This is a genomic window from Cellulomonas iranensis NBRC 101100 = JCM 18110, assembly GCF_001552375.1.
GTDB classification, from domain to species: Bacteria; Actinomycetota; Actinomycetes; order Actinomycetales; family Cellulomonadaceae; genus Cellulomonas; species Cellulomonas iranensis.
Map to the genome: position 1 here is coordinate 1 of NZ_BCRB01000020.1, position 56,109 is coordinate 56,109.

Here is a 56,109-nt window from a genome sequence, read left to right on the forward strand (position 1 = left end):
GACCAGCGCGGGCGCGACCCGCACGACGACGAGCGCCGCGCACGCCGCGAGCAGCACGGGCGCGGCGGCCAGCAGCGGGTCGGCGTCACCGCCGCCGGACGGCACGAGGCCACGGCCCCGGACGGACACGAGCGCGGCGGCGGCGACCGCGAGCGTCGTCAGCTCGGCGACGAGCCGGCGCGCCTGCCCGACCGCGCGCAGGCGTGCGCGCTCGCGGCGGTCCGCCGGGACGCGACGCCCGTTCCACGCCTGGGCGGCGACGCGACCCGCGAGCACGACGGGTGCCGTGACCGCCACGGCCGCGATGCCGAGGGCCACCGTCACGGTGCCGGTCGCGCCCGGCAGCCACCAGGTGACGGCCGCGAACGCCAGCACGGACGCCACGAGCGTGACCGGCACGGACTCGAGCGCCGCCCGGTACGCCACCGACGCGACGGACGCGCCGCGGGCGCGCTCGGCGGCGAGCGTCGGCCGGCGTCGCGTCGCGAGCAGCCCGCCCGCGAGCACGAGGCACGACGCCGCGGTGGCGGCGATGCCCACGACCACGAGCGCGGCCTGCGCGCGCACCGCCGTCAGGCGCGCGTCGAACGCGTCGAGCACGGCGGGCAGGTTCGTGGCGACCGGCTGCCCGCGCACGCCGAGCGCGACGAGCGCGGCGCTCACCCCGTGCGCCTGCGCGACGCTCAGGCCGTCGGTGCGCAGGAAGGACGTCCCGACCGCGGTCAGCGCGCGGTTGGCGCCCACGACCTGGACGTCCTCGCGCAGCTCGAACGGCACGTACAGCGCGACGCGCAGGTCGCCGAGCGCGTTCGGCGGCGTCGGCACGGGTGCGACGACGTCGGGGACGAGCGACCAGTGCCGCGCGGCTGGGTCCGCCACCTCGTACAGCCCCGTGACGCGCGCGATCCGGCCGCTGCTCTCGGTGTCGAGCCGCAGCGTGACGGGCCCGTCCGTGACGTCCACGCCGAGCGCGCGCGCCGCCGGCACCGACAGCCCGGCCTCGACGACGCGGGGCCGGTCCGGCGCGTCCGTCTGCCACTGCTCGTCCGCGGGCACCGCCGACGGCTCGCGGCCCTCGACCCAGCGCACCGTCGGGCGGGACTCCTCGACCCCGTCGAGCATGACGAGGCTCGCGATGACGTCGCCGGACGGGGACCCGACCACGAAGGGCCGCGTCGAGACGACCGTCGTCGGTGGCGCGAGCGTCGGGTGCTCCGACCAGACCTGCTCGACGTGGCCGCGGACGAAGTCGATCGCCTCCGCGGGCTGCTGGCCGACGAGCTGCGTCACGACGGCGGCGGCGTCGGTGCCGGCACGGTCGACCGTGCCCTGCAACGCCTCGTCGGCGGTCCGGGCGACCAGCCGGGGCAGCGCGAGCGCGACCAGCAGCGCGCCGAGCAGCAGCAGCGCGGTGCCCAGCAGCAGCCCGGCGTCGCGCCGAGCACGGCGGCGGACGACGAGCGGCCCGACGGCGACGACGGCACGCGCGCGCGTCCGGGTGCGGGCGAGCAGGTCGGTCATCGGTCGTCCCCCAGTCGCAGGAGCGCGCCGGACGCGCGGCGCACGCCCGTCGCGACGAGCAGCGCGACCGCGACGCCCGCGGTCGTGACGAGCGCCCCGACGACCGCGCCCTGCACCGGCCACGGCCAGACCAGCAGCGGCCGGGGGACCGGGGCCAGGCCGTCCGGCGACACCGTGAGCAGCGGACCGAGCAGCGCCGCGAGCCCGTAGCCGATGAGCAGCCCGGCGCCCGCGCCGAGCACGACGAGCGTGAGGTTCTCCGCGAGGACGCCGCGCACGGCCGCGCCGCGCGAGAGCCCGAGGGCCTGCAGGCGGGCCAGCTCGAGACGCCGCGAGCGCACCGTCGCGGTCGCGGCCGCGCCCATGCCGACGAGGACGAGCAGCCCCGCGGTGCCCACGACCAGGGTCAGCGCGGCGGGCACGGCCGCGCGCAGCGGACCCTCGAGCGCGTGCACGCGTTCGGCTCGGCGCGTGACGACCGTGGCGTCGACCTCCTGGCGCAGCGCCGCCGCGGCGGCCTCCACGTCGGGGCCCGCCCCCGTGCCCCACCACGCGTCGACCAGCGGGTCGCGCATGCCGGACTCGGTCGCGGCACGCTGGAGCGCCTCGCGGTCGACCATCACCGCCGCACCGCGCGGTGCACCGGGCAGGTAGGGCACGACGGCCTCGACGCGCAGCTGGACGGGCGGCGAGCCGACCCGCAGCGGAAGCACGTCGCCCGGCTGCACGTCGCCCTGCCGGGCCGCGTCCGCCGTGAGCACGGCCGGCACCACGCCCTGCGTCGGCCACGCCGTCGCCGTCAGGCGCACGGGACCCTGCGTCGCGTCGGTGAGGCCGAGCCGGGCGTCGAGGTGCAGCGCGTCGCCGCCCTGGGCGGCGCCGGACGGCGCGTTCGCCTCCTGGCCGGTCCGGGCCGTCAGCAGGGTGCCGCCGATCGGGGCCACCGAGCCCGCGCGCCCGGCGGGGGCCAGGGGCAGGGCGGTCTGCGCGCCCGTGTCGTCGTCGTGGGCGAGGGCGCCGCTCACCGACAGGCCGAGGTCGCCCGTCGTGCCGGCCGCGGACCCCGGGGTCATCTCGGGCGGCAGGTCCTCGAGGGTCATGAGCGCCTGCACCGCGACGAGCCGTCGCGGCTCGACGCCCGGCGGCACCGCGACCTCGAGCCGCGTGGGCGTGTCCAGCCGCACGTCGCCGCCGCCGAGGCCGTCCCGGGCCGACGCCCATGTGCGCACGCCGCGGGCGTCCTCGACCGCGACGGCGAGCGTCGTCGTGCCGGGCGCCGACGGGACCGTGCCGGCGACGGCGTCCAGGCTCAGCCGGTCGGTCCCCTCGGGCAGCGGCACGCCGACGAGCGTGCCCGCGTCGAGCGGTTCGCGGACGCCGCGCTCGGGCAGCGTCGCGAGCAGCTCCGACCAGGGGGTGGCGGTCCGCCCCCGCAGGTCCTGCGGCGCCGCGGTGTCGACCCCGAGGAGCTGCACGGTCGTCAGCGCCCCGGACGACCCGTCCGTGTAGCCGAGGCGCACCGACCGGTCCACGACGGGTCGCACGTCGACGCGCGGCGCCGCCGCGAGCGCGTCGGTCACGGCCCGCGACGAGTCACCGGGCTCGCCGCCGAGCCCCGTCACGCGCAGGTCGGCACCGGTCGCGAGGTCGACCTGCTCGAGCTGCGACAGCCGCCACGTCGCCTGGAACGACTGCCCGAAGGTCGCCGTCGCCACGGCGAGCACGATCACGAGGCACGTGCCGGCCGCCGCCTCGGGGCGGCGCGCGACCTGCCAGGCCGCCATCGGGCCGACGAACGAGCGCGTGCGCCGTGCGAGCGCGTCACCCAGGCGCCCCAGCGGACCGACCAGGCGCAGCGCGATCACGGCCGCCCCGAGCGTGACGACCGCGGGCCCGGCGACCAGCACGGGGTCGAGGCGCGCACCGCCGCCGCCGGTGACGAGCGGTGCGCCGTAGGTGACGAGCTGCGCGAGCGCCAGGCCCGCGAGCACGACGAGCGCGACGTCGGCGCCCGCGCGGGCCAGGCTCGCGTGCGGTGCGCGCGACGTGGACCCCGCGGTGTGCCACGCGGGCACCACGAGGGCGACGGCCAGCGCGACCGCCACGACGCCCGTGGCGAGCAGCACGGGTCCGGGCGGGGCGTCGGGGACCACGTAGCCGGCGCGCGCCAGCGGCCCGGACGCGGTGAGGCGCCCGAGCGCGAGCAGCGCGGCCCACGGCGCGACCAGCCAGGTGAGGGCCGCGACGGCCGCGGCCTCGAGCACCGCGAGCGAGCGCAGCTGCCGCGCGGACCCGCCGCGCGCGGCCAGGAGCTCGCCCTCGCTCGCCCGGCGCTCGGCGAGGAGCCGTGCCGAGAGCAGCATGACGGTCGTGGCGAGCACGGTCAGCAGGAGCCCGACGACGAGCACGCCGATGCGCGTCACGGCGAGCTCGCGCCACGCGGCGTCGACGGTCGTCGCGACGGGCGCGCTGACGGTGCCGGAGGTGCCCGCGCCCAGCCCCTGCGCGAGGGCGACCTGGGCGTCGTCCAGCGCGGTCCGCAGGTGCGCGACCGCGCCGCGCGGCGCGCCGCCGAGCCGCGGCGTCAGCACGACGTGCGCGGTCTCGACCTGGTTCTCGCCCGCGAGCGCGTCGGGCGCGACCAGGAACGGGCCCCACGCGTCCGTCGTCGACACGCCCAACGCCCCCGGTGCGGGGTACGCGGGGTCGTGCCCGGCGCCGCCGAGCGGGTCGCGGCTCCAGGTGCGGGGCGGGCCGACGAGCTCGTGCGTGCCCACGACGACCCACGCGACGTCGTCCCTGCCTCGCCGCGCGGAGACGACCGAGCCGACGTCCCACCCGTGCGCGGCCGCGGCCACCTCGGGGACGTTGACCTCGACGCGGCCCTGGTCGTCCGTGGCCCGCTCGGGCCACGTGCCGCGCACGAGCCGCGCGGTGTCGTCCGTCCGCGGGTACGACGCGAGGTAGGCGACCGCGGACAGGCCCGTGCGCTCGGGCTCCACCAACCGGTGCGGCACGCCCTCGAGCCACTCGGTGCGGGTGGCGGGCACGTCGCCGACGACCTCGTCGAGCACGCGGTCGGCGGTCGCGACGGCCGGCGCGGCGTCCGCCCCACCGACCCTCAGCAGCACGTCGATCTGCACGTCGGCGGCCGGGGCCCGGTCGAGCGCCTCGTCGACCGCGCCGTTCGCGGTGAGGTCGAGCAGCAGGGCGAGGGTCGCGAGCAGGGACGTCGCGACGACCGCGACGAGCGTCACGGTGGCGACCACCGAGGCCTGGTCGCGCAGACGTCCGAGCAGCACGCGGGACCGCCAGGCCACGTGGTTCCCCTTCCGTGGGCGGCACCGTCGCGCACCCGTCGCGGTGATGCTAGGGGACGCCGGGCTGCGGGCGTGGTCGCGCTGCCACCACGGTTGTGCGGGTCGGTGCGCGGCGACCCGGTCGGGTGGCCGGTGCGGGCGTCCGGGTGACGGCCCCGGACGCCCGCACCGCGGGCGGCTCAGCCCTGCGGCGGACGCGTCATCGCGAGCACGTCGAGCGCGGTGTCGAGCTGCTCGAGCGTGAGCTCGCCGCGCTCGACGAACCCGAGGTCGAGCGTCGCCTGCCGGATCGTGACGCCCGCCTTCACGGCGTGCTTGGCGATCTTCGCGGCGTTCTCGTACCCGATGACGCGGTTGAGCGGCGTGACGATCGACGGCGACGACTCCGCGAGCGCGCGGGCGCGCTCGACGTTCGGCGTGGTCCCGGCGACCGTGCGGTCGGCGAGCACGCGCGCGCCGTTCGCCAGCAGGCGGATCGACTCGAGCACGGCCGACGCGATGACGGGGATCTGCACGTTGAGCTCGAAGGAGCCCGACGCGCCGGCCCACGCCACGGTCGCGTCGTTGCCGACGACGCGCGAGCACACCATGAGCACGGCCTCGGGCACGACCGGGTTCACCTTGCCGGGCATGATCGACGACCCGGGCTGCAGGTCGGGCAGCGCGATCTCGCCGAGCCCCGTGTTGGGGCCCGAGCCCATCCAGCGCAGGTCGTTGCAGATCTTCGTGAGGCTCACGGCGATCGTGCGCAGCGCGCCCGACAGCTCGACGAGCCCGTCGCGCGAGGACTGCGCCTCGAAGTGGTCGCGCGCCTCGGTGAGCGGCAGGCCCGTGTCCTCCACGAGCAGCGCGATGACGCGCTGCGGGAACCCGGCCGGCGTGTTGATGCCCGTGCCGACGGCGGTGCCGCCCAGCGGCACCTCGGCCGCGCGGGGGAGCGCCGCCTGCAGCCGCTCGACGCCGTACCGCACGGCCGCGGCGTACCCGCCGAACTCCTGCCCGAGCGTCACGGGGGTCGCGTCCATGAGGTGCGTGCGCCCCGACTTCACGACCTGCGCCCACGCGGTCGCCTTCTCCTCGAGCGCGCCCGCGAGGTGCTCGAGCGCCGGCACGAGGTCGCGCACGACGCCCGCGGTCGCGGCCACGTGCACCGACGTCGGGAACACGTCGTTCGACGACTGCGACGCGTTCACGTGGTCGTTGGGGTGCACGTCGCGCCCCAGCAGGCGCGTCGCGAGCGTCGCGAGCACCTCGTTGGTGTTCATGTTCGAGCTCGTGCCCGAACCCGTCTGGTAGACGTCGACCGGGAAGTGCGCGTCGTGCACGCCCGTCGCGACCTCGTCGGCCGCCGCGACGATCGCGTCGGCGACGTCCTGCGGCAGCACGCCGAGCTCGGCGTTGGCGCGCGCCGCGGCCTTCTTCACGCGCGCGAGCGCCTCGACGTGCCCGCGCTCGAGCGTGCTGCCCGAGATCGGGAAGTTCTCGACCGCGCGCTGCGTCTGCGCGCGGTACAGCGCGTGCGCGGGGACGCGCACCTCGCCCATGGTGTCGTGCTCGACGCGGTAGGCCTGCTCGCCCGCGGCCGCGCCGTCGGGACCGGTGGTGGAAGTCATGGACCCATCCTTCCACCGCTCCGGTGGCGGGAACCCGCAGGTCGTAGTCGGATGTGGGCACACCCCTTCCCGACGACGTGAGAGGCCAGGCGCCCGTGCGACACCTGAGGCGACGACCCGCGGCTCTCCTCGCCGTGGCGCTCGCGGCCCCGCTCGCCGCCTGCTCCGCCGCCGAGGCCGGACCCCCCGAGCTGCTCTGGTACATCAACCCCGACTCGGGCGGTCAGGAGCGCATCGCGCAGCAGTGCACGCAGGAGTCCGGGGGCGCCTACCGCCTCAGCACCGTGCTGCTGCCGCGCGACGCGCCGAGCCAGCGCGAGCAGCTCGTGCGCCGCCTCGCGGCCAACGACACGTCGATCGACCTCATGAGCATCGACCCGCCGTACATCCCCGAGTTCGCCAACGCCGACTTCCTGGCACCCGTGCCCGACGACGTCGCGCAGGCCGTCACGCAGGACGTCGCCGAGGGCGCCGTCGCGGGCGCGACCTACGACGACGAGCTCGTGACCGTGCCCTTCTGGGCGAACACGCAGCTGCTCTGGTACCGCAAGTCGGTCGCGGAGGCCGCCGGTCTCGACATGACGCAGCCCGTGACGTGGGAGCAGGTCGTGCAGGCGGCGGCCGACCAGGACCGCACGGTCGCCGTGCAGGGCGTGCGCGCCGAGTCCCTCACGGTGTGGATCAACGCGCTCGTGGAGTCCGCCGGCGGGCACGTCCTGGAGAACCCCGAGGCGACGGACCCGCAGGACGTGCGCCCGTCCCTCGACTCCGACGCGGGTCGCACGGCGGCCGAGATCATCCGCGGCCTCGCGGACGCGGGCGTCGGCGGTCCGCAGCTGTCCAACGCGACCGAGGACATCGACGCGTCGATGTTCGAGGGCGACACCGCGGGCTTCATGGTGAACTGGCCGTTCGTCTGGCAGCGCGCCAAGTCGGCCGTCGAGGCCGGCACGCTCGACCAGTCGGTCGTCGACGACTTCGGCTGGGCGGTGTACCCGCAGGCCGTCGAGGGCGAGCAGGCCCGGCCCCCGTACGGCGGGATCAACCTCGGCGTCGGCGCGTTCAGCGAGCACGTCGACCTCGCGTTCGAGGCCGCGCGGTGCATCGTCGCGCCCGAGAAGCAGGCCGAGTACTTCCTGTCCGACGGCAACCCGCCGTCGTCGCTCACGGCCTTCGACGACCCCGAGGTCCGCGAGACGTTCCCCATGGCGGACGTCATCCGCGAGTCGCTGCAGAACGCGGCGCCGCGGCCCCAGACGCCGTTCTACAACGAGGTGTCGTCGAGCCTGCAGCGCACGTGGCACCCGCCGCGCGCGGTGTCGCCCGGCACGAGCCCGCAGCGCGCCGACGAGCTGATCACGGCCGTGCTGCAGGGGGAGGCGCTGCTGTGAGCACCACGACCACCGGCGCGGGCGCCGTGCGCTCCGCGCAGCAGCCGCGGCGCAGGCCGCAGCGCTCCGACCGGGCCCGGCAGGAGGCGCGGCTCGGGCTGCTGCTGTCCGCGCCCGCGATCTTCGTGCTCGTCGCCGTCGTCGGCTACCCGATCCTGCAGGCCGTGTGGGACTCGCTGTTCAGCTACAAGCTCACCAACCCCGACGCGCGGCACTTCGTCGGGCTCGGCAACTTCACGCTGATCCTGGGCGACCCGATCTGGTGGCAGGCCCTCGGCGTGACCGTGCTGATCACGGTCGTGACCGTCGCGGTCGAGCTCGTGCTGGGGTTCGGCCTCGCGCTCGTCATGAACAACGCGCTGCAGCGGCTGCGGCCCGCGCTGCGCACCGCGATCCTCATCCCGTACGCGATCATCACGGTCGTCTCGGCGTTCGCGTTCCGGTTCATGTTCGACCTCACCAGCGGGTTCATGAACAGCTGGCTACCGTTCGTGCCGGCCGACACCGACTGGTTCGCGTCGTTCGGCAGCGCCGTGACGGTCATCGCGCTGTCGGAGATCTGGAAGACCACGCCGTTCATCTCGCTGCTGCTGCTGTCGGGCCTCGCGCAGGTGCCGGGCGAGCTGCAGGAGGCCGCGAAGGTCGACGGCGCGACCGCGTGGCAGCGCATGCGGCGCGTGACGATCCCGAACATGAAGGCCGCGATCATGGTCGCGCTGCTGTTCCGCACGCTCGACGCGTTCCGCATCTTCGACAACATCTTCATCATGACGAACGGTGCCGCGGGCACCGAGTCGGTCGCGTTCCTCGCGTACCGGCAGACCATCCAGCGCCTCGAGATCGGCATCGGCTCGGCGGTGTCCGTGCTGCTGACGATCGCCGTCGCGCTCATCGCCCTGATGTTCGTCAAGGGCTTCAAGGTCAACCTGGCGGCGTCGACGAGGGCGGGACGATGAACGCGCGCGGCAAGCTGTGGTGGTGGGTCGGCGGCCTGGCGATCGTCCTGTACTGCCTGTTCCCGGTGGCGTGGATCGTGTCGTTGTCGCTCAAGGCGCCGTCCGACCTCGACAACGGCTCGTTCCTGCCGTCGTCCGTGACGTGGCAGAACTACCAGCTGATCCTCACGGGCTCGGCGTCGGACCTGTTCCTGCCGGCGCTGCGCAACTCGGTGGGGATCTGCCTCATCGCCACCGCGATCGCCGTCGTCCTCGCGTCGCTGTGCGCGTACGCGGTCGCGCGGCTCGACTTCCCCGGCAAGGCGTTCGTGCTGGGCCTGTCGCTCGCGGTGTCGATGTTCCCCGTGATCTCGATCGTCACGCCGCTGTTCAACATCTGGCGCTCGATCGGGCTGTACGACACGTGGGCCGGCCTGGTGATCCCGTACCTGTCGATCACGCTGCCGCTGTCGATCTGGACCCTCACGGCCTTCTTCCGTGAGATCCCGTGGGAGATGGAGCAGGCCGCGCAGGTCGACGGCGCGACCACCGCGCAGGCGTTCCGCAAGGTCATCGTGCCGCTCGCCGGCCCGGGCGTGGCCACCACCGCGATCATCGCGTTCTTCCTCGCGTGGAACGACTTCGTGTACGGCATCTCGCTCACGTCGACCGAGGCCGCGCGCCCCGTGCCCGCCGCGCTCGCGTTCTTCACCGGCGCCTCGCAGTTCGAGGAGCCGACCGGCGCCATCTCGGCCGCCGCCGTCATCGTCACCATCCCCGTCGTGGTCCTGGTGCTGCTGTTCCAGCGCCAGATCGTCGCCGGGCTCACCCAGGGCGCCGTCAAGGGCTGACCCGGACCGAGGGAGGTTCGCCATGGCCGCGATCACGCTGAGCCACGTCGTGAAGAAGTACGGCGACGGCTACCCGGCCGTGAACGACGTCAGCCTCGACGTCGAGAACGGCGAGTTCGTCATCCTCGTCGGGCCGTCGGGCTGCGGGAAGTCGACGCTGCTGCGCATGGTCGTGGGGCTCGAGGACATCACCGACGGCGAGATCAGCATCGACGGCGAGGTCGTCAACGACAAGGCGCCGCGCGACCGCAAGCTCGCGATGGTGTTCCAGAACTACGCGCTGTACCCGCACCTGAGCGTGTTCGAGAACATCGCGTTCCCGCTGCGCCTCGAGAAGGGCAAGTTCTCGGACGACGAGATCCGGGAGCGCGTCGAGCGGGCCGCGGACACCCTGGAGCTGCGCGAGCACCTCGACCGCAAGCCCGCGAACCTGTCGGGCGGGCAGCGGCAGCGCGTCGCGATGGGACGCGCGATCGTGCGCGACGCGCGCGCGTTCCTGTTCGACGAGCCGCTGTCGAACCTCGACGCCAAGCTCCGCGGGCAGATGCGCACCGAGATCGCGCGCATGCAGCGCCGGCTCGGCACCACGACGCTCTACGTGACGCACGACCAGACGGAGGCCATGACGCTGGGCGACCGGGTCGCGGTGCTCAAGAAGGGCGTGCTCCAGCAGGCCGCGAGCCCGCGTGCGCTCTACGAGCAGCCCGTCAACCTGTTCGTCGCCGGGTTCATCGGCTCGCCGCCCATGAACTTCCTGCCCGGCGAGGTCGACGGCGACACGTTGCGGCTGCCGCTGGCCGACGTGCCGCTCGCACCCGCGCTGCGCGAGCGGATCGGGGACCGTTCGCTCGTGATCGTCGGGCTGCGGCCCGAGCACCTCGAGGACGCCGACACGTTCGACGAGGGCGGCCGCGAGGGCGGCGTGACGTTCGAGGCGGACGTGGACGTCGTCGAGTGGCTGGGCGCCGAGCTGTACGCGTACGTGCCGTTCGAGACGCACGCGGACGTGGCGCAGACGCTCGAGGAGCTCGATCGCGACCTCGACGGCGAGGGTATGCGCACGCAGCTGGTCGCGTCGCTCGGCGCCGAGTCGCACGTGCGCGACGGCGACGTCGCCGAGCTGTGGTTCGACCCCGCGCGGCTCATGGTCTTCGACCCCGAGACGGGTGAGAACCTCACGTACGACGAGGAGGCGGCGCGCCGGGCCGACGAGGAGAGCGTCGAGGAGCGGCGCCGCGCGACCGAGCGCGCGCAGCGCCGTGCCGCGCGCGCCGAGGAGCGAGCGTCCGGGAGGGGCGACCGCGCGTCGGCGGGTGGGGGGCGGCACACCGCGGCGTGACGGCCTGGCCGCCCGGCGGCCGGAGCTCGGGGACGCGGACGGGGAAAGGCCTCGGCTCCCGGGGTCGTGGGCGGGCAGCATGGCGGGATGGACACCACCACCACCCCGCCGTGCGACGCCGCGCGGTTCCTGGTGCGCGGGCGCTGGGTCACGACGCCCCGCCGCACGCGCGACCGTGACGAGCTGCTCGAGCACGTCGCGGCGCTCCTCGTCGCGCCGGGCGAGGAGCTCGACGAGGCCGCGCTGACCGAGCGCATCGCGACGCTCGCCGACGACCCGGTGCGCGTGCGGCGCGATCTCGTCGAGGCCGGGCTCGTCGGCCGTCGGCAGGACGGGTCGCGGTACTGGCGCGAGCGCGTGACGCCGCACGACGACGAGCCGGACGCCCGGGCCGCGGGCTGACACGCGCGCGCAGACGACCACCGGCGGACGGGCGCGTCGGGGCGTGGCGCGAACGACGTGCCACGCCGACGAGGGACCACGCCGGTGACGTGCGGGACGCCGGCGTGGGCTCCTCGCGTCGTCGCCCGGGACGTCAGGCCGGCGCGCCCGCCGGCACGACGCCCGGTCCCGCACCGATGTCGCCGATGACCTGCGCGACCTGGGCGCGCCCGTCGGCGAGCGTGTACTCGACCGCGACGATCGCGGTGCGGCCCGCGGCGACCGACTCGGCGAGCGACACCGAGTAGCCGTGCAGCTGACGCGACGTGTGCAGCACGTGCTCGTGGCCCAGGGTCGCGGCGTCGAACGAGTCGAGCGGCCGGCCCGACGCGGTGAGCCCGACGATCGAGGGGATCACGCGGTCGACGACGGCCTGCACGAACCCGGGCGGCACGTTGCCGTGCGTGATCGCGTCCGTCGCGGCGGCGACGGCGCCGCACGAGTCGTGCGCGAGGACCACGACGAGCGGCGCGCCCAGCACCTCGACGCCGTACTCGATGGACCCGATGACGGTCGTGTCGAGCACGTGCCCGGCGGTGCGCACGACGAACAGGTCGCCGAGGCCCTGGTCGAAGATGATCTCGGCCGCGACGCGGCTGTCGGAGCAGCCGAAGACCACCGCGAACGGGTGCTGCTCGACGCTCACCTCGGTGCGGCGGGCGATGCCCTGCGACGGGTGCGCCATGCGGTCCTCGACGAACCGCAGGTTGCCGTCGGCCAGCGCGGCCCAGGCCTGCGCGGGAGTGGTCGGCGTCGTGCTCATGCGGGGGCTCCCTCGGTGTCGAGCTCGGCGGTCGTCGGCGGGTTGGCGCCCGCACGCGAGACCGTGATGGCGGCGATGCGTGCGCAGCGGGCGAGCACCTGCTCGACCGTGCCCGCGTCGACGTCGTGCAGCGCGGCGCGGCGGTCGGCGCCGAGCAGCCCGGCGGACCACAGGCCGTCGACCAGGCCACCCATGAACGAGTCACCCGCGCCGACGGTGTCGGCGACGGTGACGCGCGGCGCCGGGACCGTGAGGCGCGCGCCGGCGGCGGTGCTCGCGAACGCGCCCTCGCCGCCGTGCGTGACGACCACGAGCGCGGGGCCCGAGCGGCTCCAGTCCTCCGCGACCTCGGCCGGCGCGACGCCGGGCAGCAGCCACGCGAGGTCCTCGTCGCTGACCTTGACCACGTCGGACGCGCGCACGAGCCGCTCGACGACGGGCCGCACGTCGGCCGGGTCTCCCATGAGCGCGGGGCGCAGGTTCGGGTCGTAGGTGATCGTCGACGTCGCGCGGCGGCTCTCGAGCAGGTCGGCGACCTTGGGTCCGCCGGGCGTCAGCACGGCCGCGATCGACCCGGTGTGCACGACGAGCGCGTCGCCCTCGCCCTCGTCCCACGTCGCGGGCAGGTCCCACTCGAGGTCGAAGTCGTACGTCGCGACGCCCGCGGCGTCGAGGTGTGCGGTGGCGACGGGGGTCCGGGCGGGCGCGCGGTCACCGGTCAGCACGTGCACGCCGGAGGCCGCGAGGTGCCGGCGCACGAGGTCGCCGTGCGCGTCGTCGGCCAGCCACGTGAGCAGCTCGGCGCGCCGGCCGAGCCTCGCGAGGCCGATCGCCACGTTGGCCGGGCTGCCGCCCGGGAACTCGTCGTGCGTGCCGTCGGGGCGGCGGACCGCGTCCACCAGCGCCTCGCCGATCACGAGCGCACGGCCCTGCGTGCTGCCGCTCACCGGTCCTCCTCGTCGTCCTCGCCCGCGGCGTGCGCCCGGGCGTCCTCGTCCAGCGTCCCGGCCGTGCCGGTGCGGCCACCGCGCGCGGCGGTCAGCCGCTCGCGCGCGCCGTCGAGCCACTCCTGGCAGCGCGCCGCGAGCGCCTCGCCCCGCTCCCACAGCGCGAGCGACTCCTCGAGCGTGCCCGCGCCCGACTCCAGGCGGCCGACGATCGAGGCGAGCTCGTCGCGGGCCTGCTCGTAGCCGAGCGTCGCGGGGTCGGGCAGGCGGGAGCCGGTGCCGGCCGCCCCGTCCGCCGGACCGTCGGGTGCGGTCGTCTCTCGTCGTGCCACGCGCACAGTCAACCAGTCGTCGCCGACGGCGCACGCGCGGGCCCGTGCTGCGGACCACGCCGTGCGTCGGCACGGCGACGTCGGTGCCCCCAGAGCGCCGTGCCCTGGTGCCGCGCGACGCGGCTCACGCGTCGACGACGTCGGCGGCGAGCTCGCCCGCCGCGACCCGCACCCGCAGGCGGTCCCCGGTCGCGACCTCGGCGGGGTCGCGCACCACGGCGCCGTCGGCGCGCTGCACGACCGCGTACCCGCGCTCGAGCGTCGCGGCGGGGGACAGCGCGCGCACCTGCCCCGCGAGCCGGGCGGTCGCGGTCGCGGCGTGCGCGAGCGCGGCGTCGAGGACCGCGCGACCGCGCGCGGTCTGGTCGCGCAGCGCGCGCTCGTGCGGGTCGACGAGCGTCTCGGGCCGCGCCATGACGGGTCGCGTGCGCCAGTGGTCGAGCGCCGCCTGCTCGCGCGCGAGGCGGTGGGTGAGCGCGGCGCGCGTGCGGGTGCGCGCCTGCGCGATCCGCGCGCGCTCCTCGGTGACGTCGGGCACGACGCGCTTGGCTGCGTCGGTGGGCGTCGACGCCCGCAGGTCCGCGACGAGGTCGAGCAGCGGCGCGTCCATGTGGTGCCCGATCGCGCTGACCAGCGGCGTGCGGCACGCCGCGGCGGCACGCACGAGGGTCTCGTTGCTGAACGGCAGCAGGTCCTCGAAGGACCCGCCGCCGCGCGCGACCACGACGACCTCGACCCGCGGGTCGGCGTCGAGCTCGGCGATCGCCGCGGTCACCGACGGCACCGCCTCGGCGCCCTGCACCGTGACGCGCCGGATCTCGAACTGCACGCCAGGCCAGCGGGCCCGCGCGTTCGAGACGACGTCGTGCTCGGCGTCGCCCTGCTGCGCGCACACCAGCCCGACCACGGCGGGCAGGAACGGCAGCGGGCGCTTGCGCGACTCGTCGAACAGGCCCTCGGCCGCGAGCACGCCCTTGAGGTGCTCGATGCGCGCGAGCAGCTCGCCCAGCCCCACGAGCCGCACGCGGTCCGCGGAGAACCCGAGCGCGCCCTTCTTCACCTGGTACTGCGGCCGCGCGTGCACCACGACGTGAGCGCCGTCGGCGAACCGGTCGCCCAGGCTCATCGCCGCGACCGCGGGCAGCGTGACCGACAGCGACATGTCGAGGTCGGTGTCGCGCAGCGTGAGGAACAGCAGCGAGTTCCAGCGCCGCACGTTGAGCACCTGGCCCTCGACCCACACGGGCGGCATGCGCGCGACGTAGTCCGCGACCTTCGGCGCGAGGTGCCGCACGGGCCACGGACGCTCGGGCGTCGTGTCCGCGGCCTTGAGCGGCAGCGGCAGCGGGGCCGTGGGGGCGGGGGAGTCGTCGGGCACGGCACCAGGGTGCCGCACGCGTGCGACACGGGTCGGGACGGGCGTGGTCGCGGCACCCGTGCCCGTCCCGCGCGGACCGGTGCGCGCGGCACGGACGGGTGCGTCCGGGTGGCGACGGGCCGGTCGCGCGGACGTCCCGTCGCCGGGTCGTGGAGGTCGCGTGAGCGTGGTGGCCGTCACCCGTCCCGCCGGGGGCGCCGCGGGACGTCCCACCTAGACTGAGGGCGTGAACCCTGCTGCCTCCGGTCCCGACGCGGCCGCCGCGCCCGCCGCGCCCCGCAAGCGCGTGCTGCTGGCGGCCCCCCGCGGGTACTGCGCGGGCGTCGACCGCGCGGTCGTCGCGGTCGAGAAGGCCCTCGAGCACTACGGCGCCCCGGTGTACGTCCGCAAGGAGATCGTGCACAACCGGCACGTCGTCGACACGCTGGCCGCGCGCGGCGCGGTGTTCGTCGACGAGACCGACGCGGTCCCCGAGGGTGCGCGCGTCGTGTTCTCGGCGCACGGGGTGTCGCCCGCGGTCAAGGAGGCCGCCGCGGCGCGCAACCTGCAGACCATCGACGCGACGTGCCCGCTGGTCACCAAGGTCCACAAGGAGGCCGTGCGGTTCGCCGCCGACGACTTCGACATCCTGCTCATCGGTCACGACGGGCACGAGGAGGTCGAGGGCACGCAGGGGCACGCCCCCGAGCACATCCAGGTCGTCAACTCGCCGGCCGACGCGGACCACGTCGTGGTCCGCGACCCCGAGCGGGTCATGTGGATCTCGCAGACCACGCTGTCGGTGGACGAGACGATGGAGACGGTCCGCCGCCTGCGCGAGCGGTTCCCGCACCTGCAGGACCCGCCGAGCGACGACATCTGCTACGCGACGCAGAACCGCCAGGTCGCGGTGAAGAAGCTCGCGCCCTCGTGTGACGTGGTCATCACGGTCGGGTCCGCCAACTCGTCGAACTCGGTGCGCCTCGTCGAGGTCGCCCTCGACGCGGGTGCGCGTGCGTCTTACCGCGTCGACAAGGCCGCCGAGATCGACCCGGCGTGGCTCGAGGGTGCGACCACGGTCGGCGTCACCTCGGGGGCGTCCGTCCCGGAGATCCTGGTGTCCGACGTCCTCGCGCTGCTCGCCGAGCACGGCTTCGGCGAGGTCGAGGAGGTGCGCACCGCGACCGAGGACCTCATGTTCTCGCTGCCGCGCGAGCTGCGCGCCGACCTCAAGGCCGCCGGTGCGCCGACCGGCCGCCCGCGGCCCGAGGGTCGTCGCTCGCTGAGCGTCCAGCCGGTCTGACGGGGCTGCCCCACCGCCCGGGGCGACCCGTCACCGACACGTGCTGTCCCGTCGTGGCGGACCGCCTGGGGGCCGCCGCCTCGCACCCCGGGGACGCGGCCTCGGCCGCCTCCGCCGGATCGCGAGGCGGAGGAGCAGGAGCCCTGGCTCGAGCGCGCGAACAACGGGAAGGCCGTCGGGCGCGAGACCGCCCAGGATTCGTGGGTCCGCCAGCACTTCGAGCACCAGGGTGGCGCGGGGCGTCCGGACTTCGTGTCACGGGCGACCGGGCAGGCCTACGAGGTGACCACGACGAACCCGTCGACGATCGCGGCGCACCTGAGGCGTTCGTACGTGAGCGTGGAGCGGATGGTGAACTACGTGATGTGGACGTTCGGAGGCTGAGGGCGTGAGGAAGACTGAGCCGACGATCGCGGGGCGGCAGCTGGACCGGGGGAGTGTCATCGGGCCGCTCGTGGCGTCGGGTGTCCATGTCGACGACTGCTGGAGTGACTGGGGTCCCCCGGACGGCCAGCGGCCGCTGCTGCATGGGCTGACGTTGACCGATCTTCGGTTGACGCGGGTGGCGCTGAGCGGTGCGGTGCTGCGGGACGTGAGGGTTGAGGGGTTGTCGTGCGACAAGACCTCGATGTTCTTCTTCGCCAACCAGTTCGAGCGGGTCACGTTGCGGGGCCGGGTGGGCACGGTGATCCTGAACCCGAAGCACGTCTCTCCTGAGTACGAGCGGGCCTACGTCGACGCGATCCGGGCCGCCGAGGCGGATGTCGAGTGGACGCTGGACATCACCGAGGCGGTCGGCAAGGTCGAGGTGCGTGGGTACGCGGCGGACCGGATCCGCAGGGATCCGGAGACGCAGGTGGTCGTGCGGCGCGAGAACCTGCTGGACGGTCGGTGGCGGACGTTCGACTGGGAGGGGACGGCCTTCCGGGTCGGTCTGGATCTCATGGTCAGGGCCGGGTGGCCGGACACCGTCTTGACGGTCGACGCCACGCGTCGCAACCACCGGACCCAGCTGAGCGTGCTGCGCCGGCTGCGTGACGAAGGGATCGCGGACCAACGATGAGGACTCTCCGTACGCCCGCACACGCGGTGGCCGTGGCGGGCCTGCTGGCACTGTCGGGCTGCGTCGCGGGTGCTCCGGGCACCGCGGGACCGCAGGACACCGCGGGACCGCAGGACACCGCGGGACCGCACGGCACCGTGTCGCCCGTGCCGATCGAGCTCGAGCCCGACCCGCCGTGCGCGGGCGTCACGAGCCAGCTCGTTGACTCCTCGACGGTGGTCCTCAACGCGTTCGCCCTGCTCGACTCCGACCCCCAGGCGGCCCTCGCCGCCCTCGAGGAGGCGCGCAGCGCCTTCCGGGAGAGCGCGACGGATCTCGACGACGCGTCGAGCCCGACCGTCACGGCGTACGACGACGCGCTCGCTGGTCTCGTCGAGGCCACCACCGCCGCGGTCGACGACGGGACCGTCGACGCTGCAGCCGTGACGGCGGCGACCTCGCGCTTCGAGGCCGACGCCCGGGCCGCAGCCGCGCTCTGCGCGCCGGATGCGACACCGGGCGCGACCACGCAGGACTGACGGCGCTCAGGCCGACGCGTCGTCCTCGCGCACATCGGCGGGCCCGTCGTCGAGCGACCGGGCGTCGCGCCGCGTCGCAGGGTCCCCGAGGACGCGCTCGTCGAGCGCTGCCAGCCGGTCCGCTGCCGACGCGACGAGCTCGGGCGCGCTCAACGCCGTCAGCCGCGGGTTCGCCGGCTCCGGTGTGGGCAGCTCGTCGTCGACGACGTGCAGGTCGGCGAACCGTCGCGCGCTGACCAGCACGCGCGACTCGAGCGACCCGACCGTCTGGTTGTACGCCCCCGCCGCGGCGTCGATCGCACGCCCGAGCCGCGTGAGGTGCCCGCCCATCGTCGCGAGCCGTCCGTGCAGCTCCTTGCCGAGCGTGAGCACCTGCTGAGCGTTCGCGGCGAGCGCGTCCTGGCGCCACGCGTACGCGACGGTCCGCAGGAGCGTGAGCAGCGTGACGGGCGTCGCGAGCACCACGTTCCGCTCGAACGCGTACTCGACGAGCGTCGGGTCCTGGTCCGCCGCGGCGTGCAGGAACGACTCGGCGGGGACGAACATCACGACGAACTCGGGCGCCGGGGCGAACTGGTCCCAGTACCGCTTGGACGCGAGGTCGTCCACGTGCTTGCGCACGTGCCGCGCGTGCGCCGCGAGCCGCTGCGCGCGCACCGTCTCGTCGTCGGTCTCGGTGGCCTCCAGGAACCCGAGGAACGCGACCTTGGCGTCGACGACCACGTGCTTGCCGCCCGCGAGCCGCACCACCATGTCGGGGCGCAGCAGCCCGTCGTCGGTGCGCACCTGCTCCTGCTCGACGAAGTCGACGTGCGCGAGCATGCCCGCCGCCTCGACCACGCGGCGCAGCTGCACCTCGCCCCAGCGCCCGCGCACCTGCGACGACCGCAGGGCTGTCACGAGCCGCCCGGTCTCGCCGCGCAGCTGCTCGGACGCCGCGCGCATCGCGCGGACCTGCTCGCCGAGCGCCGCGTTGCCCTCGGCCCGTGCGCGCTCGGCGGCCGCGATCTCGGCGCGCACCTGGTCGAGCGTGCGCCCCAGCGGCTCGACCATCGCCCGCACGGCCTGCTCGCGCTGCGCGAGCTCGCCGGCCTGCGTCTGGTGCTCGGCCGCCAGGCGCTGGTGCGCGAGCGCGAGGAACTGCTCGCTCGTCGCGGCGAGCGCCTCGTCCGCGAGCGCACGGAACCGGTCGCCCGCGCCCGCGCGCTCGGCCTCGAGCTGGGCGCGGGCGCGCGCGGCGTCGACCTCGGCCGCGCGCACGCGGTCCTCCGCGGCGCGTGCCGCACGCGACGCCGCGAGCACCCAGGCGACCACGCCGCCGACCAGCATCCCGGCGAGCAGCGCGACGAGGACCGGCCAGGGCGACGCGGGGATCTCCATGCCACGCAGCGTGCCAGCCACCTCCGACACCGGTCCGCGACGCGTCGGCGACCCCTCGTCTGCGTCCCGGGACGGAGGCGCAGGATCGGCCGCGCGACCGATCCGGCGCGACGCGGCCCGTCCCTATCCTCGGTGGCGTGACCACACCACCTCCCGTCCCGCAGCCCGGGCACGACGCCGGCGCCCCGTCCGGCGGCGGCGTGACGCCGGGTGCCGTCCCGACGCCCGCCCCGGCCCCCGCGACCGCCGCCGCTCCCGCGCTGTCCCTGCACGGCCTGTGGCGCCGCTTCGGCCAGAAGGTCGCCGTCGCGGGCGTCGACCTCGCGATCCCGGCGGGCTCGTTCTACGGGCTCGTCGGCCCCAACGGCGCCGGCAAGACCACCACGCTGTCGATGGCGACGGGCCTGCTGCGCCCCGACGCGGGCACGGTGCTCGTCGGCGGCGTCGACCTGTGGGCGAACCCGGTGGAGGTCAAGCGCAGCCTCGGCGTGCTGCCCGACGGCGTGCGCCTGTTCGACCGCCTCACCGGCGCGCAGCTCGTCACCTACGCGGGCCTCCTGCAGGGCCTCGACCGGCCGACGGTCGAGGGCCGCACGCGCGACCTGCTCGCCGCGGTCGGGCTCACGCAGGACGCCGACACGCTCGTCGTCGACTACTCCGCGGGCATGACCAAGAAGGTCGCGCTCGCGTGCGCGCTGGTGCACGCGCCGCGCGTGCTCGTGCTCGACGAGCCGTTCGAGGCCGTCGACCCCGTGTCGGCCGCGAACATCCGCGAGATCCTGCACCAGTACGTCGACGGCGGCGGCACGGTCGTCGTGTCGTCGCACGTCATGGACCTCGTGCAGCGCATGTGCGACCACGTCGCGGTGATCGCGCAGGGCCACGTGCTCGCGGCCGGCACCGTCGACGAGGTGCGCGCGGGCCGGTCGCTCGAGGAGCGCTTCGTCGACCTCGTCGGCGGGCGGATCAGCGGGGAGGGCATCGCGTGGTTGCGCACCTCGTCCGACTGAAGCTCACGCTGCTGCGCAACGGTCTGCGGCGCAGCGTCTGGCAGGTCCTCGGCATGGTCGTGGGCGCGCTGTACGGACTGTTCCTGCTGGTCGGCGCGGTCGTGGGCCTGTTCGCGCTCGGCTTCGTCGACCTGCAGGCCCGGTCCGACGTCCTGGTCGTCGGGGGCTCGCTGCTGGTGCTCGGCTGGTGGCTGATCCCGCTGGTCGCGTTCGGCGTCGACGCGACGCTCGACCCGCGCCGGTTCCTCACGTTCGGCCTGTCACGGCGCGACCTGCTCGTGGGGCTCACGCTCGCTGGGCTCATCGGCGTGCCGGGCGTCGTCACGGCCCTGGTCGCGCTCGCGACGCCGCTGTCGTGGTGGCGCGAGCCCGCCGCCGCGGTCGCGGCGCTGGTCGGCGCGCTCGTCGGCGTGCTCGCGTGCACGATCGGCTCGCGGGCGACCACCACCGCGCTGGCGCCGTTCATCGGGCGGCGCCGCGTGCGCGAGCTGGTCGCCGCACTGGCGATCGTGCCGATCATGTTCCTCGGCCCGATCATGTCGACGCTCGCCGACTCGGCCGACCGCCTGGCGGGGCTCGTCACGGTGGCGCGCGTGCTGTCGTGGACGCCGGTGGGCGCGCCGTGGGCGGTCGCACCGGCCGTCGCTGCGGGGGACTGGCTCGGCGCGCTCGCGCGGCTCGCGATCGGCGTCGCGACGGTCCTCGTGGCGCTGCGCGTGTGGTCCTGGGCGCTGGATCGCACGCTCACCGACCCGGTGTCGACGGGCGGCGACGCGCGGGCGCGCGGCCTCGGGTGGTTCGGCCGGCTGCCGGCCACGCCCGTCGGCGCGATCGCCGCGCGCGCCGCGACGTACTGGCTCCGCGACCCCCGCTACGCGATCGCCGTGGCGATCGTGCCGGCCATCCCGCTGGTGCTGGCGTTCTCGTCGCCGGGCGGTGCGCTCCTGCTCATCGCGGGTCCGGCGACGGCGTTCGTCGTCGGCTGGAGCATCTCCGCCGACGTCGCGTACGACGGCACCGCGTTCTGGACCCACGTGGCGGCGCCCGTCCGCGGCGTGACCGACCGTTGGGGCCGCGTGCTCGTGGCCGGTGTGCTCGGGCTCGTCGTGACGGTCCTGGTCACGGTCGGGACCGCCTGGTACGCGGACCGGTTCGACGCGCTGCCCGCGCTGCTCGGCGCGAGCCTGGGCCTGCTGCTCACGTCGCTGGGCACCGCGAGCGTCACGTCGGCGCTCGTCGTCTACCCGGTGCAGATGCCGGGCGAGAACCCGTTCGGCACCAAGCAGGGCGCGAACGCGGCGTCGTTCACGTCGCAGCTGGCGGGCTTCACCGCCGTCGGCGTGCTCGGCGCACCGGCCGCCGTGCTCGCGCTGATCGCGGTGCTGCAGCGCTCGGCCGTCCTCGGCTGGGTGGCGCTCGCGGTCGGGGCGGTGCTGGGCGCCGTGCTGCTGGTGGTCGGCGTGCGCGTCGGCGGGTCGGTGCTGGAGCGCCGCGGGCCGGAGCTGCTGCAGCGGATGCGCGCGTTCGACTGAGTCCGTGAAGGCCGGTCGGCCGGTCCCCGCCCGCACGGGTCGGGGGCCGGCCGCGGCGCTGCGTAGACTCGTCGCCCGTGGCTCTCACCATCGGCATCGTCGGCCTGCCCAACGTCGGCAAGTCCACCCTCTTCAACGCGCTCACGCGCGCGCAGGTGCTCGCGGCGAACTACCCGTTCGCGACGATCGAGCCCAACGTGGGGGTGGTCCCGCTGCCGGACCCCCGGCTGACGACCCTCGCCGAGATCTTCGGCTCGGAGCGGATCCTGCCGGCGACGGTGTCGTTCGTCGACATCGCGGGCATCGTGCGCGGCGCGAGCGAGGGCGAGGGCATGGGCAACCAGTTCCTCGCCAACATCCGCGAGGCCGACGCCATCTGCGTCGTGACACGCGCGTTCGCGGACCCCGACGTCGTGCACGTCGACGGGCGCGTGTCGCCGAAGGACGACATCGAGACGATCCACACCGAGCTGGTCCTCGCGGACCTGCAGACGCTCGAGAAGGCCGTGCCGCGCCTCGAGAAGGAGGTGCGCGCCAAGAAGACCGACGCGTCGGTGCTCGCGGCCGCGCAGGCCGCGCTCGGCGTGCTCGAGCAGGGCACGGTCCTGTCGCAGGGCGCGCGCGCCGCTGGCATCGACCCGGCGGACCTGGCGCCGTTCCAGCTCATGACGACCAAGCCGTTCATCTACGTCTTCAACACCGACGACGCGGGCCTGGCCGACACGGCCATGCAGGACGACCTGCGCGCGTACGTCGCGCCCGCGGACGCGGTGTTCCTCGACGCGAAGTTCGAGTCGGAGCTCGTCGAGCTCGACGAGGACGAGGCGCGCGAGATGCTCGAGGCCAACGGCCAGGACGAGGCCGGGCTGGACCAGCTCGCGCGCGTCGGCTTCCACACCCTCGGCCTGCAGACGTACCTCACGGCGGGCCCCAAGGAGTCCCGGGCGTGGACGATCCGCCAGGGCTGGACGGCGCCGCAGGCCGCGGGCGTCATCCACACGGACTTCCAGAAGGGCTTCATCAAGGCCGAGGTGATCTCGTTCGCGGACCTCGTCGAGGCGGGGTCCGTCGCGGCCGCGCGCTCGGCGGGCAAGGCGCGCATCGAGGGCAAGGACTACGTGATGGCCGACGGCGACGTCGTGGAGTTCCGCTTCAACGTGTGACCGCCGCGTGCGCCCCGCCGCGCGTCGGCGCGGTGGTGGCGTCACGATGGGCGCATGGCGACGACGCTGAGCGGGCAGGAGGTCGCGGACGCGGGCCTCGCGGGGTGGACGGACCTCGGCGACGGGCTGCGCACGCGCGTCGTGACGGGCGACTTCACGACGGGCCTGGCGCTGGTCGCGGCGATCGGCGCGGCATCCGAGGAGGCGGGGCACCACCCGGACGTCGACCTGCGCTACGGCCGCGTCGACGTGCGCCTCGTGAGCCACGACTCGGGCGGCGTGACCGAGCGGGACGTCGCGCTCGCCCGGACGGTGTCGCGCCTGGCGGCCGACGCCGGTCTGACGTGCGACGGCGCGGGCCTGCAGCGCACCGAGATCGCGCTCGACACGCCCGACGTCGCCGCGGCGCGACGCTGGTGGGCGGCGTTCCTCGCGTACGAGGAGACCCCGGGGTCGGACGACGAGGTGCGCGACCCCGCCGACGCGCAGCCGCCCGTGTGGTTCCAGCGCTCCGGCGCGCAGGAGCCGCGCCAGCGCTGGCACCTGGACGTGTGGGTCGAGCCCGGGCGCCTCGACGAGCGGGTCGCGGCGGCCGTGGCCGCGGGCGGTCGGGTCGTCGACCGCACGCAGGCGCCGAGCTTCGTGGTCGTCGAGGATCCCGAGGGCAACCGGGCGTGCCTGTGCACGTCCCGCGACCGCGACTGACGGCGCCCGCACCTGCGCACGGGCACTGTGACGCGAACCACACCGCCTGTGCGTGTGTCATCCGTGTTACGCGGCTGTTTCCGCTTGGCGCGTCTCGTATGATGGACGGTACTCACCAGTATCAATCAGGTAACGATCGACATCGGTGTCGGCCCATGCCTGATTCGTCCCCTCTTCCGGGGCTAGCGTTGCCCCAATTCCGGCGGGCGAGCGCGCCCCGGCCCCCTGCAGCTGTACCCCGGGGGAGCCGTGCGGCCACGTCCACCACGTCTCAGGAGGAACATTGAAGATCAGGCGGGCCAGCCTCGCTGTGGCCCTGTTCGCGACGGGCGCGCTCGTGCTGAGCGCGTGCGCGAACACGCCGCAGGACGAGCCCGACGGTGGCAGCAGCGCCTCGGCGGGCGCCGGCGGCGGCACCCTCACGGTGGCGGAGACGAACCAGTTCTCGTCGTTCAACCCGAACACGTCGAACGGCAACGTCGACATCAACTCGAAGATCACGACGTACCCCACGCGTGCGTGGTTCAACTACGTCGACGGCTCGTCGTTCGCCGCGGGCGACCCGAAGGTGCAGAAGGACGAGTCGTTCGGCACCTACGAGGTCGTCTCCGAGGACCCGTTCTCGGTCAAGTACACCGTCAACGAGGGCGTGACCTGGTCCGACGGCGAGCCCGTCGACGCCGACGACCTGGTGTTCGCGTGGGCCGTGCAGTCGGGCCACTACAACTCCGAGTCGGGCGACGTCACCTACTTCGACTACGCGGGTGACTCCACCACGCTCGGTCTGACGGACTTCCCCGAGATCGGCGAGGACGGCCGCTCGATCACGCTGAACTACAGCGCGCCCGCCGCCGACTGGGAGGTCGCGTTCGCGGCCGAGGCGCCGGCGCACGTCGTCGCCAAGAAGGCGGGCCTCGCCGACGGCCAGGCCCTGCTCGACCTGCTCGAGGCGCAGGCCGACGTCGCGCCCACCGCGACGGCGGACAACGCCGAGCTGCGTGCCGTGGCCGACTTCTGGAACACGGGCTACGACTCGACCGTGCTGCCCTCGGACCCCGAGCTCTACCTGTCCTCGGGCCCGTACATCGTGTCGGACGTCGTCGAGAACCAGTCGGTGACCCTCGTCCCGAACGAGAAGTACACGGGCGACCTGAAGGCGCAGCTCGACACGATCATCATGCGCACCATCCCGGACGCCACGGCGGCCGTGCAGGCGCTCGGCAACGGCGAGGTCGACGTGATCTCCCCGCAGTCGTCGGCCGACACCCTGACGGCGCTCAAGGCGCTCGACGGCGTGACGCTGCACCAGGGCGACCAGCTCGCGTACGACCACATCGACCTGACCTTCAACAACGGCGGCCCGTTCGACCCGGCCACCTACGGCGGCGACGCCGCGAAGGCGCAGAAGGTGCGTGAGGCGTTCCTCAAGACGATCCCGCGCCAGCAGATCCTCGACGCGATCATCACGCCGCAGAAGGACGACGCGCAGATCCTCAACTCGCAGCTCTTCGTGCCGGCGCAGGCCTCGTACGAGGACTCCGTCGCGGCCAACGGCTCGGCCGACTACCCGGGTGAGCCCGACGTCGAGGGCGCCAAGCAGCTGCTCGCCGAGGCCGGTGTCACCAGCCCGACGGTCCGCGTGCTCTACAACGTCAACAACCCGAACCGCGTGAACGCCTACACCCTGATCGCCGCCTCGGCGACGCAGGCCGGCTTCGTCATCGACGACCAGGGCGACGCGGCCTGGGGCTCGCGCCTGTCCGACGGCACGTACGACGCGGCGATCTTCGGCTGGATCAACAGCGGCATCGGCGTGGCCGGCGTCCCGCAGATCTTCTCGACGACCGGTGGCGGCAACTACAACGGCTACTCGAACAGCAAGGTCGACGAGCTGGCCGCGAAGCTCGTGGTCACGCTCGACACCGACCAGCAGGCGCAGATCCAGGAGGAGATCGACCCGCTGATCTTCGCCGACGCCTACGGCCTCCCGCTGTTCCAGTCGGTCGGTCTCGACGCGGTCGGCGACCGCGTCAGCGGCATCGACGACTACAACCCCAACCAGGCCGGTGTCTGGTGGAACGTCTGGGAGTGGACGGTCAACGACTGATCCGTTGACACCTCCGGTGTGACATCGACGGCGCCGGGACTCGCGAGCTCGCAGTCCCGGCGCCGTCGCGCGCGGGCCCGGGAGGGCCCGGCCGGGGGATACAGTTCTGTCCACCCGCGCCCGTGCACAGATCGGGCGTCCCCCTGCACGTCCCGTCTCGACGGCCCGGCGCGACCCCGCGTCGCCGGAGCCGCCGTGCGAGAGCGAGAGTCATGACTTCCTACGTCTTGCGGCGCCTCGGTGTGTCGCTGCTGATCCTGCTCGGTGCGTCGTTCCTCGTGTACCAGCTCGTCGCCCTCTCGGGCGACCCCCTGCAGGAGTTCCGCGAATCGACCCGCCCGAACAAGGAAGCGTTGATGGCGCAGCGCACCGCGCTGCTCAACCTCGACGTCCCCGCGCCGGTGCGGTACTTCCTCTGGCTCGGCGGCGCCGTCAAGTGCGTCATCCCCGGGCAGTGCGACCTGGGCGTCACGCTCCAGGGCCAGCCGGTCACGCAGGCGCTCGGGTCGGCGATCCCGTCCACGCTGCAGCTCGTCGCCGCGGCGACCGTGCTCGCGATCGTCGTCGGCATCGCGATCGGCATCGTCACCGCCCTGCGGCAGTACTCGGCGCTCGACTACGGCGTCACCTTCCTGACGTTCCTGTTCTTCTCGCTCCCGGTCTTCTGGGTCGCCGTCCTCCTCAAGGAGTTCGGCGCGATCCGGTTCAACGACTTCCTCGCGGACCCGAGCGTGCCGATCACCACCGTGGTCGTGGTGGGGCTGGTCTCCGGACTGGTCTGGGCCCTGATCATCGGCGGCGACCTGCGCCGGCGGCTCATCACGTTCGCGGTCGCCGCGGTCGCCGCGGGTGGCGTGCTCTGGTACCTCGGTGCGACCCAGTGGTTCCGGTACCCCGGGCTCGGTCCCGCGCTCGTCGCCGTCACCGGCGTCGGCATCGCGATCGGCCTCTCGGCGCTCATCGCCGGCTCCCAGAACCGTCGGGCGCTCTACGCCTCGCTCGTCACCGTGGCGCTCGCGCTGGTCGCGATGTTCGCGCTGCGCCCGCTGCTCGACCGCGCGACGTTCCCGCTGATCCTGCTGCTGGGGGTCCTCGCGGTCGGCGCCGGCGTGCTGGTGGGCTACCTGTTCGGCGGGTACGACCGCCGCCAGTCGATGCGCGTCGCCGGGCTCACGTCGTTCCTCGTGGCCGGGCTCGTCATGCTCGACCGCTTCATGATCGCGTGGCCCAGCTACTTCACGCAGGTCCGCGGCCGCCCGATCGCCACGATCGGCTCCGAGACCCCGGGCCTGGGTGGCGACTTCTGGGTCTCGGGCCTCGACAAGTACACGCACCTCGTGCTGCCGACGCTCGCCCTGATGCTCATCTCCCTCGCGTCGTACACGCGCTACTCGCGCGCGTCGATGCTCGAGGTCATGGGGCAGGACTACGTCCGCACGGCGCGCGCCAAGGGCCTGCCCGAGCGCGTGGTCGTCGTCCGGCACGCGTTCCGCAACGCGCTGATCCCGCTCGCGACGATCGTCGCGTACGACATCGGCGGCCTGCTGGGCGGCGCCGTCATCACCGAGAACGTGTTCTCGTTCAAGGGCATGGGTGCGTTGTTCATCAACGGGCTCAGCCACCAGGACCCGAACCCGGTCATGGGGACGTTCCTGGTCGTCGGGATCACGGCGGTGGTGTTCAACCTCCTGGCCGACCTGGCGTACTCCGCACTCGACCCGCGCGTGAGGGTGAAGGCATGAGCAGCACGACGCAGACCGACGAGCGCGAGTCCCGGGAGGTGCCCGGCGAGCTCCGCGGCATGAGCCAGGGCGCCCTCGTCCGCAAGAGGTTCCTCGGGCACACGGGGGCGATCGTCTCCCTCGTGCTCCTCGTCCTGGTGGTCCTGCTGGCCCTGACGTCGGTCGGCATCGGCCCGATCAAGGGCTGGTGGCAGTTCCGCTGGACCGACACGCCGCCGCTGCAGAACGGCGGGCGTCCGACGCTCCAGCTGTTCCCGTTCTCGCTCGGCGACCACCCGTTCGGCCAGGACACGGTCGGCCGCGACTACTTCGCCATGACGATGCGCGGGACGCAGATCTCCCTGGCGATCACGTTCATGGTCGGCGCGATCTCCGCGATCATCGGCGTCGTCTTCGGTGCCGCCGCCGGCTACTTCCGTGGCTGGATCGAGGCGGTGCTCATGCGCCTGACCGACATGGTGATCATCATCCCCGTGCTGCTCATCGGCGCGGTCATCGCGTACAACTCGAAGGCCGGCGTGCTCGTGCTGGGCGTGCTGCTCGGGCTCACCACGTGGACCGGCATGGCGCGTCTGGTGCGCGGCGACTTCCTGTCGCTGCGCGAGCGCGAGTTCGTCGACGCGGCCCGGCTCGCCGGGGCGTCCGACGCGCGGATCATCTTCCGGCACATCCTGCCCAACGCGGTCGGCGTCATCACGGTCAACGCGACCCTGCTGATGTCGTCGGCGATCCTGCTCGAGACGGCCCTGTCCTACCTCGGCATGGGTGTCCGCGCGCCGGACACGTCGCTCGGTCTGCTCATCAGCGCGAACCAGGCCGCGTTCTCGACGCGCCCGTGGCTGTTCTGGTTCCCGGGCCTGTTCATCGTGCTGATCTGCCTGTGCATCAACTTCATCGGTGACGGCCTGCGCGACGCGTTCGACCCGCGGCAGCGCAAGATCTCGCTGCGGCGCATGAAGGAGTCCGGCCCGGGCCGGCCCGACGCCGCCGGTGCGGCACCGGCCGTCGCAGCGCCCGCCCGCGCCGACGAGGCGCCGCGGTCGGGACCCGCCGGGTCCGTGGACGGCCCGTGACGGCGGCGACCGCCGTGCGGTCCGCGCGCTCAGCCGAGGTGCGGCACGACCGCGGCGACCAGCAGGACGGCCACGGCCGCCAGCAGTCGCCCGTGCGTCCGTCGTTCGACCGGGGTCTCGTCCGCGAGGCCCGCCTCGAGGCGGCCCGACTCGACGAGCGCGGCCCAGCGCTCACGCACGTGGTGCGCGACGACCGCGGACGGCGAGCCGGGCAGCTCGCCGATGCTCACGGCGCCGCGGCCGTCGGCCGCGCCGCGGGCGACCGCGCGCACGTCCTGCGCGGTCGCCGAGGCGGCGCGGTGGCGGCCGGGACCCGGCGCGGCGAAGACCTCGACCGACGCGTGCGGCGTGACGAGCGTGCACGTGAAGCGTGTGCGCACGTCGATGAGCGCCGCCCAGGGCACGCGGGTCGTGCTCAGCGGGTTCACGACGAGCACACCGGCGTCGTCGACCGCGACGTGCGGGCGGTAGAAGACCGCCCAGCCCAGCAGCGCCACCAGCAGGGCGGCGGGCAGGACGCGCAGCCCCGCGGCCGCGCCACCGGCCAGGACCTCGGCGGTCGTCAGACCGACGGCGACGAGCCAGGTGGCTCCGGTGAGCACGGCCGAGCTGCGCGGCCGGTACGTCCACTGCTGTTCCACCCCGTCATGATCTCAGGAGCACCGCGATGACCACGTCCGACGCGACCACGACCCCGGTCCTGCAGGTCAGCGACCTGTCGGTGGACTTCGCCGTGGACCGACGCTGGGTCCCCGCCGCGATCCGCCTCAACTACGAGGTGCGCGCCGGCGAGGTGCTCGCGATCGTCGGCGAGTCCGGCTCCGGCAAGTCCGTGAGCTCGATGGCGATCCTCGACCTGCTCCCGCGCAACGCGCGCATCTCCGGGTCGATCAAGCTGCGCGGCGAGGAGCTGCGCGGCATCTCGGCGCAGCGCATGCGTCGCGTGCGCGGCGACGACATCGCGATGATCTTCCAGGAGCCGATGACCGCGCTGAACCCCGCGTACACGGTCGGCGCGCAGATCGTCGAGACGCTGCGGCTGCACCGCGCGATCTCGCCGGCCGAGGCGCGCGAGCGTGCGATCGAGCTCCTGCGGATGGTCGAGCTCCCCGACCCCGAGAAGGCGTTCCGCTCGTACCCGCACCAGCTCTCGGGCGGTCAGCGGCAGCGCGCGATGATCGCGCAGTCGCTGTCGTGCGACCCGGCGCTGCTGATCGCCGACGAGCCGACCACCGCGCTCGACGTCACGGTGCAGGCCGAGATCCTCGACCTCATGCGCAACCTGCGCGACCGGCTCGACTCGGCGGTCATCCTCATCACGCACGACATGGGCGTGGTCGCCGACCTCGCCGACCGCATCGCGGTCATGCGCCACGGCGTGATCGTCGAGACCGGCCCGGCGGAGGAGATCTTCGCGCGGCCCCAGCACCCGTACACGCAGGAGCTCCTCGCGGCCGTCCCGCACCTGGGCGGCCCCGAGATCGACCTGACCGCCGCGCTCGCGTCGGTCACGGGTGCCGAGGCGCTCGTCGAGGCGGTGACGCCCGAGGAGCTCGCCGCGCGCGAGGCCGAGAACGCGCGTCGTCTCGCCGAGGCGGCCGAGACCGAGCGGCAGCGTCTGGAGCGCATCGGCGAGCCCGTGCTGTCGCTGCGCGGGGTCGCGATCGAGTACCCCAAGCAGGGGCGCATGCCCGCGTTCCGCGCCGTCTCCGACGCCGACCTCGTCGTGCACGCCGGCGAGGTCGTGGGTCTGGTCGGCGAGTCGGGCTCGGGCAAGACCACGATCGGCCGCGCCGCCGTCGGGCTGCTGCCCGCGGTCGAGGGCGAGCTGACGGTCGCGGGGATCGACGTCCGCGCCGCCAAGCGCAAGGAGATGGCGGCGCTGCGACGCAAGGTCGGCATGGTCTTCCAGGACCCGTCGTCGTCCCTGAACCCGCGCCTGCCCATCGGAGAGAGCATCGGCGAGCCGCTGCGTCTCGCGGGCGAGGCCAAGGGTCAGGCGCTGCAGCGGCGGATCGAGGAGCTGCTCGACCAGGTCGAGCTGCCCCGGGCCTACCGCAACCGCTACCCGCACGAGCTGTCGGGCGGGCAGAAGCAGCGCGTCGGCATCGCGCGGGCGCTGTCGCTCTCGCCCGAGCTGCTCGTCGCGGACGAGCCCACGTCGGCCCTCGACGTGTCGGTGCAGGCGCACGTGCTCGAGCTGCTGCAGGAGCTGCAGCAGCGCCTGCGGTTCGCGTGCCTGTTCGTCACGCACGACCTCGCGGTCGTCGACCTGCTGGCGGACCGGATCGCGGTGATGCGGCGCGGCGAGATCGTCGAGCAGGGCTCGCGCGACGAGATCCTGCGCCGGCCGCAGCACGCGTACACCCAGCGGCTCATCGCCGCGGTTCCGCTGCCGAACCCCGAGAAGCAGCGCGAGCGGCGGCGCCTGCGCGCGCTGCTCGTCGACGCGGGCTGACGCCCCGCGCACCCGCCACGGCGGGTGCCGACGCTGTGCCGCCGTGCCGGGTCCGACCACGTCGGGCCCGGCACGGCGGGTTCCACCGGGCGCGCACGTGCCCGGCCCTGGTAGGTGGTGCACAGCTGCGGGAGGTCGGTCGGTGCTGCGGACACGGGTGGGTGCGACGCGCGGCGTCGCGGCAGGGCTGGTGGTGGTGCTCACGGGTGCGCTCGCCGCGTGCACGTCGGACCCCGTGGACCCGGCACGCGCCGGGACGGTCGCCGTGGGCGTCGACCTCCCGTTCGTGTCGCTCAACGGCGCGACGGCGGCCGGTCGCGCACCGGGCAGCGTGCTGGTCCGCGGGCTCGTGCAGTCCGGGTTCACGACGCTCGCCGCCGACGGCACCGTCGAGCAGGACGCGTCGTTCGGCACGGTCGAGAAGGTCGCCGACGACCCGCTGACCGTGCGGTACACGATCGCCCCGACGGCACGGTGGTCCGACGGCGTCGCGGTCACCCCGGCGGACCTGCTGCTGGAGTGGGCGGCACGGAGCGGGCAGCTCGACGAGGTGGTACCCGAGCTCGACGCCGACGGCGCACCGGCGGGCGACCTCGACGACGTCGTCGCGTTCGGCGCGACGTCGGCGGCGCTCGCGCACGCGTCCGCGGTGCCGGCGGTGGACGGGGCCACCTTGACGGTCGTCTACGACACCCCCGTCGCGGACTGGCAGGTCGCGCTCGACGTCAACCTTCCCGCGCACGTCGTCGGGCGGCTCGCGCTGGACCCGGCCGCGCCGAGGTTCCCCGCGCAGGAGCCGGCCGCGGACGTCACCGCGCAGGCCGAGGCCCCGGCGCCGGGAGCGTCCGGCACCGCGGCGTCGGACGCGACCCCGGCTCCCGGCGCGGCCCCGGACGCCACCACGACCTCCGCGCCCGAGGCGACCTCGACGCCCGGCGCGACCGCCGCACCCGATCCGGCGCAGGACGCGGAGCGCTGGGCCGCGGCGGTCGTGACGGCGGTGCAGCAGCAGGACCGGGCCGCGCTCGTGCCGCTGTCGCGCGTGTGGCGCGGCGCCGGGCGCGCGGGTGCGGTGGCGGCCGACCCGACGCTCACCACGACGACCGGGCCGTACGTCCTCGAGCGTGTCGACGACGGCGGCGTCGAGGCCGTGCGCAACGAGGCGTACGCGGGCGAGCGTCCGGCCGCGTTCGACCGCGTGCGGCTGCGGACGGACCTCGACCCGCTCGCGCAGGTCGCGGCCGTCGGGGCCGACGAGCTCGACGTCGCGGCGCCGCTGAGCACGGCCGACGTGCTCGCCGCCGCGGTCGACGCCGACGACGTCACGGTCGTCACGGGCGGCGACGCGGTGCTCCAGCTCGTGGTGCAGGAGGCGGCCGGGGGAGCGTTCGACCCGGCCGCGCACGCGTCCGCGGCCGACCCGGCGGCAGCGGCGGCCGAGCTGCGGCGGGCGTTCCTCGCGGGCGTCCCCCGTGAGCAGGCCGTGAACGACGTCGTCGCGCCGCTGTGGGAGGGGGCCGAGGTCTCCGACGTGGTCGCGGCGCAGGTCGGCGCCGAGGCGCCCGCCGCGCCGCAGCCGGGCGACGCGGACGCCGAGGACGCGGACGCCGGGGACGCGCAGGCCGGGGACGGGCGTGCACCTGCCACGACCGACGCGGCGCCGGAGCGCGTGACGGTCCGCGTGCTCGCGAACACCGCCGACCCGGTCCGCGCGGGCGTGGTCGACGCCCTGGTGGAGGCCGGGCGGCGTGCGGGCTTCGACGTCGAGCCGGTCGAGGCGACGGACCCCGCGGGGACCCTGCGCACGCGCCCCGAGGACTGGGACGTGGCCGTCGTGCCGGTCGCGCAGGAGGACCTGCCGGTGGCCGCGCTGGCCGCGCGCTGGCGCACGGGCGGCGCCACCAACGTCACGGGGCACGCCGACGCCGCGCTGGACGCGACGCTCGACGCGCTCGTCGCGCAGCGCGACCCCGCGGTCGTCCCGGCGCAGGTCGCGGAGGTGTCCGCCGCCCTGGTCGCGTCGGGCGCGGTGCTGCCGCTCGTGCGCACCCCGGTCGTGACGCTGACCGCGGAGCGGTCGGCGGACGAGGACCCGGGGCTGCCCGTGCTCGACCCCGTGCCCGCGCTGACGCCGGGAGCGGCGGACCTCACATGGTGGTGGCGCTGGACACGGCGGTAAGATGGACGCCGCGTCGCGCCCGGCGTGCCCCCCTCCTGAGATGAGTACCCGCATGCCCGCCACCGACCAGGCCTCCGGCACGGCCGTCCGTTCCGACCTGCGCAACGTCGCGATCGTCGCGCACGTCGACCACGGCAAGACGACGCTCGTCGACGCGATGCTCTGGCAGTCCGGCGCGTTCGGCGCGCACGACCACGTGGACGAGCGGGCCATGGACTCGGGCGACCTCGAGCGCGAGAAGGGCATCACGATCCTCGCGAAGAACACCGCGGTCCGGTACGCCGGTCCCGCGGCCGCGAAGGTCGGGCAGCCCGACGGCATCACCATCAACGTCATCGACACGCCCGGGCACGCCGACTTCGGCGGCGAGGTCGAGCGCGGCCTGTCGATGGTCGACGGCGTCGTGCTGCTCGTCGACGCGTCCGAGGGGCCGCTGCCGCAGACGCGGTTCGTGCTGCGCAAGGCGCTCGCCGCGAAGCTCCCCGTCATCCTCGTCGTCAACAAGGTCGACCGCCCCGACGCGCGCATCGAGGAGGTCGTGCACGAGGCGACCGACCTGCTGCTCGGCCTGGCGTCCGACCTGCACGAGGAGGTCCCGGACCTCGACCTCGACGCGATCCTCGACGTGCCCGTGGTGTACGCCGCCGCCAAGGTCGGCAAGGCGTCGCTCGAGCAGCCCGCCGACGGCGGCCTGCCGGACAGCCCCGACCTCGAGCCGCTGTTCGCGACGATCCTCGAGAAGATCCCCGCGCCGTCGTACGACCCCACGGCGCCGCTGCAGGCGCACGTGACCAACCTCGACGCGTCGCCGTTCCTCGGGCGTCTCGCGCTGCTGCGCATCCACAACGGCACCCTGCGCAAGGGCCAGACCGTCGCGTGGGCCCGGCACGACGGCACGCTGCAGAACGTGCGCGTCACCGAGCTCCTCGAGACCAAGGCCCTCGACCGCGTGCCGACCGAGCAGGCGGGCCCGGGCGAGATCGTCGCCGTCGCCGGCATCGAGGACATCACGATCGGCGAGACGCTCACCGACCCCGACGACCCGCGCCCGCTGCCGCTCATCCAGGTCGACGACCCGGCGATCTCGATGACCATCGGGATCAACACGTCCCCGCTGGCCGGCAAGGGCGGCAAGGGCCACAAGGTCACGGCCCGCCAGGTGAAGGACCGCCTCGACCGCGAGCTCATCGGCAACGTGTCGCTGCGCGTGCTGCCCACCGAGCGTCCCGACGCGTGGGAGGTGCAGGGCCGCGGCGAGCTCGCGCTCGCGATCCTCGTCGAGCAGATGCGTCGTGAGGGCTTCGAGCTCACGGTCGGCAAGCCGCAGGTCGTCACCCGGACCATCGACGGCAAGGTGCACGAGCCCACCGAGCGCATGACGATCGACGTGCCCGAGGAGTACCTCGGCGCCGTCACGCAGCTCCTCGCGCAGCGCAAGGGCCGCATGGAGACGATGAGCAACCACGGCACCGGCTGGGTGCGCATGGAGTTCGTCGTGCCGGCGCGCGGCCTCATCGGCTTCCGCACGCGGTTCCTCACCGACACGCGCGGCACCGGCATCGCGTCGTCCATCGCCGAGGGCTACGAGCCGTGGGCCGGCCCGATCGAGACCCGCACCAACGGCTCGCTCGTCGCCGACCGTGCGGGCGTCGCGACGCCGTTCGCGATGCTCAACCTGCAGGACCGCGGCGTGTTCTTCGTCGACCCGACGTCCGAGGTGTACGAGGGCATGGTCGTCGGGGAGAACTCCCGCAACGACGACATGGACGTCAACATCACCAAGGAGAAGAAGCTCAACAACATCCGGTCGTCCACGTCGGAGTCGTTCGAGAACCTGGTGCCGCCGCGCAAGCTCACGCTCGAGGAGTCGCTCGAGTTCGCGCGCGAGGACGAGTGCGTCGAGGTCACCCCCGAGGTCGTGCGCATCCGCAAGGTCGTGCTCGACCAGACCGAGCGCGCACGTCAGACCGCACGCAACAAGCGGTCCTGACCCGCAGGGGCGAGGATGACGGCATGACGACGCCGACCGACGAACCCAGCGCCGCCACCCCCGCCCCGTCGCCGGCCACGTCCGGCGTGTCCCGCGTCTCCTGGCGCGTGTTCGCGCCCGCCGCCGCGGTGATCGTGCTGCTCGCGGGCCTGGCGATCCTCTTCCCGGACCGGGCGGAGTCGGTCGTGGAGGCCGTGCAGGCCGACGTCATCGGCGCGTTCGGCTGGTACTACGTGCTGATCGTCGCGGGCTTCGTGCTGTTCGCGCTGTGGATGGGGCTGAGCCGCTTCGGCGACATCATGCTCGGGGACGACGACGACGAGCCCGAGTTCTCGCTCGGGTCGTGGTTCTCGATGCTGTTCGCCGCGGGCATGGGCATCGGCCTGGTGTTCTGGGGCGTCGCCGAGCCGCTCAGCCACTACGCCGAGCCCAAGCCGGGGACGTCGGGCACGCCCGCCCAGCTCGCCGAGACGGCGATGGTGCAGACGTACCTGCACTGGGGCGTGCACGCGTGGTCGGTGTACGTCGTGGTGGGCCTGGCGCTCGCGTACGCGGTGCACCGCCGTGGCCGCCCCGTGTCGATGCGGTGGGCGCTCGAGCCGCTCGTGGGGGAGCGACGCGCCGCCGGGCGCCTGGGCGACGTGGTCGACGTGATCGCGGTCGTGGGCACGGTGTTCGGCCTCGCGACGTCGCTCGGCCTCGGCGTGCTGCAGATCGCCGGCGGCCTCGAGCACCTGGGTGTCGTGACCGCGTCGACCGGGCTCGAGGTCGTGCTCGTCGTCGCGATCATGGCCGTCGCGACGGTGTCGGTCGTGTCGGGCCTCGACAAGGGGCTCAAGTGGCTGTCGAACGTCAACGTCGCGCTCGCCGGGCTCCTCATGGTGTGCGTGCTCGCGCTCGGCCCGACGCTGTTCCTGCTGCGCGAGTTCGTGCAGTCGATCGGCGTGTACCTCGCGCGCGTGGTCCCGATGTCGTTCAACGTCAGCGCGTTCTCGGGCGCCGAGGGCGAGGCATGGCAGGCCGCCTGGACGACGTTCTACTGGGGCTGGTGGATCTCGTGGGCGCCCTTCGTCGGGGTGTTCATCGCGCGGATCTCGCGCGGCCGCACGGTCCGTGAGTTCGTCGTCGGCGTGCTCGGCGTGCCGGTCGTCGCGACGTTCCTGTGGTTCTCGGTGCTGGGCGGCTCCGCGCTGTGGACCGAGCTGTTCGGCGGCGGCGGCCTGGTCGGCGCCGACGGCCAGGTCGACCAGACGAACGCGTTGTTCGACCTGCTCGGGCGGCTGCCCGGCGGGGTCGCGCTGTCGGTGGGCGCGGTCGTGCTCATCGGTCTGTTCTTCGTCACGAGCGCGGACTCGGGCTCGTTCGTCGTCGCGATGCTGACGACCGGCGGCCACCCCTCGCCGCGCACGTGGACGCGCGTCGCGTGGTCGGCCGTGACGGCGCTGCTCGCGGCGTCGCTCCTGGTCGCGGGCGGCCTGGTGACGCTCCAGACGGCCGCCATCCTCATCGCGCTGCCGTTCTCGTTCGTCATGCTCGCGATGGTCGCCGCGACCGTCCGGGCGTTCCGCGCCGAGCACCACGCGCGCCTGGTCGCGGAGCGGCTCGCGCAGCGCGAGCTGCTCGAGGAGGCCATCGGCGAGGGCGTCGCCGCCGAGCGCGGCCGCCTCGTCGCGAGCGGCGCCAACCGCCGTGTCCGGAAGATGCTCGCGCAGCGCCGCGACGCGAGCGCTGCGGGCACCGGCGCGGGCGACGGCGAGAGCACGGAGGCCGACGCGTGAGCGGCGGGCTGCTGGCGGTGCACGCGCACCCCGACGACGAGTCGCTCGCGACCGGTGCGCTGCTCGCCACGTGGGCGGCCGCCGGTCGGCCCGTGACGGTCGTGACCGCCACGCGCGGCGAGCGGGGCGAGGTCATCGGGCAGCGGTGGGCGCACCTGGAGGGCGACGGCCCGGCGCTCGCGGAGCACCGCACCGGCGAGCTGGCGCAGGCGCTCGCGGCGCTCGGCGTGCAGGACCACGGGTTCCTCGACGAGGCCGTCGGCCAGGACGAGCGGTACGAGGACTCGGGCATGGCGTGGGTCGCCGCGGGGCGCGCGGGGGCCGCGGGCGACGCACCGCCCGGCGCGTTCGCGTTCGCGTCGCTCGAGGAGGCCGCGGAAGGGCTCGCACGCGTGCTGCGCTCGCGCCGCCCCGACGTCGTCGTGACGTACGAGCCCGGCGGCGGCTACGGGCACCCGGACCACGTGCGGACGCACGAGGTGACGGTGCGAGCGCTCGAGCTCGCGGCCCGCGGGGACGACCCGCTGTCGCCCGCGCACGTCGTGCCCGTCGCGCTGTGGGCCGTGACGGGCCGGGCGGCGCTGCGCCGCGCGCAGACCGCGCTCGCGGGCGAGGCCGTCCTCGCGGCCCTCGGGCCGGCGATCGAGGGGCTCACCCTGCCGGACCCGGCCGCCGAGCCGCCGTCGGTCGCCGTGCCGGACGACCAGGTCGACCTCGTGGTCGACGTCGCGCCGGTGCGCGCCCGCGTGCTGGCCGCGCTGCGCGCGCACGCGACGCAGGTGCAGGCCGTGCGGGCCGTCGACGGCGACGACGGCCTGGTCGGCTGCTACGCGCTGAGCAACGACGTGCTCGCCGCCGTCCCGACCGTCGAGGGCTACCGCTACGCACCCGGGAGCCTGCGCGCGCACGAGGCGGGGGTCGTCTGGCCCGCCGGTGTGCGGCCGGTAGCCTGAGCGCCGTGCCGCAGCTCACCGCCACCACCCTGGGCCGGACCGCCGCCTCGCTCGGCACGGGCCTGCTCGCCGGCGCCATCGGCACCGTCATGCACCGCTCGATCCGGCCGTGGGGGCTCGTGCTGTGCCTCGCCCTGGTGCTGGCCGTCGCGCTGACGACGCGCGCGTGGGCGGGCTGGCCCGCCTACGTCGCGGCCTCGGTGGGGGTGCTCGTCGCGGTGCAGGTGCTGTCGAGCGAGGGACCCGGGGGCGACGTGCTCGTGCCGGCCGGCGACGGCTGGGGCTGGGCGTGGGTGATCGGCGCGGTGGTCGCGCTGGGGTCGGTCGCGCTGGTGCCGCGGCGGTGGGTCGAGGACACGCCGCCGGACGCGCCGTGACGGACGTCGATCCCGCGGACTACCGCGCGGTCGCGGCCCGGCTCGCGGCCGGGGTCGTCGTGGTGACGGCGGTCCGGCACGGCGTCGCGCACGCCGCGACCGTGTCGTCGGTCGCGTCCGTGTCGCTCGACCCGCCGATGCTGCTCTTCTGCGTGCACGTCGACGCGCGGCTGCGCGACGTGCTCGACGGGACCGACGCGTGGGCCGTCTCGGTGCTCGCGGACGGCCAGGCGGACGTGGCCGACTGGCTCGCCTCGCCCGGGCGCCCGGCGGTCGGCCAGCTCGACCGGGTCGCGCACGTGGCGGCGCCCGTGTCGGGTGCCCCGTGGCTGGACGGCGCGGCGGCGTGGTTCGACTGCCGCACCGAGGCCGTGCACGGCGCGGGGGACCACGACGTCGTGATCGGGCGCGTGGTCGCCGCCCACGAGGGTGCACCCGACGCGGGTGGCCTGGTCCACCTGCGCGGACGGCTCCGCGGCGTCCGCTGAGCGGCAGGACGCGCCGCCGCCGGGGGCGGGTGGTGCCGCGCGCGGCACGCGCGCGGGCGACGGCCCGTGCGCGGGTGCCGCGGCCGTAGAATCGCCGCGCGCGCGGAACGCGTGCGCCCAAGCACCACCTCGGGGGATCGATGACGCACGGGACCGACCGCGACGGACCGGACGAGCGCACGGCGGGCGACGCCGTCGTGCCCGGGCCGCACGAGGACGGGGTCTCCGTCGAGCACGCCGACGCCCTCGACGCGGACGCGCAGACGGCGGGTGCGCCCGTGCGCGAGCCCGCGGACGGGACGGCGACGGGCGACGCGCCCGCCGACGTCGCGCCTGCGGACGTCGCGCCTGCGGACGCCGCGCCCGTGGACGCCGAGCCGGTGTCCGGCGCGGCGGTGCCGGACGAGGTGGACGCCGTGCCCGCCCCCGCCGAGCCGGCGGACGCCGCCCTCGCGGACGACGACGGCGAGGACCCGGCCCCCGCCGGCGACGCGCCCGAGCCTGCCGTGCGTCGCAGCCTCGCGCCCGAGCCCGCCGCGCCCCTGACGGCCTGGCCCTCGTGGGACGACGTCGCGGTGACGGCACCGCCCGCCGACGAGCCGGCCCCGGACGCGTCGGAGCGCGACGGCTCGGCCCCGTCGGACGACGTGGGCGCCGTCCGTGCCGCCGCCGACGACGTGGTCGCCGATCACGCGGTCGCCGATCACAGCGTCGCCGATCACGCCGTCGCCGATCGTGCGGCCGACGACGCCCCCGGCGCGGCGCCGTCCGAGCGGCAGGAGGAGTCCTCGGCGCCCGCGACCGAGGAGCCGGCCGCCGACGGCGACGCGGCCCCGGCCGCCGGTCCGCTCGACCTGTCGGCCCTCGCGTTCGCCGCGCTCAACGCGGCGGCCGTCGGCGTGCCCGCGCACGCGCTGCCCCGCAGCCCGCTGGCGGAGGACGGCTCGCGCGTCACGCTCACGCCCGAGGGCCCGGCGAGCGGCACGTCCGCGGATCCGGCCACCGGCGACGCCGTGCCCGCCGCCGACGCCCCCGACGGGACGGCCGCGGACGTGACCGCGCCCACCGCCGACGCGGCACGCGACGACACCGTCCCCGAGGCCGCCGCTCGTCCGGCCGTCGACCCGGCAGCGCCTGCCGCGGGCGGGGCGAGCGACGCCACGACGACCCCGCCCGACGCCACGGCGGTGCTGCCCCCGGTCGTGGACGACGACGCGGCGCGCACCACGGCGTGGCCCGCGACGGCCCAGGGTGCGGGTGCCGCACCGGGATCACCGGGAGGACCCGTCGTGCGCACGTCCGTGACCGAGCGCGAGGGCTCGCCGCTCGACGGCTTCGACGAGGAGACGCGCCGGCGGCGCTGGCCGCGCGCGCTCGCGATCGTCGGCGGCGTCGTCGTGCTGCTCGCCGCCGGCTACGTCGGGGCGTCCTACGCGCTCGCCGACCGGGTGCCGCGCGGCGCGACCGTCGCGGGCGTCGAGATCGGCGGCATGACGGCGGACGAGGCGGAGAAGGCCCTCGTCGACGGTCTCGCCGACCGCACCGCGGGCCCGGTGCCGGTCGTCGCGCAGGACGTGCAGGCGGAGCTCGACCCCGCGACGGCCGGTCTCGCGCTCGACGCGCCCGCGACGGTCGCCCGCCTCACGGGCGTGGACCTCACGCAGCCCGTGCGGCTGTGGCGCCAGCTGGTCGGCGTGCGCGAGCAGCCGCCCGTGTCCCGGGTGGACGACACCGCGCTCGAGGGTGCGCTCACCGAGCTGTCCGGGTCGCTCGTCCTGGCCCCCGTCGACGGCACCGTCGTGTTCGCCGACGGCGCGCCGCACGCGACCGAGGCGGTCGACGGCTGGGACCTCGACGTCACCGGTGCGGCCGACGTGCTCGCGGACGGCTGGCTCACGCAGCCGACGCCCGTCGAGCTCCCGACGACGGTCGTCGAGCCCGCCATCACGCAGGCGGAGACCGACCGCGTGCTCACGCAGGTCGCGCAGCCGCTCGCCGCCGCCCCGGTCACGGTGCAGGTGGCGGACCGGCAGGCGACCCTCGACGTCGCGACGCTCACCGCGAACGCGTCCTTCGCGCCGGTGGACGGCACGCTCGAGCTGCAGCTCGACGGCCAGGCGCTGACCGACGCGATGCTGTCCCAGCTGCCGGACCTGCTCACGACGGCGTCCGACGCGCGCTTCGAGTTCCAGGACGGCGCGCCCGTGATCGTCCCGGGCGTCGCCGGCACGACGCTGGACCCGGCGGGCGTGGCGTCGGCCGTCGCGACGGCCGCGACGTCGGGGACGGGCAACCGTCTCGCGACGGTGGACCTGGTCGAGAGCGACCCCGCGGAGACGACGGCCGCGCTCGAGGCGCTCGGCGTCAAGGAGGTCGTGTCGGAGTTCTCGACGCCCCTGACGAGCGAGCCGCGCCGCACGTCGAACATCTCGACGGGGCTGCGCAACATCACCGGGACGCTCGTGCGGCCGGGGGAGACGTTCAGCCTGACGGAGGCGCTCGGCCCGGTGGACGCCGCGCACGGGTTCGTGCAGGCCGGTGCGATCGTCAACGGCGAGCACGCCGACGCGTGGGGCGGCGGCCTGTCGCAGGTGTCGACCACGACGTACAACGCGGCGTACTTCGCGGGCTTCGAGGACGTCGAGCACACGCCGCACTCGGAGTGGTTCCAGCGGTACCCCGAGGGTCGTGAGGCCACGATCTTCACGGGTGTCATCGACATGAAGTGGAAGAACAACACGCCGTACGGCGCACTCGTGCAGGGGTACGTGGCCGACGGTCGCGCGACCGTGCGCATCTGGAGCACCAAGCACTTCACGGTCGAGACCGAGAAGAGCGGCCGCTCGGGCGTCGTCTCGCCGACGACCGTGTACTCGCAGTCGGCGACGTGCCAGCCGCAGAGCGCCGGCAACCCCGGCTTCACGGTGACGAACACGCGCCGCGTGTACCTCGCGGGCGAGCTGGTCGACACCGAGTCGAGGACCTGGCGGTACAAGCCGCAGAACCGCGTGGTGTGCGGCAGCCCGCCGGCGCCGGGGGCGCCCGCGACGCCCTGACGTGCGGACGGCCCGGACCGGCGGCTCAGGCCGAGCGGTCCGGGCCGTCGTCGTCCGCGCGGCCGTGGTCGTGGCCGTCGTCGTGCCGGACGTCCGCGCCGACCTCGTGCCGGGCGTCCGCGCCGCCGGGGGCGGCTGCTCGCGGCGCGCGCCGGGGCGGGGCGGGCGGCACGGTCTTCGCGCGCACGACCGCCGCGGCGGGCACGTGGACGTCGCCGCGGCGCGTGCGCACCGTGAGCCCGGCGTCGTCCACGGCGAGCACGTCGCCGAGGACGTCGGTGAACGGCGGCTCGCCGCCGTGCAGCGTGCCGGTCGGCGCACCGGCGGGCAGGTCGTCCCGCAACCGACGCACGACGACGCGCGTCCCGGGGGTCCAGTCCCGCCACGTGGCGCGCCTCACGTCGTGCACCGCGTGTCGGGGGTTGGACGGGGGCTCGTCGGGACGGTCACGTGGGGGATACTAGGTCGACCGCTGCACCCGTGGAGGACCCGCCGTGACGTATGTGATCGCCGAACCCTGCGTGGACGTCAAGGACAAGGCGTGCATCGAGGAGTGTCCGGTCGACTGCATCTACGAGGGCAAGCGGTCGCTGTACATCCACCCCGACGAGTGCGTGGACTGCGGCGCCTGCGAGCCGGTGTGCCCGGTCGAGGCCATCTACTACGAGGACGACGTCCCCGAGCAGTGGTCGTCGTACTACGAGGCCAACGTGCACTTCTTCGACGAGATCGGCTCGCCCGGCGGCGCCGCGAAGATGGGTGAGATCGCGCACGACCACCCGATCATCGCCACGCTGCCGCTGCGCGTGCACGGCGACTGACGCCGCGCACCGCGGACGACGCGCACGTGGGACTGCTGACCGGCGCGCTGCCGGACTTCCCGTGGGACTCGCTCGTGCCGCTGGCCGAGCTGGCCCGCGCGCACCCCGACGGCATCGTCGACCTGTCGGTCGGCACGCCCGTCGACCCGACGCCCGCGGTCGTGCGCGACGCGCTCGCCGCGGCCGCCGACGCGCCGGGGTACCCGACGACGCACGGCACGCGCGCGCTGCGCGAGGCGGTCGTCGACTGGTTCGCGCGCCGGCGCGGCGTGCCGGGCCTGGACGCGGACGCGGTGCTGCCGACCGTGGGCTCGAAGGAGCTCGTCGCGCTGCTGCCGTCCCTGCTGGGCCTGGGCGCCGGCGACGTCGTGCTGCACCCCGCCACGGCGTACCCGACGTACGACGTCGGTGCGCGGCTGGCGGGCGCGACGCCCGTGCCGGTCGAGGACCCGGCGGCCGTGCTCGCGCAGCGCGACGACGTGCGCCTCGTGTGGCTGAACTCGCCCGGCAACCCGGACGGGTCGGTGCTGGACGTGGCGCAGCTGCGGGCCGTGGTGGACGCGGCGCGCGCCGCGCAGGCGCGCACGGGCCGACCGGTCGTCGTGGCGTCGGACGAGTGCTACGCCGAGCTCGCGTGGGACGCGCCGTGGGCGACGGACGGCGTGCCGAGCGTGCTGGACCCGCGGGTCACGGGCGGCGACACCGCCGGGCTGCTCGCGGTGTACTCGCTGTCCAAGCAGTCGAACCTCGCGGGCTACCGGGCCGCGTTCGTCGCGGGCGACGGCGCGCTGGTCGCGGGTCTGCTCGAGACGCGCAAGCACGCGGGGATGATCGTGCCGGCTCCCGTGCAGGCGGCGATGACGGTCGCGCTCGGGGACGACGCGCACGTCGCGGAGCAGCGCGAGCGCTACCGGCGCCGGCGGGGTGCCCTGCGGGCCGGTCTCGAGGCCGCGGGGTACGTCGTCGACCGCTCGCACGCGGGGCTGTACCTGTGGGTGCGGCCCGACGGCGGGTTCCAGGACTCGTGGACGACGGTGCGCGACCTCGCGTCGCTGGGCGTGCTGGTGGCGCCCGGCGCGTTCTACGGCGCGGCGGCCGCGGGTCACGTGCGGGTCGCGCTGACGGCGTCCGACGAGCGCGTCGCGCAGGCCGCGGCCCGGCTGTCCGGCGCGTGAGCCGGCGGGTCGCGCGTCGCGTGCGCGCGGCCCGCGGCCCGACGCCCTACTCCCTGTGAGGCGTGTCACATACGGACCAAGGTCCGTTCGCACGGTCGTCACGACGCCGGATTCGCAGGTACCGTCACTGCGGGCCGACGAGGGTCACCACCGCGCGCCGGCCACCGAAGATGGTCGCGGCGCACCCGCCGGGGCCGGTCGCACGCTCGTCGGCGCAGGAAGGAACACCATGTCGGACGTCGTCACCGCACCGGTGCAGGCCCCCGTCCAGCTCGTGGTCGGCGGGGAGGCCCACGACCTGCCCGTGGTCCCCGCGACCGAGGGCAACGACGGCATCGTCGTCTCGTCGCTGCTGCGCGACACCGGCATGGTCACCGTGGACCCCGGGTTCATGAACACCGCGTCCTGCGAGTCGCAGATCACCTACATCGACGGCGACGCGGGCATCCTGCGCTACCGCGGCTACCCGATCGAGCAGCTCGCCGAGCACTCGTCGTTCCTCGAGGTCGCGTACCTGCTCATCAACGGCGAGCTGCCGACGCCCGACGCGCTCAGCTCGTTCGAGGAGCGCGTCAACCGGCACACGCTCGTCCACGAGGACTTCCGCACGTTCCTCGGCTCGTTCCCGCGCGGCGCGCACCCGATGACGGTCATGGCGTCGGCGCTCAACGCGCTGTCGACGTTCTACCCGGAGTCGCTCGACCCGTTCGACCCCGAGACCGTCGAGCTCGCGACGGTCCTCATCCTCGCCAAGACGCGCACGATCACGTCCTACGTGCACCGCACCGCCAAGGGTGAGCCGCTGCTGTACCCGGACTACTCGCGCGGATACGTCGAGGACTTCCTGCGCATGACGTTCGCGGTGCCCTACCAGCAGTGGGACCCGGACCCGGTCGTCGTCAACGCGCTCGACAAGCTGCTGATCCTGCACGCCGACCACGAGCAGAACTGCTCCACGTCGACCGTCCGCATCGTCGGCTCGAGCCACGCCAACGTGTACGCGTCGGTCGCGGCCGGCATCAACGCGCTCTCGGGCCCGCTGCACGGCGGCGCGAACGAGGCCGTGCTGCGCATGCTCGACCAGATCAAGGCGAACGGCGGCGACGCCACCGACTTCATGCGCCGCGTGAAGAACAAGGAGGACGGCGTCCGCCTCATGGGCTTCGGCCACCGGGTCTACAAGAACTACGACCCGCGTGCCGCGATCGTGAAGCAGAGCGCCCACGAGGTGCTGCAGGCGCTCGGCAGCACCGACGAGCTGCTCGACATCGCGATGGGCCTCGAGGAGATCGCGCTGCACGACGACTACTTCGTCTCGCGCAAGCTGTACCCGAACGTCGACTTCTACACGGGTCTCATCTACAAGGCGATGGGCTTCTCGGAGCAGATGTTCACGCCGCTGTTCGCGCTGGGCCGCATGCCCGGCTGGATCGCCCAGTGGCGCGAGATGATGAACGACCCGCAGACCAAGATCGGGCGCCCGCGCCAGGTCTACACGGGCGCCACCGAGCGCGCGTACGTGCCCGTCACCGACCGCTGACGGTGGGCGGCGCCCGCGTGCCGGGCGCCGCGGGTCAGCCCGTGACCGTCACCCGCACCTGACCGGTCGGCAGCGCGGGCGCACCGGTCGGGCGCCACGTCGGGTCCTCGCGCGACCACCGCTGGTCGGCGACGGTCACCGCGTCGGCGCCCGTGTCGCGCGCGACCGCGACGGCCCACTGCGCGAGCCCCCACGCGGCGCGCGGCACGTCCTGCGGCGCGATCGAGGTCGCGTCGAGGTCGACCGTCGACGCCGTGCCCTCCGGTCCGTCCGCGAGCGTCACCACGGCGGGCAGGTCGCCCCAGTCCCGCGCGACGCGGTCGGTGACAGGCCCGGTGCCGGTCGGCGTCTCGACGGGCCGCAGCGTGCAGCGCAGCGCGGCGGGCGAGAAGCCGGTCAGCGCCGAGGCCCACGCGCGCGACCGGGCCTCGTGCTGCGCGTACGCGTCGGGGAAGCCGCTGCGCTGCACGGCCTGCGCGGCCTGCGTGACCGGCATGTCCTGGTAGCCCGCGACCTTCTCGAGCCCGTCGTAGAACTTGGTCGTCGAGTAGACGGGGTCCATGATCTGCTCGACCGTGCCCCAGCCCTGCGACGGGCGCTGCTGGAACAGCCCGATCGAGTCGCGGTCGCCGTAGTCGATGTTCTCGAGGCGCGACTCCTGCAGCGCGGTCGCGAGGCCGATGGTCACGGCGCGCGCCGGCAGGCCGCGCCGCACGGCGAGCGACGAGACGAGCGCGGCGTTCTGCGCCTGGTCGGGGCTCAGGCTCCAGTCGGTGCCGTCGAGGTGCGCCACGCAGCGCTCGGCGACGGGGCGCTCCGGGCGGGCGCGGTCGAGCAGCGCGACGACCCCCGCGACGCCCAGCCCCACGACGAGCACCGCGAGGACGGCGACGCCGAGCGCGGGCAGGCAGCCGCCACGACGACGGCGCCTGCGGGGTCGGGCCACGGCGTCAGTTCGCGTGCAGGGCCGCGTTGAGGTGCACCCCGGCGCCCGACCGCGCGACGGCCTCGACCTCGCCCGTGCGCGAGTTGCGGCGGAACAGCACGTTGTCGGCCCCGGCCAGCGCACGGGCCTTCACGACGCGCACGTCGCCGTCGTCGACGGCGCCCTCGACGTCGAACCCGACGAGCCGCACCTTGGTGCCGGCCGTCACGTAGAGCCCCGCCTCGACCACGCAGTCGTCGCCGAGCGGGATGCCGAGGCCCGAGTTGGCGCCCAGCAGCGAGCGCTCACCGATCGACACGACCTCGCGGCCACCGCCGGACAGCGTGCCCATGATCGACGCGCCGCCGCCGACGTCCGACCCGTCGCCGACGACGACGCCGGCCGAGATGCGGCCCTCGACCATCGACGTGCCCAGCGTGCCCGCGTTGAAGTTGACGAACCCCTCGTGCATGACGGTCGTGCCCGGTGCGAGGTGGGCGCCCAGCCGGACGCGGTCGGCGTCCGCCACGCGCACGCCCGACGGCAGCACGTAGTCGACCATGCGCGGGAACTTGTCGACGCCGTACACGGTCGCCGTCGTGCCGGTGGCGGCGCGCAGCCGCAGCCGGGTGGCCTCGAAGTCGTCGACCGCGCACGGGCCCCGGTCGGTCCACACGACGTTCGGCAGCGCCGCGAACAGGCCGTCGAGGTTCTGCCCGTGCGGTGCGACGAGCCGGTGCGAGAGCAGGTGCAGGCGCAGGTAGGCGTCGGCCGTGCCGGCGGGGGGCGCGTCGAGGTCGACGACGGTCGCGACGAGGCGCACGTGCACGCGGCGCGCGGCGTCGTGGCGCTCGCACGCCGCGAGGTCGGCCGGCGCGTGCTCGTGCACGGACGCCGCGTCGTCGGCGACGAGGGTCGCGGGCGGCTCGCCCAGGGCGGGCGCCGGGTACCAGACGTCGAGGGTCGTGCCGGACTCGGTGACGGTGGCCAGGCCGAGGCCCCAGGCCGTGCGGTCGGTCATGGCGCCAGCCTACGGCGCCCCCACGTCCGCACGGCGGCCCGTCCGCGGTGCGGGAGGCGCAGGCGCGTAGGGTCGGCGCCGTGGCTGCCGACGACCTGCTCGACCTGTCCGCCGACGTCGTGACGCTCACGCGCCAGGTGTGCGACCTGCCGTCCGTGAGCGGTGACGAGACGCGCCTCGCGGACGCGGTCGAGGCCGCGCTGCGCGCGTACCCGCACCTGGAGGTGCTGCGCGACGGCGACACCGTGGTCGCGCGCACGCACCTGGGGCGCGAGCGGCGCGTGGTCGTCGCGGGCCACCTCGACACGGTGCCGCTCGCGGGGAACCTGCCGACGCGCCTCGAGGGTGACGTGCTGTGGGGTCGGGGCACGGTCGACATGAAGGGCGGCGTGGCCGTCGCGCTGTCCCTCGCCGCGTCGCTCACAGCGCCGGTGCACGACGTGACGTGGGTGTTCTACGACCATGAGGAGGTCGCGTCCGAGCTCAACGGCCTGGGTCGCGTCGTGCGGCACCACCCCGAGTGGCTCGCCGCGGACTTCGCGGTGCTCGGCGAGCCCAGCGACGGCGGACTCGAGGGCGGCTGCAACGGCACGCTGCGCGTCGAGGTGCGTCTGGCGGGCGTCGCGGCGCACTCGGCGCGCGCGTGGGTCGGCGTCAACGCGGTGCACGCCGCGGGCGAGGTGCTGCGCCGGCTCGAGGCGTACGAGCCCGCGACGGTCGAGGTCGACGGGCTCGCGTACCGCGAGAGCCTCAACGCGGTCCTCATCAGCGGCGGCGTCGCGACCAACGTCATCCCCGACGCGTGCGTCGTCACGGTCAACTACCGGTTCGCGCCGTCGCGGTCGGTCGACGAGGCCGTGGCGCACGTGCGCGACCTGTTCGCGGGCTACGACATCGAGGTCACCGACGCGGCCGCGGGCGCCCGCCCCGGGCTCGACGTGCCCGCCGCGCAGGACTTCGCGGCCGCGGTCCTCGCGGTGACCGGGGGCAGCCCGGCGCCCAAGTACGGCTGGACGGACGTCGCGCGGTTCAGCGAGCTCGGGGTGCCCGCCGTGAACTTCGGGCCCGGCGACCCGCTGCTCGCGCACAAGGACGACGAGCGCGTGCCCGTCGCGCAGATCGAGCTGTGCCACCGCGCGCTGCGCGCGTGGCTCACGGGCGAGCAGCCGGACGGCCCCGGCACGGCCTGACGCGGCGTCCCCGGGCCTGCGGCGAGCGGCGCGCTTCCCGCCGCGACGCGTCCCACCTGCACCTAGGCTCGGGGCCATGACCCACGAGACGTCGGCACCCGCACCGGAGTACCGCCGCGGCCCCGTGCTGCTGCGGCGCGACCAGATCCCCGCCACGACCTCCGACCAGCGGCTGCTGTCGCGCGGCGAGGGCGCCTCCTGGCTGCACTCGGACCCCTGGCGCGTCATGCGGATCCAGAGCGAGTTCGTCGAGGGGTTCGGCGCGCTGGCCGAGGTCGGGCCCGCCGTGAGCGTGTTCGGCTCGGCACGCGTCAAGCCGGGCGACCCGTACTACGCGATGGCGCAGGACGTCTCGCGCGGCCTCGTCGACGCGGGGTACGCGGTGATCACGGGCGGCGGCCCCGGGATCATGGAGGCGGCCAACAAGGGTGCCGCCGACGCCGAGGGGCTGTCGATCGGCCTCGGGATCGAGCTGCCGTTCGAGCAGGGCATGAACCGGTGGGTCGACCTCGGCGTCAACTTCCGCTACTTCTTCGCCCGCAAGACGATGTTCGTCAAGTACTCCGAGGGCTTCGTCGTGCTGCCCGGCGGTTTCGGCACGTTCGACGAGCTGTTCGAGGCGCTCACGCTCGTCCAGACCCACAAGGTCACGGGCTTCCCGATCGTGCTGCTCGGCGGCGACTACTGGGACGGGTTGCTCGCGTGGCTGCGGGGACCGGTCCTCGAGAACGGCATGATCGCCGCCGCCGACGTCGACCTGCTGCACGTCGCGTCGACCGCCGAGGAGGCCGTCGACGTCGTCGTGCGGCGCAACGCCGAGATCCGTGCCGAGGAGGCTGCGGCCGCCGAGGCGACCGAACGGGCGAACCACGAGGCGCAGGTCGCCGGCGGCGGCCCGGTCCCGGAGCCCGTCGGCGGCGAGCCGCAGGACGAGCAGCTCGCCGGCGGCGGGTGGTGACGAGCGGCCCGCTGCCCGGCGTCCCCGCCGGTGCGACGCCGCTGCGGCTGCGCGGTCGGACGTTCGCGCCCGACCGGCCCGTCGTCATGGCGGTCGTCAACCGCACGCCGGACTCGTTCTACGCCGCGGCGCGCTACCGCGACGACGACGTCGACGCGGCCGTCGACAGGGCCGTCGAGCAGGGCGCCGACGTGCTGGACGTCGGGGGCGTGCGGGCGGGCCGCGGTCCGGCGGTCGACGAGGCCGAGGAGGTCGCGCGCGTCGTGCCCGTCGTCGAGCGCGTGCGCGCGCGGCACCCGGAGCTGCTGGTGAGCGTGGACACGTGGCGCGCGGGCGTCGCGCGCGCGGTCGCCGACGCGGGTGCCGACCTGCTCAACGACACGTGGGCGGGGCACGACCCGGGGCTCGTCGAGGTCGCCGCCGAGCGGGGGCTCGGCGTCGTGTGCTCGCACACCGGCGGCGCGACGCCGCGCACCGACCCGTTCCGCGTCACGTACCCCGCGCCGCCGGGCGTCGACCCGCTCGACGGCGTCGTCGACGACGTGGTCCGCACGCTGACGGCCGCGGCCGCGCGGGCGGTCGCGCTCGGGGTCGACCCCGCCGCGGTGCTCGTCGACGCGACGCTCGACTTCGGCAAGACCACGTGGCACTCGCTGCACCTGCTCAGAAGCACCCCGCAGATCGTGCAGATCGGGCACCCTGTGCTCATGGCGATCTCGCGCAAGGACCTGGTGGGGGAGACGCTCGACCTGCCGCCCGACGAGCGGCTCGAGGGCACGCTCGCCGCGACGGCGGTCGCGGCGTGGCTCGGTGCGCGCGTGTTCCGCGTGCACGACGTCGCGGCGACGCGGCGCACGCTCGACATGGTCGCGGCGATCCGCGCCGAGCGGGCGCCCGCGGTCGCGCTGCGGGGCATGGTGTGAGCGCGGCGCAGGGCGGGCACGGCGACGGCGCCGTGGCCGCCGCGGACGCGACCGGGCACGACGCCGCGCCGGAGCGGCGGCCCGCGGGGTGGTGGGAGCGCGTCCGTGCGTGGCCCTGGTGGGTGCACGTGCTGCTCGTGTTCGCCGCGTCGCGGCTGCTCGCGGGCGTGGTCTTCGTGTGGACGTCGACGGTCCAGGAGGCGAACCTCTGGACCGACGCCAACCCGCCGTACCAGGAGTACGTCGCGCTCATGTACGACGGCGGCTGGTACCGGCAGATCGCCGAGAGCGGCTACCCCGCGGAGCTCCCGCGCGACGCGCAGGGGCTCGTGCAGCAGAACCCCTGGGCCTTCTTCCCGCTCTACCCGATGCTCGTGCGGGGCCTCATGGCGCTCACGGGCGGCTCGTGGGTCGTCGTGGCGCCGACCGTCTCGCTCGTGCTCGCGGCCGCGGCCGCGCTGGTCGTGCACGAGGTGGTCCGGCAGGGTGCGCCTCGCGCGGTCGCGGCGCGGCCCGGGCTGCCGCTCGCGTCGGTCGCGCTGGTCTGCGCGTTCCCGACGGCCGCGGTCCTGCAGGTGGCGTACACCGAGTCCGCCGCGCTGCTGTTGGTCGCGACGTCGCTGCTGCTGATCGTGCGGCGGCAGTACGGCTGGGCCGCGCTCGCGGTCGTGGCGCTCGGCTTCACGCGCGCGGTCGCGCTGCCGATGGCCGTCGTCGTGGTGGTCCACGCGGGTGTGCGCTGGTGGCGTGCGCGCCGCGGCGAGGACACGTTCGGGCGGCGCGACGGCCTCGGCCTCGCCGGGCTCGCGGTCGCGGCGGGGGTGTCGGGCGTCGCGTGGCCGGCCGTCTGCGGCTGGGCGACGGGGGTGCCGGACGGCTACCTGCAGACGCAGGAGGCGTGGCGCGGCATCCGCGAGGTGACGCCGTTCTACGGCTGGACGTACGTGCCGCAGTTCTGGTTCGGCGACGCCGGGCCGTGGCTCGTCGCGGCCGGTGCGGCGCTCGTGCTGGCGGTGCTGCTGGTGCCGGCCGCGTGGCGCGTCGGGCCCGAGCTGCACGCGTGGTCGGCCGCGTACGTGCTGTACATCGTCGCGGTCATCGAGCCGGGCTCGAGCCTCGCGCGGTTCCTGCTGCTCGCGTTCCCGCTGGCAGCGGTCACGGCCGGGGTAGTGACGCGGCCCCCGTGGGCGCGTCGGCTGTGGTTCGGCGCCGTCCTCGTGCTCATGCTGGGGCTGCAGGTGCTGTGGATCCGCCAGATGTGGGAGTTCAACCCGCACGGCGACTGGCCGCCGTGAGCGGTCCGTGGTGCGGGCACCGGGGCGGTGTCCGCCCTCGGTGAACTAGGATGGTCGGCGGACAACCGGCTGACCAGTGAGGTTGCCGGGGCCGCCGACGAACGTCGGACGGCCGTAGACGAGGCGAAGGAGAGGCCGCATGGCCGCGATGAAGCCGAGGACCGGCGACGGACCGCTCGAGGTGACCAAGGAGGGTCGCGGCATCGTCATGCGCGTCCCGCTCGAGGGTGGCGGACGGCTGGTGGTCGAGCTCAACGCGACCGAGGCCGCCGAGCTGGGCGAGGCATTGTCCTCCGTCGTCGGCTGACGACCGCCGCATGAGCCCTCGCTCCACCGGCACCGCCGCCCTGCGCACGCCGCCGCTCGTCACGCTGCACGGCGCCACCGTCGTCGACTCCCCGCTCCTCACGGACGGGTCGGTCGACGCGGTGGCCGTGCAGGTCGCCCCGCCGCGGCCGGGCGACGACGCGCTGCAGCCCCGCTCGGGGACGCCGCAGGCGGCGGCGCGGTACGGCGTCGACCTCGCCGAGCTGGCGGAGCGCGCCGGGCTCACGGGTGCGGCGGGCGAGGCGTTCACGGTGCACCTGCCGCTGCCCGTCGGGTCGTCCGTCGCGCTGCCGTGGGCGGGGCTGCCGCCGCGGCTCGTGCTCGTGGGCGTCGGCGACGAGAGCCCGACGGCGCTGCGCCGTGCGGGTGCGGCGCTCGCACGCGCGACGCGCGACCTGGGCCGGGTCGCGACGACCGTCGGCGCGCAGACCCACCACGACGCCGCCGGCGCCGCACGTGCCGCGCGCGCGGTCGTCGAGGGCTACCTGCTCGCGGCGTACACGACGCCGCGCGTCACGGCCGAGCCGCCGACCGCGCGCGCCGCCGAGCTCGTGCTGCTCGGGCGGGACGGCGACGAGGTGGCGACGGCCGTCGAGGCCGCCCGCACCGGGGCCACCGCGACGTGGCTCGTGCGCGACCTCGCCAACACGCCCTCGAACGTCAAGGACCCGGCGTGGCTCGCGGACCGTGCGCGCCGGCTCGGCACGGACGCGGGGCTCGAGGTCCAGGTGCTCGGCCCGCGCGAGCTCGCCGCGGGCGGGTTCGGCGGGATCCTCGCGGTGGGCGGCGGTTCCGCCTCGCCGCCGCGCCTCGTGCGGCTCACGTACACGCCGGAGGGCGGCGGGGGCCGGCACGTCGTCGTCGTGGGCAAGGGCATCACCTACGACACGGGCGGTCTGTCGATCAAGCCGCGCGAGGCCATGGTGCCCATGAAGACGGACATGGCCGGTGCCGCGGTCGCGCTCGCGACCGTCCTCGGTGCCGCGCGCTCTCGCGTGCCGCACCGCGTGACCGCCGTGCTGCCGCTCGCCGAGAACCACGTCGGCGCCGCCTCCTACCGGCCCGGCGACGTGCTGACGCTGCACGGCGGCACGACCGTCGAGATCGCCAACACCGACGCCGAGGGGCGCCTGGTGCTCGCCGACGCGCTCGCGTGGGCCGACGCGACGCTCGAGCCCGACGTGCTCCTCGACGTCGCGACGCTCACGGGCGCCGCGAGCCTCGGCCTCGGCAAGCAGCACGCCGCGCTGTACGGCACCGACGACGCCCTCGTCGCCGCGCTCGCCGCCGCGGGTGAGCGCACGGGCGAGCTCGCCTGGCCGATGCCGCTCGTCGCGGACTACGCCGAGGCCGTGCACTCGTCCGTCGCCGACCTGCGGCACGTGCCGCAGGACCGCACGATCGGCGGCGGCTCGATCACCGCGGCCCTGTTCCTGCAGCGCTTCGTCGGCGAGCGGACCTGGGCCCACCTCGACATCGCCGGCCCTGCACGGGCGACCGCCGACAAGCACGAGGTCACCGAGGGCGCGACCGGCTACGGCGCCCGGCTGCTCCTGGAGTACCTGGACGCGCTGGTCTGACGCGTGCCCGCGCCGCCCCCCGGCGGGGGAGCGGTCAGCGTCGCACGGCCACCAGCAGGCCGTCGCCCGTGGGCAGCAGCGCGGGCACCAGGCGCTCGTCCGCACGGACCTGCCGGCCGACGTCCCGCACGGTCGTCGTGGTCTCGTCGCGGCGCGCCGGGTCGGCGACGCGGTCGTACCAGAGCGCGTCGTCCACGACCAGCACGCCGCCCGGGCGCAGCAGCCGCACGGCCTGCTCGACGTAGCCCGGGTAGCCCTCGACGTCGGCGTCGACGACGACCATGTCGTAGCCGCCGTCGGTCAGGCGCGGCAGCACGTCCAGCGCGCGGCCCGAGATCGCGCGCGTGCGCGTGCTGCGGACGCCCTCCTCGGCGAACGCCTCCTTGGCGGCGCGCTGGTGCTCGAGCTCGATGTCGATCGTCGTGAGCACGCCGTCCGCGGGCATGCCGCGCAGCAGGTAGAGCGAGCCGACGCCGGCACCGGTGCCGACCTCGACGACCGCGCGCGCCTGCACCGCGGCCGCCAGCACGCGCAGCGCCGCACCCGCACCGGGGGCCACGGGGGTGCACCCGAGGTGCGACGCGCGCTCGCGGGCCCGCAGCAGCACGTCGTCCTCGTCGAGGAACTCCTCGCAGTACACCCAGCTCTGGGCCTTGTCGGTGGAGATGTCGGCCTCCTCGTCGTGCGCCCCGGGCGGGGGCGTCCCTGCCGGTCAGCGTAGTCCCGGGTGCGTCGGCCGTCGGTCACCGCGCGCGCGTGGCGGACGGGCGCGCACGGGTTCGCCCACGACGAACACGGGTCGAGGTCCTGGCGTCGACCTGGGACACTGGTGGTCAGCGTCCCGACCCGGAGAGAACCCACGCACATGAGCGATCAGCCCGCCGACTGGCAGGCACCGTCGTGGGAGGAGATCGTCCGCGAGCACTCGGCGCGCGTCTACCGTCTCGCGTACCGCCTGACCGGCAACCGGCACGACGCCGAGGACCTCACGCAGGAGACGTTCGTGCGGGTCTTCCGGTCGCTGCACACGTACAGCCCCGGCACGTTCGAGGGGTGGTTGCACCGCATCACGACCAACCTGTTCCTCGACCAGGCGCGCCGCCGCCAGCGCGTGCGGATCGAGACCATCGGGGACGACACCGAGCGCTGGGCCTCGCCCGACGCGCTCGCGACGCCCGAGCGCGCGTTCGAGAACGGGAACCTCGACCACGACGTGCAGCGCGCGCTCGACGCGCTGCCGCCCGAGTACCGCGCGGCCGTCGTGCTGTGCGACATCGAGGGGCTGTCGTACGAGGAGATCGCCGTCACGCTGGGCATCAAGCTCGGCACCGTGCGCTCGCGGATCCACCGGGCCCGTGCCCGGCTGCGGGTCGCGCTCGAGCACCGGCGGCCGTCCGCCGCGACGTCCGCCGACCCGGACGCGTCCCTGCCGGGGGTCGTGACCGGCACGGCGGACGCCCCCGCGGGGGTGGCCCGATGATGCACCTCGGCTCGCGCATCAGCGCGCTCGTGGACGGGCAGCTCGACCCCGCCGCGACCGAGCGCGCGCTCGCGCACGTCGCGCTGTGCGGTGCGTGCGCGCGCGAGCTGGCCGACGCGCGTGCCGCGCGGCGCGCGCTCGCGGCCGCGGAGCCGGTGCAGCCCACCGAGGACCTCACGGCCCGTCTGCTCTCGCTGTCCGCGCAGGGGGCGCCGCCGGACGCGCCCCGGTGCGACCCGTTCGCCGTCGGCGGCGGCGCCGCGCTGCCCGTCGCGGCCACGCGTGCGCTGCGCGGCGACGTCGTCGCGCGCCGTTCACCCGTGCGCCTCGTGGTGGGCTCGGTGGCGGGGCTGGGCGCGGTCGCCGCGAGCCTGTTCGTCCTCGGCGGCCGTCCCGTCGTGACCCCCACGAGCCACCCCGCGGCGGTGCTCGGGCTCCTCGCGCACCCGTCGGCCGTCGCGGTCGACGGACGCACGCTGCGTGCCGACGACGACACCGTGTCGCGGCTGCGCGGCCAGGGGTGGACGTTCCCGCAGAGCCTGCCCACCGACTGGCGCGTCGCGGGGATCCGCTGGTCGCCTGGCGACGTCGACACGCTCGAGGTCGACGTCGCGGGCCCCGACGGCACGTTCGTGGTGACGGAGCAGCAGGGACGCCTCGACACCGACGCGCTCGCGGGCGCCCCCGTCCGCGAGATCGGCGGTCGCGAGGTCCACGTGCTGTCGTACGAGCCCTGGCACGTCGCGTGGCAGTCCGAGGCGACGGTCGTGCAGGTCGTCGCCGCGCAGGACGACGGCGACGTCGACGCGCTCGTCGCGGCCTTCCCGGCCGGCGGCTACGACGACACCATGACCGGGCGCATCGGCCGCGGCTGGCAGACCGTGTCGACGGTGTGGGAGCGCCCGTGAGCGACGCCGACGGGACGCGTCCCGCCGAGCCGGCGGCCACCGGTCCCGTGCCCGCCCCGGCGCCGTCCGCGCCGCTGTTCGCGGCCCCGTCGTCGTACCGGCACGTCGCGCGCCCGACCGCCGCGGACGCGCCGGTCGCGCACGCCGCACCCGTCCCCGGCGCGCACCCCGGGTACGCACCCGTGCCGCCCGCGACGGCCCCGGGGCACGCGTCGCCCGTGCCGCTCGGCCCGCCGACACCCGGCGGCGGCGCCGCCGCGCCGCAGGTCGTCCGCCGCCGG

General features: G+C 75.1%; 47 protein-coding genes and 1 pseudogene. 35 read left to right on the forward strand and 13 right to left on the reverse strand.

The features are described 5' to 3' along the window. The 3 genes from CS2_RS06185 to CS2_RS06195 all read right to left on the reverse strand — a co-directional run. Positions 1-1,521: hypothetical protein (locus tag CS2_RS06185; RefSeq protein WP_156442022.1), on the reverse strand; the 1,521-nt coding region annotated here is incomplete at its 3' end. After that, a complete protein-coding gene (locus tag CS2_RS06190) occupies positions 1,518-4,841 on the reverse strand; it encodes an ABC transporter permease (protein ID WP_156442023.1) in 3,324 nt (1,107 codons plus the stop codon). The genes CS2_RS06185 and CS2_RS06190, both read right to left, overlap by 4 nt. A 179-nt stretch (positions 4,842-5,020) precedes the next feature. Further along, positions 5,021-6,454 (reverse strand): class II fumarate hydratase, encoded by a 1,434-nt coding sequence (locus tag CS2_RS06195; RefSeq protein ID WP_046530294.1) that lies wholly within the window; start codon positions 6,452-6,454, stop codon positions 5,021-5,023. Between the two features lie 134 nt (positions 6,455-6,588). On the opposite strand from CS2_RS06195, the gene CS2_RS06200 reads away from it, so the two are divergent. The 5 genes from CS2_RS06200 to CS2_RS06220 all read left to right on the forward strand — a co-directional run bounded on the left by CS2_RS06200 (position 6,589) and on the right by CS2_RS06220 (position 11,372). Continuing rightward, positions 6,589-7,845 carry an extracellular solute-binding protein gene (locus tag CS2_RS06200; protein WP_233421086.1) on the forward strand — a complete coding sequence of 419 codons (1,257 nt, stop codon included), beginning with the start codon at positions 6,589-6,591 and terminating at the stop codon, positions 7,843-7,845. Further along, positions 7,842-8,801 (forward strand): carbohydrate ABC transporter permease, encoded by a 960-nt coding sequence (locus CS2_RS06205; protein WP_070319325.1) that lies wholly within the window; start codon positions 7,842-7,844, stop codon positions 8,799-8,801. Before CS2_RS06200 ends, CS2_RS06205 begins: the two co-directional genes overlap by 4 nt. Continuing rightward, the gene (locus tag CS2_RS06210) at positions 8,798-9,631 is read left to right on the forward strand and encodes a carbohydrate ABC transporter permease (protein WP_046530296.1); all 834 of its coding nucleotides are present in this window, start codon (positions 8,798-8,800) and stop codon (positions 9,629-9,631) included. The genes CS2_RS06205 and CS2_RS06210 overlap by 4 nt, the downstream gene beginning before the upstream one ends. Positions 9,632-9,653: 22 nt before the next feature. Next, positions 9,654-10,970 (forward strand): ABC transporter ATP-binding protein, encoded by a 1,317-nt coding sequence (locus CS2_RS06215; protein WP_070319326.1) that lies wholly within the window; start codon positions 9,654-9,656, stop codon positions 10,968-10,970. Between the two features lie 87 nt (positions 10,971-11,057). After that, positions 11,058-11,372, forward strand: coding sequence for a DUF2087 domain-containing protein (locus tag CS2_RS06220; RefSeq protein WP_070319327.1), 315 nt, complete (start codon positions 11,058-11,060; stop codon positions 11,370-11,372). 133 nt (positions 11,373-11,505) lie between these two features. Here the strand turns inward: CS2_RS06220 and CS2_RS06225 are convergent, their stop codons facing one another. From CS2_RS06225 to xseA, 4 genes are all read right to left on the reverse strand, one after another. Further along, complete coding sequence (locus tag CS2_RS06225; protein WP_046530298.1) at positions 11,506-12,174, reverse strand: carbonic anhydrase; 669 nt, start codon at positions 12,172-12,174, stop codon at positions 11,506-11,508. Beyond that, a complete protein-coding gene (locus CS2_RS06230) occupies positions 12,171-13,121 on the reverse strand; it encodes a carbohydrate kinase family protein (RefSeq protein ID WP_070319328.1) in 951 nt (316 codons plus the stop codon). The genes CS2_RS06225 and CS2_RS06230 overlap by 4 nt, the downstream gene beginning before the upstream one ends. Continuing rightward, complete coding sequence (locus CS2_RS06235; protein ID WP_070319351.1) at positions 13,118-13,387, reverse strand: exodeoxyribonuclease VII small subunit; 270 nt, start codon at positions 13,385-13,387, stop codon at positions 13,118-13,120. The genes CS2_RS06230 and CS2_RS06235 overlap by 4 nt, the downstream gene beginning before the upstream one ends. Positions 13,388-13,577: 190 nt before the next feature. Further along, a complete protein-coding gene (gene xseA, locus CS2_RS06240; protein ID WP_070319352.1) occupies positions 13,578-14,831 on the reverse strand; it encodes an exodeoxyribonuclease VII large subunit in 1,254 nt (417 codons plus the stop codon). 226 nt (positions 14,832-15,057) lie between these two features. Between xseA and CS2_RS06245 the strand changes: the two genes are divergently transcribed. The 3 genes from CS2_RS06245 (at position 15,058) to CS2_RS06255 (ending at position 17,694) form a co-directional block, all read left to right on the forward strand. Then, the gene (locus tag CS2_RS06245) at positions 15,058-16,113 is read left to right on the forward strand and encodes a 4-hydroxy-3-methylbut-2-enyl diphosphate reductase (RefSeq protein WP_046530300.1); all 1,056 of its coding nucleotides are present in this window, start codon (positions 15,058-15,060) and stop codon (positions 16,111-16,113) included. Between the two features lie 388 nt (positions 16,114-16,501). Further along, positions 16,502-17,176, forward strand: a complete 675-nt coding sequence (locus CS2_RS06250) for a hypothetical protein (protein ID WP_070319329.1) — start codon at positions 16,502-16,504, stop codon at positions 17,174-17,176. Next, on the forward strand, positions 17,173-17,694 hold the full coding sequence (locus CS2_RS06255) for a hypothetical protein (RefSeq protein WP_156442024.1): 522 nt from the start codon (positions 17,173-17,175) through the stop codon (positions 17,692-17,694). The genes CS2_RS06250 and CS2_RS06255 overlap by 4 nt, the downstream gene beginning before the upstream one ends. 6 nt (positions 17,695-17,700) lie before the next feature. On the opposite strand, the gene CS2_RS06260 is transcribed toward CS2_RS06255, so the two are convergent. Next, positions 17,701-19,074: a DNA recombination protein RmuC gene (locus CS2_RS06260; RefSeq protein ID WP_070319331.1), complete on the reverse strand. Its 1,374-nt coding sequence runs from the start codon at positions 19,072-19,074 to the stop codon at positions 17,701-17,703. Between the two features lie 137 nt (positions 19,075-19,211). Between CS2_RS06260 and CS2_RS06265 the strand changes: the two genes are divergently transcribed. From CS2_RS06265 to CS2_RS06295, 7 genes are all read left to right on the forward strand, one after another. Then, positions 19,212-20,084: an ABC transporter ATP-binding protein gene (locus CS2_RS06265; protein WP_082739925.1), complete on the forward strand. Its 873-nt coding sequence runs from the start codon at positions 19,212-19,214 to the stop codon at positions 20,082-20,084. After that, entirely contained in the window at positions 20,060-21,616 is a 1,557-nt protein-coding gene (locus CS2_RS06270; protein ID WP_070319333.1) for a hypothetical protein, read from the forward strand. The genes CS2_RS06265 and CS2_RS06270 overlap by 25 nt, the downstream gene beginning before the upstream one ends. A 77-nt stretch (positions 21,617-21,693) precedes the next feature. Then, a complete protein-coding gene (ychF, locus tag CS2_RS06275; RefSeq protein ID WP_046530303.1) occupies positions 21,694-22,779 on the forward strand; it encodes a redox-regulated ATPase YchF in 1,086 nt (361 codons plus the stop codon). Positions 22,780-22,833: 54 nt separating this feature from the next. Continuing rightward, on the forward strand, positions 22,834-23,484 hold the full coding sequence (locus tag CS2_RS06280; protein WP_070319334.1) for a VOC family protein: 651 nt from the start codon (positions 22,834-22,836) through the stop codon (positions 23,482-23,484). A 310-nt stretch (positions 23,485-23,794) separates the two neighbouring features. Beyond that, positions 23,795-25,591 (forward strand): ABC transporter family substrate-binding protein, encoded by a 1,797-nt coding sequence (locus CS2_RS06285; protein ID WP_233421087.1) that lies wholly within the window; start codon positions 23,795-23,797, stop codon positions 25,589-25,591. Positions 25,592-25,803: 212 nt separating this feature from the next. Further along, the gene (locus tag CS2_RS06290; RefSeq protein WP_046530306.1) at positions 25,804-27,333 is read left to right on the forward strand and encodes an ABC transporter permease; all 1,530 of its coding nucleotides are present in this window, start codon (positions 25,804-25,806) and stop codon (positions 27,331-27,333) included. Next, positions 27,330-28,406 carry an ABC transporter permease gene (locus CS2_RS06295; RefSeq protein ID WP_070319336.1) on the forward strand — a complete coding sequence of 359 codons (1,077 nt, stop codon included), beginning with the start codon at positions 27,330-27,332 and terminating at the stop codon, positions 28,404-28,406. Before CS2_RS06290 ends, CS2_RS06295 begins: the two co-directional genes overlap by 4 nt. Before the next feature lie 29 nt (positions 28,407-28,435). On the opposite strand, the gene CS2_RS06300 is transcribed toward CS2_RS06295, so the two are convergent. Then, the gene (locus tag CS2_RS06300; RefSeq protein WP_070319337.1) at positions 28,436-29,047 is read right to left on the reverse strand and encodes a PH domain-containing protein; all 612 of its coding nucleotides are present in this window, start codon (positions 29,045-29,047) and stop codon (positions 28,436-28,438) included. Positions 29,048-29,073: 26 nt separating this feature from the next. On the opposite strand from CS2_RS06300, the gene CS2_RS06305 reads away from it, so the two are divergent. From CS2_RS06305 to CS2_RS06340, 8 genes are all read left to right on the forward strand, one after another. Beyond that, positions 29,074-30,864 carry an ABC transporter ATP-binding protein gene (locus CS2_RS06305; RefSeq protein ID WP_070319338.1) on the forward strand — a complete coding sequence of 597 codons (1,791 nt, stop codon included), beginning with the start codon at positions 29,074-29,076 and terminating at the stop codon, positions 30,862-30,864. Positions 30,865-31,006: 142 nt separating this feature from the next. Further along, the gene (locus CS2_RS06310) at positions 31,007-33,043 is read left to right on the forward strand and encodes an ABC transporter substrate-binding protein (protein WP_169798629.1); all 2,037 of its coding nucleotides are present in this window, start codon (positions 31,007-31,009) and stop codon (positions 33,041-33,043) included. A gap of 52 nt (positions 33,044-33,095) precedes the next feature. Then, a complete protein-coding gene (gene typA, locus CS2_RS06315; protein ID WP_070319340.1) occupies positions 33,096-35,033 on the forward strand; it encodes a translational GTPase TypA in 1,938 nt (645 codons plus the stop codon). 23 nt (positions 35,034-35,056) lie between these two features. After that, positions 35,057-36,811: a BCCT family transporter gene (locus tag CS2_RS06320; RefSeq protein WP_070319341.1), complete on the forward strand. Its 1,755-nt coding sequence runs from the start codon at positions 35,057-35,059 to the stop codon at positions 36,809-36,811. Beyond that, a complete protein-coding gene (locus tag CS2_RS06325) occupies positions 36,808-37,764 on the forward strand; it encodes a PIG-L family deacetylase (protein WP_070319342.1) in 957 nt (318 codons plus the stop codon). The genes CS2_RS06320 and CS2_RS06325 overlap by 4 nt, the downstream gene beginning before the upstream one ends. Positions 37,765-37,769: 5 nt before the next feature. Then, positions 37,770-38,141, forward strand: coding sequence for a hypothetical protein (locus tag CS2_RS06330; protein WP_070319343.1), 372 nt, complete (start codon positions 37,770-37,772; stop codon positions 38,139-38,141). Then, the gene (locus CS2_RS06335) at positions 38,138-38,629 is read left to right on the forward strand and encodes a flavin reductase family protein (protein WP_070319344.1); all 492 of its coding nucleotides are present in this window, start codon (positions 38,138-38,140) and stop codon (positions 38,627-38,629) included. The genes CS2_RS06330 and CS2_RS06335 overlap by 4 nt, the downstream gene beginning before the upstream one ends. 140 nt (positions 38,630-38,769) lie before the next feature. Continuing rightward, positions 38,770-41,685, forward strand: a complete 2,916-nt coding sequence (locus CS2_RS06340; RefSeq protein ID WP_070319345.1) for a VanW family protein — start codon at positions 38,770-38,772, stop codon at positions 41,683-41,685. A gap of 25 nt (positions 41,686-41,710) precedes the next feature. Here CS2_RS06340 and CS2_RS06345 read toward each other — a convergent pair whose 3' ends face one another. Next, on the reverse strand, positions 41,711-42,085 hold the full coding sequence (locus CS2_RS06345; protein WP_233421088.1) for a putative acetyltransferase: 375 nt from the start codon (positions 42,083-42,085) through the stop codon (positions 41,711-41,713). Between the two features lie 94 nt (positions 42,086-42,179). Here CS2_RS06345 and fdxA point away from each other — a divergent pair, with 94 nt between their 5' ends. From fdxA to CS2_RS06360, 3 genes are all read left to right on the forward strand, one after another. Further along, positions 42,180-42,506: a ferredoxin gene (gene fdxA, locus CS2_RS06350; protein ID WP_046530317.1), complete on the forward strand. Its 327-nt coding sequence runs from the start codon at positions 42,180-42,182 to the stop codon at positions 42,504-42,506. Positions 42,507-42,532: 26 nt separating this feature from the next. Continuing rightward, a complete protein-coding gene (gene dapC / locus CS2_RS06355) occupies positions 42,533-43,681 on the forward strand; it encodes a succinyldiaminopimelate transaminase (protein ID WP_174524294.1) in 1,149 nt (382 codons plus the stop codon). Positions 43,682-43,910: 229 nt separating this feature from the next. Beyond that, positions 43,911-45,221, forward strand: coding sequence for a citrate synthase (locus tag CS2_RS06360; RefSeq protein ID WP_082131647.1), 1,311 nt, complete (start codon positions 43,911-43,913; stop codon positions 45,219-45,221). 34 nt (positions 45,222-45,255) lie between these two features. Here the strand turns inward: CS2_RS06360 and CS2_RS06365 are convergent, their stop codons facing one another. Next, positions 45,256-46,167, reverse strand: coding sequence for a hypothetical protein (locus CS2_RS06365; protein ID WP_082131648.1), 912 nt, complete (start codon positions 46,165-46,167; stop codon positions 45,256-45,258). A gap of 4 nt (positions 46,168-46,171) precedes the next feature. Further along, the gene (gene dapD, locus CS2_RS06370; RefSeq protein ID WP_070319346.1) at positions 46,172-47,167 is read right to left on the reverse strand and encodes a 2,3,4,5-tetrahydropyridine-2,6-dicarboxylate N-succinyltransferase; all 996 of its coding nucleotides are present in this window, start codon (positions 47,165-47,167) and stop codon (positions 46,172-46,174) included. A gap of 80 nt (positions 47,168-47,247) precedes the next feature. Between dapD and dapE the strand changes: the two genes are divergently transcribed. The 6 genes from dapE to CS2_RS06395 all read left to right on the forward strand — a co-directional run bounded on the left by dapE (position 47,248) and on the right by CS2_RS06395 (position 53,440). After that, entirely contained in the window at positions 47,248-48,357 is a 1,110-nt protein-coding gene (dapE, locus tag CS2_RS06375) for a succinyl-diaminopimelate desuccinylase (protein ID WP_070319347.1), read from the forward strand. A gap of 76 nt (positions 48,358-48,433) precedes the next feature. Beyond that, entirely contained in the window at positions 48,434-49,315 is an 882-nt protein-coding gene (locus CS2_RS06380; RefSeq protein WP_082739927.1) for an LOG family protein, read from the forward strand. Continuing rightward, complete coding sequence (folP, locus tag CS2_RS06385; RefSeq protein WP_070319354.1) at positions 49,312-50,238, forward strand: dihydropteroate synthase; 927 nt, start codon at positions 49,312-49,314, stop codon at positions 50,236-50,238. The genes CS2_RS06380 and folP overlap by 4 nt, the downstream gene beginning before the upstream one ends. Beyond that, a complete protein-coding gene (locus CS2_RS06390; protein ID WP_233421089.1) occupies positions 50,235-51,533 on the forward strand; it encodes a hypothetical protein in 1,299 nt (432 codons plus the stop codon). Before folP ends, CS2_RS06390 begins: the two co-directional genes overlap by 4 nt. Positions 51,534-51,672: 139 nt before the next feature. Then, positions 51,673-51,840, forward strand: a complete 168-nt coding sequence (locus CS2_RS18485; RefSeq protein ID WP_082131650.1) for a DUF3117 domain-containing protein — start codon at positions 51,673-51,675, stop codon at positions 51,838-51,840. Between the two features lie 10 nt (positions 51,841-51,850). Then, positions 51,851-53,440, forward strand: a complete 1,590-nt coding sequence (locus CS2_RS06395) for a leucyl aminopeptidase family protein (RefSeq protein ID WP_070319348.1) — start codon at positions 51,851-51,853, stop codon at positions 53,438-53,440. Between the two features lie 34 nt (positions 53,441-53,474). On the opposite strand, the gene CS2_RS06400 is transcribed toward CS2_RS06395, so the two are convergent. Further along, a complete protein-coding gene (locus CS2_RS06400) occupies positions 53,475-54,107 on the reverse strand; it encodes an O-methyltransferase (RefSeq protein WP_046530321.1) in 633 nt (210 codons plus the stop codon). Between the two features lie 198 nt (positions 54,108-54,305). Here CS2_RS06400 and sigE point away from each other — a divergent pair, with 198 nt between their 5' ends. The 3 genes and pseudogenes from sigE to CS2_RS06415 all read left to right on the forward strand — a co-directional run. Next, positions 54,306-54,920 carry an RNA polymerase sigma factor SigE gene (sigE, locus tag CS2_RS06405; protein ID WP_070319349.1) on the forward strand — a complete coding sequence of 205 codons (615 nt, stop codon included), beginning with the start codon at positions 54,306-54,308 and terminating at the stop codon, positions 54,918-54,920. Continuing rightward, positions 54,917-55,828, forward strand: coding sequence for a zf-HC2 domain-containing protein (locus tag CS2_RS06410; protein ID WP_046530323.1), 912 nt, complete (start codon positions 54,917-54,919; stop codon positions 55,826-55,828). Before sigE ends, CS2_RS06410 begins: the two co-directional genes overlap by 4 nt. Next, positions 55,825-56,109: pseudogene (locus CS2_RS06415) on the forward strand (hypothetical protein); the annotation flags it as partial. The gene CS2_RS06410 and the pseudogene CS2_RS06415, both read left to right, overlap by 4 nt.

What these genes read in the sequence shown, in the direction of transcription:
- CS2_RS06195 (WP_046530294.1), bottom strand. Translation starts at nt 6,454, where the DNA reads ATGACTTCCACCACCGGTCCCGACGGCGCGGCCGCGGGCGAGCAGGCC.
- CS2_RS06210 (WP_046530296.1), top strand. Translation starts at nt 8,798, where the DNA reads ATGAACGCGCGCGGCAAGCTGTGGTGGTGGGTCGGCGGCCTGGCGATC.
- CS2_RS06215 (WP_070319326.1), top strand. Translation starts at nt 9,654, where the DNA reads ATGGCCGCGATCACGCTGAGCCACGTCGTGAAGAAGTACGGCGACGGC.
- CS2_RS06220 (WP_070319327.1), top strand. Translation starts at nt 11,058, where the DNA reads ATGGACACCACCACCACCCCGCCGTGCGACGCCGCGCGGTTCCTGGTG.
- CS2_RS06225 (WP_046530298.1), bottom strand. Translation starts at nt 12,174, where the DNA reads ATGAGCACGACGCCGACCACTCCCGCGCAGGCCTGGGCCGCGCTGGCC.
- CS2_RS06255 (WP_156442024.1), top strand. Translation starts at nt 17,173, where the DNA reads ATGAGGACTCTCCGTACGCCCGCACACGCGGTGGCCGTGGCGGGCCTG.
- CS2_RS06260 (WP_070319331.1), bottom strand. Translation starts at nt 19,074, where the DNA reads ATGGAGATCCCCGCGTCGCCCTGGCCGGTCCTCGTCGCGCTGCTCGCC.
- CS2_RS06280 (WP_070319334.1), top strand. Translation starts at nt 22,834, where the DNA reads ATGGCGACGACGCTGAGCGGGCAGGAGGTCGCGGACGCGGGCCTCGCG.
- CS2_RS06290 (WP_046530306.1), top strand. Translation starts at nt 25,804, where the DNA reads ATGACTTCCTACGTCTTGCGGCGCCTCGGTGTGTCGCTGCTGATCCTG.
- CS2_RS06295 (WP_070319336.1), top strand. Translation starts at nt 27,330, where the DNA reads ATGAGCAGCACGACGCAGACCGACGAGCGCGAGTCCCGGGAGGTGCCC.
- CS2_RS06305 (WP_070319338.1), top strand. Translation starts at nt 29,074, where the DNA reads ATGACCACGTCCGACGCGACCACGACCCCGGTCCTGCAGGTCAGCGAC.
- typA (WP_070319340.1), top strand. Translation starts at nt 33,096, where the DNA reads ATGCCCGCCACCGACCAGGCCTCCGGCACGGCCGTCCGTTCCGACCTG.
- CS2_RS06320 (WP_070319341.1), top strand. Translation starts at nt 35,057, where the DNA reads ATGACGACGCCGACCGACGAACCCAGCGCCGCCACCCCCGCCCCGTCG.
- CS2_RS06340 (WP_070319345.1), top strand. Translation starts at nt 38,770, where the DNA reads ATGACGCACGGGACCGACCGCGACGGACCGGACGAGCGCACGGCGGGC.
- CS2_RS06360 (WP_082131647.1), top strand. Translation starts at nt 43,911, where the DNA reads ATGTCGGACGTCGTCACCGCACCGGTGCAGGCCCCCGTCCAGCTCGTG.
- dapD (WP_070319346.1), bottom strand. Translation starts at nt 47,167, where the DNA reads ATGACCGACCGCACGGCCTGGGGCCTCGGCCTGGCCACCGTCACCGAG.
- CS2_RS06380 (WP_082739927.1), top strand. Translation starts at nt 48,434, where the DNA reads ATGACCCACGAGACGTCGGCACCCGCACCGGAGTACCGCCGCGGCCCC.
- CS2_RS18485 (WP_082131650.1), top strand. Translation starts at nt 51,673, where the DNA reads ATGGCCGCGATGAAGCCGAGGACCGGCGACGGACCGCTCGAGGTGACC.
- CS2_RS06395 (WP_070319348.1), top strand. Translation starts at nt 51,851, where the DNA reads ATGAGCCCTCGCTCCACCGGCACCGCCGCCCTGCGCACGCCGCCGCTC.
- sigE (WP_070319349.1), top strand. Translation starts at nt 54,306, where the DNA reads ATGAGCGATCAGCCCGCCGACTGGCAGGCACCGTCGTGGGAGGAGATC.
- CS2_RS06410 (WP_046530323.1), top strand. Translation starts at nt 54,917, where the DNA reads ATGATGCACCTCGGCTCGCGCATCAGCGCGCTCGTGGACGGGCAGCTC.